The 57,671-nt window shown below is 44.7% G+C and carries 48 protein-coding genes (2 of these 48 running past the window's edge); 24 read left to right on the forward strand and 24 right to left on the reverse strand.

The window, feature by feature from the left end:
- The 6 genes from LNL84_RS04725 to LNL84_RS04750 form a co-directional block, all read left to right on the forward strand.
- Positions 1-835, forward strand: partial view of an efflux RND transporter periplasmic adaptor subunit gene (locus tag LNL84_RS04725; protein ID WP_244355530.1) — the 3' portion only. Its footprint begins 254 nt before the window's first position; 835 of the gene's 1,089 nt are visible here — the last part of the coding sequence; its start codon lies beyond the left edge, outside the window; its stop codon occupies positions 833-835.
- Positions 835-3,885, forward strand: coding sequence for an efflux RND transporter permease subunit (locus LNL84_RS04730; RefSeq protein WP_244355532.1), 3,051 nt, complete (start codon positions 835-837; stop codon positions 3,883-3,885). The genes LNL84_RS04725 and LNL84_RS04730 overlap by 1 nt, the downstream gene beginning before the upstream one ends.
- 272 nt (positions 3,886-4,157) lie before the next feature.
- Positions 4,158-4,832 (forward strand): hypothetical protein, encoded by a 675-nt coding sequence (locus LNL84_RS04735; protein ID WP_244355534.1) that lies wholly within the window; start codon positions 4,158-4,160, stop codon positions 4,830-4,832.
- A gap of 204 nt (positions 4,833-5,036) precedes the next feature.
- Entirely contained in the window at positions 5,037-6,233 is a 1,197-nt protein-coding gene (gltS, locus tag LNL84_RS04740; RefSeq protein ID WP_244355536.1) for a sodium/glutamate symporter, read from the forward strand.
- A 55-nt stretch (positions 6,234-6,288) separates the two neighbouring features.
- Positions 6,289-7,122, forward strand: a complete 834-nt coding sequence (locus tag LNL84_RS04745; protein ID WP_244355538.1) for a hypothetical protein — start codon at positions 6,289-6,291, stop codon at positions 7,120-7,122.
- Positions 7,122-8,495 (forward strand): patatin-like phospholipase family protein, encoded by a 1,374-nt coding sequence (locus LNL84_RS04750; RefSeq protein WP_244355541.1) that lies wholly within the window; start codon positions 7,122-7,124, stop codon positions 8,493-8,495. The genes LNL84_RS04745 and LNL84_RS04750 overlap by 1 nt, the downstream gene beginning before the upstream one ends.
- 381 nt (positions 8,496-8,876) lie before the next feature.
- Here LNL84_RS04750 and copI read toward each other — a convergent pair whose 3' ends face one another.
- The 4 genes from copI to LNL84_RS04770 form a co-directional block, all read right to left on the reverse strand.
- Complete coding sequence (gene copI / locus LNL84_RS04755; protein WP_244355542.1) at positions 8,877-9,398, reverse strand: copper-resistant cuproprotein CopI; 522 nt, start codon at positions 9,396-9,398, stop codon at positions 8,877-8,879.
- A 76-nt stretch (positions 9,399-9,474) separates the two neighbouring features.
- Positions 9,475-12,603 (reverse strand): efflux RND transporter permease subunit, encoded by a 3,129-nt coding sequence (locus LNL84_RS04760; protein ID WP_244355543.1) that lies wholly within the window; start codon positions 12,601-12,603, stop codon positions 9,475-9,477.
- A complete protein-coding gene (locus LNL84_RS04765; RefSeq protein WP_244355544.1) occupies positions 12,600-14,357 on the reverse strand; it encodes an efflux RND transporter periplasmic adaptor subunit in 1,758 nt (585 codons plus the stop codon). Before LNL84_RS04765 ends, LNL84_RS04760 begins: the two co-directional genes overlap by 4 nt.
- Positions 14,358-14,370: 13 nt before the next feature.
- On the reverse strand, positions 14,371-15,792 hold the full coding sequence (locus tag LNL84_RS04770; protein ID WP_425244285.1) for a TolC family protein: 1,422 nt from the start codon (positions 15,790-15,792) through the stop codon (positions 14,371-14,373).
- A 982-nt stretch (positions 15,793-16,774) separates the two neighbouring features.
- On the opposite strand from LNL84_RS04770, the gene LNL84_RS04775 reads away from it, so the two are divergent.
- Complete coding sequence (locus tag LNL84_RS04775; RefSeq protein ID WP_244355545.1) at positions 16,775-17,251, forward strand: hypothetical protein; 477 nt, start codon at positions 16,775-16,777, stop codon at positions 17,249-17,251.
- 159 nt (positions 17,252-17,410) lie between these two features.
- Here the strand turns inward: LNL84_RS04775 and LNL84_RS04780 are convergent, their stop codons facing one another.
- The 3 genes from LNL84_RS04780 to LNL84_RS04790 all read right to left on the reverse strand — a co-directional run bounded on the left by LNL84_RS04780 (position 17,411) and on the right by LNL84_RS04790 (position 22,222).
- Positions 17,411-20,251, reverse strand: a complete 2,841-nt coding sequence (locus tag LNL84_RS04780) for an AMP-binding protein (protein WP_244355546.1) — start codon at positions 20,249-20,251, stop codon at positions 17,411-17,413.
- 157 nt (positions 20,252-20,408) lie between these two features.
- On the reverse strand, positions 20,409-21,050 hold the full coding sequence (locus tag LNL84_RS04785) for a class I SAM-dependent methyltransferase (RefSeq protein WP_244355547.1): 642 nt from the start codon (positions 21,048-21,050) through the stop codon (positions 20,409-20,411).
- A 251-nt stretch (positions 21,051-21,301) separates the two neighbouring features.
- On the reverse strand, positions 21,302-22,222 hold the full coding sequence (locus LNL84_RS04790; RefSeq protein WP_244355548.1) for a permease: 921 nt from the start codon (positions 22,220-22,222) through the stop codon (positions 21,302-21,304).
- A 124-nt stretch (positions 22,223-22,346) separates the two neighbouring features.
- Here LNL84_RS04790 and LNL84_RS04795 point away from each other — a divergent pair, with 124 nt between their 5' ends.
- Both LNL84_RS04795 and LNL84_RS04800 read left to right on the forward strand, forming a co-directional pair.
- On the forward strand, positions 22,347-22,640 hold the full coding sequence (locus tag LNL84_RS04795) for an ArsR/SmtB family transcription factor (RefSeq protein WP_244355875.1): 294 nt from the start codon (positions 22,347-22,349) through the stop codon (positions 22,638-22,640).
- The gene (locus tag LNL84_RS04800; RefSeq protein WP_244355550.1) at positions 22,637-23,197 is read left to right on the forward strand and encodes a nucleotidyltransferase family protein; all 561 of its coding nucleotides are present in this window, start codon (positions 22,637-22,639) and stop codon (positions 23,195-23,197) included. Before LNL84_RS04795 ends, LNL84_RS04800 begins: the two co-directional genes overlap by 4 nt.
- Before the next feature lie 85 nt (positions 23,198-23,282).
- On the opposite strand, the gene speB is transcribed toward LNL84_RS04800, so the two are convergent.
- The 6 genes from speB to LNL84_RS04830 all read right to left on the reverse strand — a co-directional run bounded on the left by speB (position 23,283) and on the right by LNL84_RS04830 (position 29,262).
- Positions 23,283-24,212, reverse strand: a complete 930-nt coding sequence (gene speB, locus LNL84_RS04805) for an agmatinase (RefSeq protein WP_244355553.1) — start codon at positions 24,210-24,212, stop codon at positions 23,283-23,285.
- Entirely contained in the window at positions 24,213-26,123 is a 1,911-nt protein-coding gene (gene speA, locus LNL84_RS04810; protein WP_244355555.1) for an arginine decarboxylase, read from the reverse strand.
- Between the two features lie 180 nt (positions 26,124-26,303).
- Complete coding sequence (locus LNL84_RS04815; protein WP_244355557.1) at positions 26,304-27,110, reverse strand: phosphatase PAP2 family protein; 807 nt, start codon at positions 27,108-27,110, stop codon at positions 26,304-26,306.
- 70 nt (positions 27,111-27,180) lie between these two features.
- The gene (locus LNL84_RS04820; protein ID WP_244355559.1) at positions 27,181-28,173 is read right to left on the reverse strand and encodes a Gfo/Idh/MocA family protein; all 993 of its coding nucleotides are present in this window, start codon (positions 28,171-28,173) and stop codon (positions 27,181-27,183) included.
- A 174-nt stretch (positions 28,174-28,347) separates the two neighbouring features.
- Positions 28,348-28,638, reverse strand: a complete 291-nt coding sequence (locus LNL84_RS04825) for a hypothetical protein (RefSeq protein WP_244355561.1) — start codon at positions 28,636-28,638, stop codon at positions 28,348-28,350.
- 144 nt (positions 28,639-28,782) lie between these two features.
- Positions 28,783-29,262, reverse strand: a complete 480-nt coding sequence (locus LNL84_RS04830; protein WP_244355563.1) for a DUF2850 domain-containing protein — start codon at positions 29,260-29,262, stop codon at positions 28,783-28,785.
- 338 nt (positions 29,263-29,600) lie between these two features.
- Between LNL84_RS04830 and ppnP the strand changes: the two genes are divergently transcribed.
- On the forward strand, positions 29,601-29,882 hold the full coding sequence (ppnP, locus tag LNL84_RS04835) for a pyrimidine/purine nucleoside phosphorylase (protein WP_244355565.1): 282 nt from the start codon (positions 29,601-29,603) through the stop codon (positions 29,880-29,882).
- Positions 29,883-29,951: 69 nt separating this feature from the next.
- Here the strand turns inward: ppnP and LNL84_RS04840 are convergent, their stop codons facing one another.
- On the reverse strand, positions 29,952-30,800 hold the full coding sequence (locus LNL84_RS04840; protein WP_244355567.1) for a pirin family protein: 849 nt from the start codon (positions 30,798-30,800) through the stop codon (positions 29,952-29,954).
- 232 nt (positions 30,801-31,032) lie between these two features.
- On the opposite strand from LNL84_RS04840, the gene LNL84_RS04845 reads away from it, so the two are divergent.
- On the forward strand, positions 31,033-32,043 hold the full coding sequence (locus tag LNL84_RS04845; RefSeq protein WP_244355569.1) for an adenosine deaminase: 1,011 nt from the start codon (positions 31,033-31,035) through the stop codon (positions 32,041-32,043).
- Between the two features lie 209 nt (positions 32,044-32,252).
- Here LNL84_RS04845 and LNL84_RS04850 read toward each other — a convergent pair whose 3' ends face one another.
- Both LNL84_RS04850 and LNL84_RS04855 read right to left on the reverse strand, forming a co-directional pair.
- Positions 32,253-32,594, reverse strand: coding sequence for a helix-turn-helix domain-containing protein (locus LNL84_RS04850; RefSeq protein WP_244355571.1), 342 nt, complete (start codon positions 32,592-32,594; stop codon positions 32,253-32,255).
- Positions 32,595-32,859: 265 nt separating this feature from the next.
- Entirely contained in the window at positions 32,860-35,751 is a 2,892-nt protein-coding gene (locus LNL84_RS04855; protein ID WP_244355573.1) for an FAD-binding and (Fe-S)-binding domain-containing protein, read from the reverse strand.
- A 262-nt stretch (positions 35,752-36,013) separates the two neighbouring features.
- On the opposite strand from LNL84_RS04855, the gene LNL84_RS04860 reads away from it, so the two are divergent.
- Both LNL84_RS04860 and LNL84_RS04865 read left to right on the forward strand, forming a co-directional pair.
- Entirely contained in the window at positions 36,014-38,374 is a 2,361-nt protein-coding gene (locus LNL84_RS04860; RefSeq protein WP_244355575.1) for an ATP-binding protein, read from the forward strand.
- Positions 38,375-38,483: 109 nt separating this feature from the next.
- Positions 38,484-38,924 (forward strand): hypothetical protein, encoded by a 441-nt coding sequence (locus LNL84_RS04865; RefSeq protein WP_244355576.1) that lies wholly within the window; start codon positions 38,484-38,486, stop codon positions 38,922-38,924.
- Positions 38,925-38,990: 66 nt separating this feature from the next.
- On the opposite strand, the gene LNL84_RS04870 is transcribed toward LNL84_RS04865, so the two are convergent.
- Both LNL84_RS04870 and LNL84_RS04875 read right to left on the reverse strand, forming a co-directional pair.
- Positions 38,991-39,488: a GNAT family N-acetyltransferase gene (locus tag LNL84_RS04870; RefSeq protein ID WP_244355578.1), complete on the reverse strand. Its 498-nt coding sequence runs from the start codon at positions 39,486-39,488 to the stop codon at positions 38,991-38,993.
- Positions 39,489-39,566: 78 nt separating this feature from the next.
- The gene (locus tag LNL84_RS04875) at positions 39,567-40,565 is read right to left on the reverse strand and encodes an endonuclease/exonuclease/phosphatase family protein (RefSeq protein ID WP_244355580.1); all 999 of its coding nucleotides are present in this window, start codon (positions 40,563-40,565) and stop codon (positions 39,567-39,569) included.
- A 96-nt stretch (positions 40,566-40,661) separates the two neighbouring features.
- Here LNL84_RS04875 and LNL84_RS04880 point away from each other — a divergent pair, with 96 nt between their 5' ends.
- Entirely contained in the window at positions 40,662-41,849 is a 1,188-nt protein-coding gene (locus tag LNL84_RS04880) for an MFS transporter (protein ID WP_244355582.1), read from the forward strand.
- A 54-nt stretch (positions 41,850-41,903) separates the two neighbouring features.
- Here the strand turns inward: LNL84_RS04880 and LNL84_RS04885 are convergent, their stop codons facing one another.
- Together LNL84_RS04885 and LNL84_RS04890 are read right to left on the reverse strand one after the other, a co-directional pair.
- Positions 41,904-43,034 (reverse strand): HlyD family secretion protein, encoded by a 1,131-nt coding sequence (locus tag LNL84_RS04885; RefSeq protein WP_244355584.1) that lies wholly within the window; start codon positions 43,032-43,034, stop codon positions 41,904-41,906.
- 3 nt (positions 43,035-43,037) lie between these two features.
- A complete protein-coding gene (locus tag LNL84_RS04890; RefSeq protein WP_244355586.1) occupies positions 43,038-43,427 on the reverse strand; it encodes a DUF3302 domain-containing protein in 390 nt (129 codons plus the stop codon).
- A 161-nt stretch (positions 43,428-43,588) separates the two neighbouring features.
- Between LNL84_RS04890 and LNL84_RS04895 the strand changes: the two genes are divergently transcribed.
- On the forward strand, positions 43,589-44,479 hold the full coding sequence (locus LNL84_RS04895) for a DMT family transporter (RefSeq protein ID WP_244355588.1): 891 nt from the start codon (positions 43,589-43,591) through the stop codon (positions 44,477-44,479).
- A 16-nt stretch (positions 44,480-44,495) separates the two neighbouring features.
- Here the strand turns inward: LNL84_RS04895 and LNL84_RS04900 are convergent, their stop codons facing one another.
- Both LNL84_RS04900 and deoD read right to left on the reverse strand, forming a co-directional pair.
- Positions 44,496-45,983 (reverse strand): lactate dehydrogenase, encoded by a 1,488-nt coding sequence (locus LNL84_RS04900; RefSeq protein ID WP_244355589.1) that lies wholly within the window; start codon positions 45,981-45,983, stop codon positions 44,496-44,498.
- A gap of 75 nt (positions 45,984-46,058) precedes the next feature.
- A complete protein-coding gene (gene deoD, locus LNL84_RS04905; RefSeq protein ID WP_244355591.1) occupies positions 46,059-46,769 on the reverse strand; it encodes a purine-nucleoside phosphorylase in 711 nt (236 codons plus the stop codon).
- 312 nt (positions 46,770-47,081) lie between these two features.
- On the opposite strand from deoD, the gene LNL84_RS04910 reads away from it, so the two are divergent.
- Genes LNL84_RS04910 through LNL84_RS04925 form a run of 4 tightly spaced genes read left to right on the forward strand, consistent with a single transcriptional unit; the run spans position 47,082 to position 51,167 of the window.
- Positions 47,082-48,029 (forward strand): YbgA family protein, encoded by a 948-nt coding sequence (locus LNL84_RS04910; RefSeq protein WP_244355592.1) that lies wholly within the window; start codon positions 47,082-47,084, stop codon positions 48,027-48,029.
- On the forward strand, positions 48,019-48,819 hold the full coding sequence (locus LNL84_RS04915) for a MerR family transcriptional regulator (RefSeq protein ID WP_244355594.1): 801 nt from the start codon (positions 48,019-48,021) through the stop codon (positions 48,817-48,819). The genes LNL84_RS04910 and LNL84_RS04915 overlap by 11 nt, the downstream gene beginning before the upstream one ends.
- 10 nt (positions 48,820-48,829) lie before the next feature.
- The gene (gene phrB, locus LNL84_RS04920; protein ID WP_244355596.1) at positions 48,830-50,263 is read left to right on the forward strand and encodes a deoxyribodipyrimidine photo-lyase; all 1,434 of its coding nucleotides are present in this window, start codon (positions 48,830-48,832) and stop codon (positions 50,261-50,263) included.
- A 4-nt stretch (positions 50,264-50,267) separates the two neighbouring features.
- Positions 50,268-51,167, forward strand: a complete 900-nt coding sequence (locus LNL84_RS04925; protein WP_244355598.1) for a L,D-transpeptidase family protein — start codon at positions 50,268-50,270, stop codon at positions 51,165-51,167.
- Positions 51,168-51,237: 70 nt separating this feature from the next.
- On the opposite strand, the gene LNL84_RS04930 is transcribed toward LNL84_RS04925, so the two are convergent.
- Positions 51,238-51,498 (reverse strand): Lpp/OprI family alanine-zipper lipoprotein, encoded by a 261-nt coding sequence (locus tag LNL84_RS04930; RefSeq protein ID WP_244355600.1) that lies wholly within the window; start codon positions 51,496-51,498, stop codon positions 51,238-51,240.
- A 434-nt stretch (positions 51,499-51,932) separates the two neighbouring features.
- Here LNL84_RS04930 and LNL84_RS04935 point away from each other — a divergent pair, with 434 nt between their 5' ends.
- The 5 genes from LNL84_RS04935 to pstB all read left to right on the forward strand — a co-directional run bounded on the left by LNL84_RS04935 (position 51,933) and on the right by pstB (position 57,107).
- Complete coding sequence (locus tag LNL84_RS04935) at positions 51,933-53,264, forward strand: DEAD/DEAH box helicase (RefSeq protein ID WP_244355602.1); 1,332 nt, start codon at positions 51,933-51,935, stop codon at positions 53,262-53,264.
- Between the two features lie 305 nt (positions 53,265-53,569).
- Entirely contained in the window at positions 53,570-54,391 is an 822-nt protein-coding gene (locus LNL84_RS04940) for a phosphate ABC transporter substrate-binding protein (RefSeq protein ID WP_244355604.1), read from the forward strand.
- 87 nt (positions 54,392-54,478) lie between these two features.
- Positions 54,479-55,411 (forward strand): phosphate ABC transporter permease subunit PstC, encoded by a 933-nt coding sequence (gene pstC, locus LNL84_RS04945; RefSeq protein WP_244355606.1) that lies wholly within the window; start codon positions 54,479-54,481, stop codon positions 55,409-55,411.
- Positions 55,412-55,415: 4 nt separating this feature from the next.
- Positions 55,416-56,279: a phosphate ABC transporter permease PstA gene (gene pstA, locus LNL84_RS04950; protein WP_244355608.1), complete on the forward strand. Its 864-nt coding sequence runs from the start codon at positions 55,416-55,418 to the stop codon at positions 56,277-56,279.
- Positions 56,280-56,357: 78 nt separating this feature from the next.
- Positions 56,358-57,107 carry a phosphate ABC transporter ATP-binding protein PstB gene (gene pstB, locus LNL84_RS04955; protein ID WP_244355610.1) on the forward strand — a complete coding sequence of 250 codons (750 nt, stop codon included), beginning with the start codon at positions 56,358-56,360 and terminating at the stop codon, positions 57,105-57,107.
- A 160-nt stretch (positions 57,108-57,267) separates the two neighbouring features.
- On the opposite strand, the gene LNL84_RS04960 is transcribed toward pstB, so the two are convergent.
- Positions 57,268-57,671, reverse strand: the 3' portion of a protein-coding gene (locus LNL84_RS04960; protein ID WP_244355611.1) for a GNAT family N-acetyltransferase. It continues 190 nt past the right edge of the window; 404 of the gene's 594 nt are visible here — the last part of the coding sequence; the start codon falls outside the window, past its right edge — the gene reads right to left on this strand; the stop codon is at positions 57,268-57,270.

Below are 57,671 nucleotides of genomic sequence, written 5' to 3' on the forward strand. Positions count from 1 at the left end.
GGTTAAGCAGGGAGACAAGGTTTCTAAGGGGCAAGTTATCGCAAAACTTGACTCGGTTGACGCAGAGATCACCTTAAATGCAGCGAAGAATGAGCTAGCGAATACCTACACAGAATACAAGCGAGCTTTGCAGCTTTACAACGGCAAACAAGCGATTTCAAAAAGCCAGCTGGACGAAATTGAGCTTCGCTATCAACAATCAGAAAGTAAATTGAAAGATGCCCAGCGTCGTCTGGATGACACCACACTAAGAGCGCCATTTAACGGAATCGTTAGCCGCAAGCTGGTGGACAACTACACCCAGATTCAAAGCAACGAAGCCATTGTTTCCATCCACGATTTAAACCAACTTGAAGTCGTGATTCAGGTTCCCGAGCGAATTATGGCGCAGCCAAATGGCACACGAAAAGTTCTCGCCAGCTCACCTTTATTTCCGGGTAGGACCTTCGACTTGTCTGTGAAGACATTCGAAACCGAACCGGACCCAGCGGCACGAACTTATAGCGTCACTTTAAAATTTGAAGATACCCAACAGGTCACCCTGCTTCCAGGCATGACAGTGCGCGTCTTCTCCATATCAACAGAGCAAGAAAGCGGCATGATCACCGTTCCTCTTTCTGCGATTTCTCCGGATAACCTGGGTAATCAATACGTTTGGGTGGTCGATGAGAACAACACTATTCAACGCAGAGTCATTGAAACAGGCTCCATGGTGGGGGATCGTGTACAAGTCATATCGATGCTTAATGCAGGTGAGAAAATCATCACAGCTGGCACTCTGGGCTTATCTGAGGGGCTGGAAGTTCGACCAATGACAACTAAGGCGGCGAAATAATGAACATAGCCAACTTCACTATAGCCAAACGCACCAGCGTTTGGGTATTGATCGCCCTAACCCTAATTGGCGGGTATATCAGCTATCTGAAACTCGGTCGCTTTGAAGACCCAGAATTTGTCATTCGCCAAGCGGTCATCGTAACCCCGTACCCGGGTGCTACGGCGCAAGAAGTGTCCGACGAGGTCACTGATGTTGTGGAAGGTGCACTGCAGTCGCTGCAAGAAGTGAAAGAAATTACTTCGGTATCAAAACAAGGCATGTCTGAAGTCACGGTAGAAATCAAACGTGAGTTCTCCAATAACGAAGCAGAGCTACAACAGGTCTGGGACAAAGTCCGAAGAAAAATCGGTGACGCCGAACGTTCTTTACCTCCAGGTACTGGTCAGCCCATCGTCAATGATGACTTCGCCGATGTGTTCGCTCAGTTCTATGCCGTTACCGGCCGAGGTCACAGCGACAAACAGCTACAGGATTACGTAGACACGTTGCGTCGTGAGCTTGCACTGGTGCCTGGTGTGTCGAAAACCGCGACACTGGCAGAAAAAAACGAAGTCATTTTCGTTGAGATCGCAAGCGATCGTCTTGCTCAATTCGGTGTATCTGCCGAGCAGGTATATCGCGTTCTAGAACGCCAGAATATGGTGTCTACTGCGGGAAGTATTAATACCGATACCATGCGTGTTGCCATTACACCTGTTTCTAGCATCAGCTCATTTGAACAACTGAAAAACCTACAAATCGCCATTGGTGATAACAACACGGTCATGAGACTGTCCGACATCGCCAACGTAACTCGCGGCTTTGAAGAGCCTTCGTCAGCGCTTATGCGCTACAACGGTAAACGTGCGATTGGCCTGGGTATTTCTAACGTATCCGGTGGTAACGTGGTCGAAATGGGTGATGCGGTAAAAGCTCGAATTACAGAGCTTGAAAGCCAGCGTCCTCACGGAATCGAACTGCACGAAATCTCGATTCAATCTGATTCTGTTCGTGATTCGGTTTCAGAATTTGTCAATAACCTGATTGCCGCTGTTGTGATTGTATTTGTTGTTCTGCTGCTGTTTATGGGTGTGCGGACAGGCCTGGTCATTGGCTTTGTACTGGTCCTTACCGTGGCGGGCACACTGATCATCATGTTGATTGATGATATTGCCATGCAACGTATTTCTCTGGGTGCTCTGATCATTGCTCTCGGTATGTTGGTTGACAACGCGATCGTGGTAACGGATGGCGTATTGACCCGTTTACAGAAGGAACCGAATGCCGATCGTAACCAGGTCGTCGCTGATATTGTCAACGAAACTAAGTGGCCCCTACTGGGCGGTACGATTGTTGGTATCTGTGCATTCAGCGCTATCGGCCTATCGCCATCGAACATGGGGGAATTCGCTGGGTCGTTGTTCTGGGTAATTCTGTACTCAATGATGTTGAGCTGGGTGCTTGCTGTTACGGTCACTCCAATGCTTTGCCACGACTATCTGAAGGTCAACGCAAACAAAGTATCAAAACCAGGAAAAATCAGCGCAGCTTATCAACGAGTGCTAGAAGCTGTACTGAATAACCAAAAAAAGAGTTTAGTCGTCGTTGTGGGTCTTTTTGCAGTGGGTGTTGTCACTTTCAGCCATGTACCACCGGGCTTCATGCCAGAGTCACAAAGAGAGCAGTTTGCAATCGATATTCGTCTACCACAAGGAACTGACATAGAGCGTACTCATGAGATCGTGGGGCAAATAGAGAAAGATGTTTGGGAAAAATCCAATATCACTGGTACCACGAGCTTTATCGGTTCAGGCGGTCTTCGTTTCATGTTGACCTACTCTCCGGAGCCACCAAACTCAAGCTATGCCCAAATGTTGGTGGATGTGGATGATTATAAAGTCATTGAGAGTCTGATAGCGGAGCTACATGTTGAACTGAACGAACGTTACACCGATGCCTCCATCAATGTCTGGAAGTTTATGTTAGGCCCAGGTGGTGGTAAAAAGATTGAAGTTGCTTTCAAAGGCCCGGACAGCGAAGTGCTGAGACAACTAGCCGAACAAGCAAAAGACATTATGGAGCAATCACCTGCACTCGTAGCGATTCAGGATGACTGGCGTCAACAAGTGCCTGTCATCAGGCCTGTCTACTCAGCAGAAAAAGTGCAGAGTTTTGGTCTGACAACGGTAGAGCTAAACCAGGCGATTCAACAAACATTGTCAGGTCGCAATGTCGGTGTCTACCGTGAAGGCAATGACCTTATCCCGATAGTAGTGCGTTCTCCAGAGTCAGAGCGTCATCATGACCGAGTGATTGAAAATGCAAAAGTGTACAGTGCTACGATCGGGCAATTTGTTCAGGTCGAGCAACTGATTGAAAGCTCAAGTGTTGAATGGCAAGACGCAATGCTGCGTCGTATTGACCGAGTGCCAACCATCATGGCACAGGCAGACCCAGCGGCTGGCATCCTTACGTCAGAAGCATTCGAAATGGTTCGTGCAGATATCGAAAGCATGCCATTGCCAGTAGGTTATGAACTGGAGTGGTTCGGTGAGTACAAAGATGCCAAAGATGCGGACGAAGGGCTTAAAATATCCGCGCCTTACGGTTTCACCGCAATGGTTCTGGCAGTGGTGTTAATGTTTAACGGTATTCGTCAGGCTCTGGTTATTTGGTGTACGGTACCTTTGGCTGTGTGTGGTGTGGCAATCGGGCTGGTTACATTCCAGACGCCGTTCGAGTTCATGGCAACACTGGGCTTCCTGAGCCTGATAGGTATGATGGTGAAAAACGCAATAGTGCTGGTCGACCAGGCAGATAAAGAGATTGCATCGGGTACACAACCTTATGAAGCGATAATCTCGGCAGCGATGAGCCGAGCCAGACCGGTTATTCTTGGTGCAGCCACGACGATACTGGGTGTCGCCCCTCTGCTCGTAGACCCGTTCTTCAAGAGTATGGCTGTCACTATCATGTTCGGTCTGTTGTTCGCCACTGCATTAACACTGCTGGTTATTCCACTGAACTACGCACTGTTCTTCAGAATCAAGCGCCCAGTCGTTTCGTAAAACAATTAATTAACCCAAAAGCCTGAGACGTACTCAGGCTTTTTTATTTTATCTATGGTTATATATTTGACCTTGTCAATTTCAAAAAGCAATCAATAAAAAACCATCTTAAATCATAAGAGATTCAGGGAGATTAATTAATTTTAATAGTCTTCGTGCAAATATGAATAGCTCTTATTCATTCCACTAGAAAATGAAATACGTATACTTATCCTCATTGAAGGGAATCAGAAAAAACACAAATTCAATATTTATTTTAAAGAGAGTTAAAAATGAAAAAGTCTAAACTAACTATTATCGCCGCTTCTATCGTAATGTCTGCTTCTGCTATTGCATCAGAGAGAGTTAATTTTGCTAACCCTTACGAACTTTATACTGGTGCTTCTGTTGGTTATGGTACTAATGGTGCACACCTATCTGCTCAATTCGATACTCAAATGTCTCAAAACTGGGCGCTACTAGGTAAATACAACACCGAAGAAAGCTTTGACAATCACAACATTTCTTTTAGTGCAATCAGCAAGACAGGCCTAGGCTGGACACTGGCTTATGACCACGATAAGAACTACAAGAATGAGAACTTAACGGCAAAATCTACAGAAATTTCAGCGCACTACCTATTTGGAAATAACATTGGTTTCTCATTCATTCCTGAGCTATCTGTGGGTTCTATGACGCACAACGAGATGTCAAATCGCGCCTACTACAGTGACCTGACACTGAACGCGATTTACAACACATCATCAGGCCTTTGGGCAAGCGTAGCACCAACGTACAGCTACAGCTACAACGACCTCAAAACCAAACAGGGTAACGAAAGCCTACGAGGTTGGGATGTAAAAGCGAGCTTAGGTTACACTTTTATGAACAATCATAGCTTAGCTTATGAATATAAACGCGAACATGGTGACAACCTATCATTAGTTAAATATTCATTTGGATTCTAGTTATATCGAGGCCTGAATTAATTCAGGCCTCACTGCTCATTTCGTTAAAAAATGAAAAGTGTTTTTCTTGTGAAAATACCCAGAATTAGTAAATACGTTAAAATAACCGTCATGTTCTTACTTTATTTAACATTCTTTTACATGATGGCCATTCGTTTTTCTTAGTCTCTCTCTATATAAGATCTGCAAACCAAGGTAAATAAAATGAATATTATTGAAGTGGATGGATTTCTCGCTTTCACTTTCGCTATTGTCCTTCTCTTTGTCGGCAAGTTAATGACAAAAAAGTACGAAGTATTAAGGAAATACAGCATACCTGAGCCAGTAATCGGCGGTTTTACCTGCGCCATTGTCGTCGCGGTTATCTATGCCTTTTTTGACACTACAATTAGCTTTGATTTGGGTATGCGTGATGCACTGCTGCTCTATTTCTTCGCCGGTATTGGTCTAAGTGCTAATTTCTCGACCTTGATTAAAGGCGGTAAGCCACTGTTTATTCTTACCGGATTGAGCATTGTGTATATCGTTATTCAAAACGGTATTGGAATCAGTGTTGCCACTATGCTAGGGCTTGAGCCTGTTCTGGGCTTGATGGCAGGTTCTATCTCTCTAATCGGTGGTGTCGGTACCACCATGGCTTGGGCGCCGACATTCAACGAGATGGGAATGGAAAGTGCAGCCGAAGTTGGTCTGGCAAGTAATACCATGGGATTGATTTTTGCCTGTTTAATTGGCGGCCCGATTGCCAATTACCTGATTAAAAGACACCGTTTACAAACGCAAGGTGATACACAACTGGATATCGGTGTCTGTCACAATCAGACCGTCAAGCTCGATCACTTCGGTTACCTTTACGCGTGGCTTATGCTGAACCTCAGTCTGATCCTTGGCTATTTTATTGATGCCGGACTGAGCAAGATGGGTCTACAACTGCCAATGTTCGTCGCTTGCCTTATCGCAGGTATCTTGATTGGTAACTTTAAGCTTCTGGTTCTTAAAAAGAAAATCAGTGAGAACGTACAGTTAGGTCAGACACTTATTTCAGATATTTGTCTTGGAATGTTCTTGACCATGGCACTGATGGGGCTTCAATTGTGGCAACTGCAGAGCACCATGCTATTCATTGGCACTGTGATGTTATTCCAGATCGCAGCATCGATTCTGTTTACCATCTTTGTCGTATTCCGATTTATGGGCAAAGACTACGAGTCTTCGGTGATCAGCTCCGGATTTGGCGGGATCACGTTAGGTTCGACGGCCACAGCCATCGTCAATATGACGGCAGTAACACAACAATACGGCGCAGCGCATAAAGCATTCATAATCGTACCTTTGGTATGTGGATTCTTCATCGATATTGCTAACGCATTAATTATTAATATGTTTCTGCAAGCTTTTTAACAGCGAGATTTAGCATCGTTGACCTCTTACATTGAAATATCAGAAAGGTAACAAAATGAAGCCTCTCATCGTATTGGTCGCAGCCGTCATGCTGTCGCCGATTAGTTTTGCTCAGGATTCCATCTTCCCAATTTGGGGAGAGCAAGCCACGCAGCGGGGACACACGCTGCCCAAGCCTTATGGCTTGTCGCTCTCTTATATGGACATAAGTAATCCGGTGACCATCGACAACATCAACCTAACAGGCGGGATTGGCGATATCGTCGATATCGATGCTAAAAAGGCGGAATTTGAAGGCTCCAATGTCACCCTACGTGGAGACGTATGGTTACTGCCCTTTATGAATGTGTACGGAATTTTTGGGTATACACGAGCGCAAAGCACCGCAAACATTGACTCCATCTCTATATTGGGAATACCCATTTCAGCGGGAGATGTTAAGTTTACTTTAGATATGAGTGGCATGACATATGGACTTGGAACCACCTTAGTTGGAGGTATTGATAACTGGTTTGCTTTATTAGATTTGAATTACAGCTTAACGGACATCGACGCCATTGATGGCAATATTAAGACCTTCGTCGCAGCGCCAAGAGTAGGACATCGTTGGCAATACGATGGAGGTCGGGAGCTCAGAGTCTTTGTCGGTGCCATGTATCAAGATGTACAACAACACTTGTCAGGAGATATTCAAGCTCTTGGGCTCGATCTTGGAGGCATGAACGGATTACTTGAAGGCTCTCGCTTTGAAGTGAGTCAACGCACCGAACAACAGTGGAATGCATTGGTGGGTTTTCAGTATTCATTTAACCGTGACTGGGATGTGTTAGCAGAAGCAGGTTTAGGCCAACGTAACTCAGCCTTGGTGTCGTTGGGGAGGCGCTTTTGATGAAATCCAAACTCTTGATCAAAATGTTTCTCGTCACCGGATTCACCACAGTACTGACTGCGTGTGCCCCCAGCCTGCAGAGAAATGCACTCACACCTGATATGGAAGTGTCAGGTGAGATGATATTTGAGCCTAACATCCGTACCTGGGGCGATCTAACTCACAGCTATGACATTGGTGGTCAGGGTTCGCACTCGCTCAACACACCACTGGACAAAAGTATCTTGAATGATTTGGGCAACCAAACCAAATCTATCGACTATCTGAGTATCTCAGGTGGTGGTGCAGAAGGCGCCTATGGTGCGGGTTTACTCAACGGATTATCTGACAGTGGACAGCGTCCAGAATACCGCTTGGTGACAGGTATTAGTACTGGAGCGATCATCGGATTGTATGCGTTTTTGGGGCAAGATTTTGATCCGGCACTGCGAGAACTGTACACCCAAACATCAGACGAAGACATTTACAATAAGCGAGGTTTGTGGGCTCTCACTCACAGCCCGTCTCTCATTGATACCACGCCGTTTGAGCAGATGGTGAGAGCGTTTATAGATCAAGATGTGTTAGATAAGGTGAAGGATCAGCACCTGCGAGGGCGACTGTTTCTGGTAAAAACCACACACCTGGATGCCCAGCGCTCAGTCATCTGGAACATGGGCGAAATCGCCATGCACCAAGGGGATGAAGCAGTCGAACTATTTCAGGATGTCATCATCGCTTCAGCATCGATACCCGGAGTGTTTAATCCGGTGCTAATCTCAGTCAATATCGACGGTGTCAGTTATGATGAAATGCATGTCGATGGCGGTGTGGTTTCTCAGGTGTTTTTTCTGCCAGATTACTTTGACACCTCAGAGGCCGTCGACAATACACGGCAACTGATAGAACAACTTGATGTCAATGAGGATACACAAATCAACAGCAAAGTCTGGGTAATCAGTAACACTCGATTAGCGGCTAAATGGAATGAAACCACTCCTTCTTTTACCGGTATTATGGGACGCTCAATACAAACTATGATCAAGTACCAACGACGCAGTAATATCGCACAAATCTACCGACAGGCTCAGGAAACTGAGTCCGAGTTTCGCCATAGCTATTTGCCACACTTGATACCTGAAGTTCAGGCTGACGCACCTTTTAACTCAGGCTACATGCAGTACTTGTACTGCTATGGCTACCAGAGAGGACTTGATCATCAGCACTGGGAAAATACACCACCGGACTACTGGCAGATACAAAATAAAACCAAAGAAGCTGGAAAGATACAGAGCGTCGTTGAACACATCAATCAGTTTGATTGGGATACGCTGAAGGCAGGCTTACAGGGTAAAATGAGCCAGTGTTTAGCCAATATCGAGAATGAGATGTAACTGGATACGTTGAAGGGGTTCTCGATATAAGTACTGACGTTCGCATAATTGTCTTTCCTGATCCTACTGTATGTTAATAGACAAAAAGTGGCTATATTTCAGTGTTGCTTAGCGTGATAGTTTAGATAAGCGGGTACAGTCCAACTCGCTCGACTTAGCGATTCAAATGCAGGAGGGGACCACTTTTTGTGATTGGGGAGGGCTGGTTTATCCCCTAACGAATTCGTTGCACAGACGTTGTAGTGATTTAGATTTACTACAGGTGAACAGATTAATTCGGTTTGGAAGAAGGTGAAGTTAGGGCTACGAAATCGATACTTGGCATCGAACTGAGCTTCGGCGACCTATTTTTAGCCAAAGTTCAGTTCGATGTTTGTTCAATTAAAGTTGGATGCTCTTTGTCATGCCAGCCTCATGATGGCCAGGAATATTACAGGAAAATTCAACATTTTTATCACCGTGGAAGTGCCAAAGCAATTGCTTCGCTTTTCCGGGCTCGACGGTCACGGCATTACCTGAGTCATGATCATGGTGTGAATTCATATTTGCCATCATTGCGCGGTGTTGAGTTTGCTCGTCTTTTGAACCGATAGCAAATTCGTGCGTGATTTTGCCTGTATTCATCACAACAAATTGCACCACGTCATTGGGCTCAATGGAGACATTACCTTTGAACGTAATTTTCATGTCATCACTTAAAATGATGTGTATCACCTTGTCAGGTTGTGCGCCTGTTGCTGGCATACCCACTGCAGACATGCCCTCCATCTCCATCATCATTGAGCTATGATCCATTTTAGAATGGTCGATTTTTCCATGATCCATGGTGCTATGATCCGTATTTGCGGCAAACGCTGTGGTTGAAAGCAGTGCTAGGCTAAGTGTGATGAGTGATTTTTTCATTTTTATTTCCTTAAATTACAGAGTGTAATGTTCAGTTAAAATAGCGATTTGTAGAATCAAACCGCTTATTTTTTAGTTATTGATTAATATTTATTTCTCTGCGCTTCCATAGTTGGAATACGGCAGGAAGTACCAGTAGTGTGAGAAGCAGAGCCGATGCCATGCCTCCAATCATCGGGGCTGCGATACGTTGCATTACTTCAGAGCCAGTACCATCGCCATACATAATTGGAATGAGACCGATGATGACGGTTAGCACTGTCATCATGACCGGGCGAACACGCAGGCCAGCGCCTTCACCAATAGCATCGGTTAAGTCTTGCTGAGTCAGTGAATTACCTTCTTCTTGGGCATGGAGCTTTTTGTAGTGCCACGCTTGGTTGAGATACACCAACATGATGACGCCTATCTCTACCGCTACACCAGATAGAGCGATAAAGCCCACCCCAACGGCAATGGAGAAGTTAAAACCAAGGATATGCATTAGCCAAAGCCCGCCAACCATCGCCAATGGTAAGGTCCCCATGATGATGAGTACCTCACCAATACGCCTGAAACTCATGTAGAGTAGTAACATGATGATGCCAATCGTGACCGGTACTACCATGGTTAATCGCTCTTTAGCTCGCTCCATATATTCGTATTGACCAGACCACGCAATGGAGTAGCCGGCAGGAAGATCTAGCTGTTCGCTCACTGCTCGCTGAGCCTGTGCAACGTAAGAGCCAAGATCTCGGCCATCGATATCAACAAAGACCCAACCATTCGGGCGAGCATTTTCTGTTTTTATCATGGGTGGGCCATCTTCGTAGCGAATATCGGCCACATCCGCGAGAGCGATACGAGCGCCATTAGCTGTTACAAGAGGCAGGTTCTGCAATTTACTAACAGAGTTACGATAATCTTGTGGATAACGAACATTGATTGGATAACGCTCTAAGCCTTCAACCGTCTCACCCACTTTCATACCGCCAACCGCAGTTGACACCACTTGCTGAACTTCCTTAATGCTTAGACCATATCTAGCGGCTGCTCGGCGTTTGATATCGATGGTGACGTAACGGCCACCGGCAACACGCTCGGCGTAGACAGAAGCGGTGCCTTCCAGTTCATTTAAAATAGGCTCTAATTCCGCGCCGATACCTTCAATGACTTTAAGGTCAGGCCCCGCGATCTTGATACCTATCGGCGTTTTAATCCCCGTTGCTAGCATATCGATACGTGTTTTGATTGGCATTACCCATGCGTTGGTTAACCCAGGGAACTTCACAAGGCTATCGAACTCAGCGCGTAGTGAGTCGGTGGTGACGCCTTCTCGCCATTCATTACGAGGTTTAAGCTGAATGACACTCTCAATCATGGTTAACGGTGCTGGGTCTGTTGCTGTATCAGCACGACCAATCTTGCCCCATACCGTTTCCACCTCAGGTACGGTTTTGATCAGCTTGTTGGTTTGCTGTAGCAGCTCGCGCGCTTTACCAATCGAAATACCTGGGTACGTGGTAGGCATGTACATTAAATCGCCTTCATCCAGTGGGGGGATGAATTCGCTGCCGAGTTTGCTGGTTGGGTAATACGCTGATGCCATCAAACCAAGAGCTGCAACAATGATCAGTTTTGGGTATTTTAGGCTAAGATTCAGCATTGGGCGATAGAGTGTTACAAGTCCTTTGTTCACTGGGTTCTTATGCTCAGGAAGAATCTTACCGCGAACAAAGTAACCCATAAGCACAGGGACTAAGGTGATGGCTAAACCTGCGGAGGCAGCCATTGCGTAGGTTTTGGTAAAGGCGAGTGGCGAGAACATCTTGCCTTCTTGGCCTTCAAGCGCAAAAACCGGAACAAAGCTGAGCGTAATAATAATCAGCGAGAAGAACAGCGGAGCACCCACCTCTTCGGCGGCTTTACCGATCACTTGCCAACGGTTTTTATCGGTTAGTGGCGTGCGTTCAATGTGCTTATGCACGTTCTCAATCATTACGATTGCCCCGTCCACCATGGCACCAATGGCGATGGCAATGCCACCGAGTGACATAATGTTAGCGTTGATGCCTTGCCAATGCATAACGATAAAGGCACTTAAAATGCCCACGGGTAAGCTTATCGCAATCACCAGAGATGAGCGGATATGGAACAAGAACAGGGCACAGACAACGGCAACAACAATAAACTCTTCGATGAGCTTTTGCCATAGGTTCTCGACAGCAGCATCAATGAGTGTAGAGCGATCGTAGGTGGCAATGATTTCGACACCATCAGGTAAGCCTTGTTTAAGCTCATTCAGTTTGCTCTTAACGTTGTCGATCACCTCACTGGCGTTTTCGCCAAAGCGCATGACAATGACGCCGCCCACCGCTTCGCCTTCACCATTGAGCTCAGAGATACCACGACGCATTTGCGGTCCTGTATTGATTTCGGCAATGTCACCTAGCAGTAATGGTGTGCCTTTGTCTGTGACCTTAAGCGGCAGTGATTTAATGTCTTCGATGCTGCTTAAATAGCCAGTGGTACGAACCATGTGTTCGGCTTCAGCGACTTCAACAACTGATGCGCCTGTCTCTTGGTTTCCGTCTTGGATTGCCATGTTGACTTGCTGTAAAGTCAGGTCATAAGCGCGAAGCTTGGCGGGGTCAATCTGCACTTGGTACTGCTTGACCATACCGCCTACGGTGGCGACTTCTGATACGCCATCAACCGTTTGCAGCTCGTACTTTAAGAACCAATCTTGCAGGCTACGCAGCTCGGCCAAATCGTGCTGACCTGTCTTATCTTGTAAGACGTAGCTGTAAATCCAGCCTACACCGGTGGCATCTGGCCCAAGTGTTGGTTTGGCGTTAGCGGGTAGGTTAGGGGCAACTTGGCTAAGATACTCCAGTACTCTAGAGCGGGCCCAGTACATATCGGTATCATCGTTAAAGATGATGTAGACATATGAGTCGCCAAAGAAAGAATAGCCTCGAACGGTTTCTGCTCCAGGTACCGCGAGCATGGCCGTTGTCAGTGGGTAGGTGACTTGGTCTTCTACCACTTGCGGCGCTTGCCCCGGGTAGCTAGTTTTAATAATCACCTGCACATCAGAGAGGTCAGGCAGCGCATCAACAGGCGTATTTTTAACGCTGTAAAGCCCTGCCAGTGTGAGGAAGATACTGGCAATTAAGACCAGGAATCGATTATTGATAGACCATCGAATAATGGCGGTAATCATTGGTTATCCCCCATGTTGTGATGCGCGTGCGCATCCATTTTTGAAGAACTGCTTTTCTTGGTCTTAATATCGACTAACGAGATATCAGCGCCTTCTTTGGTTATTAGAAATTGAACCGATTGGCCCTCAACCAAACCAGACAGATCGACATTTTCCCCAACCGAAAAATTCATTTCGCCAGCGGCCCAGTTCCATTCAGGAGCCGCCGCGTGCTTCAGGGTGATCATGCCAAAGTCAGCCATTAGCATAGTGATCTCACCATCGACCCATAACTCACTGGCAATAATGGTGTCATCAACGTTGAGGGTGACAACATCGTATTGCCCTGAATCGCCTTTTTGCATTTCAAAATTGATCATTTGTCCTTTGCTAAGTTGAGACATATCAACGCCTTCGGCGATGTTGAAGTTCATCACCATTCCCGGCCAGTTCCACTCAGGTACTGGTTGGTGGTTGATGGTCAGCATACGGTGTCCTTCCATCACATCGGTGATTTCACCTTTTGCCCATGCGCTTTCTGCAGTAGGTTCAACGCCATTGATGCGAGAAAGGTCAGCCGATTGGCTTGACTCTGAATCGATCATGAAGTGAGCGGAAGTCACGATGCGGTCGTTCTCGTTGAGGCCTTGAATAACTTCGATTTTTTCGCCTGCCTCGCGTCCTACTTCAATGCGAGCCGAACGGTATTTACCATCACCTTGTGAAAGCACCACTCGAGTCATATCACCAGAGCGAATAACCGATGATCTTGGAATTGTCAGAACGCTCTCACTTGATTCTGGTTGCAGAGCAATATTGGCGAACATATTTGGCTTTAGCTCGCCTTTGGGGTTGGCAAATTTCAGTCGCACTCTCAAAGTACGGGTCTTTGGGTCGAGAATAGGGTAGATGTAGTCAACCACGCCTTGCCACTTTTGCCCCGGTATGGCGTCTAACGTCATGCTGGCTTTGCTGTTGGCGGTGATCCAGTGTGATTGACGCTCAAACACTTCCGCGTCTACCCACACATCATTAAGAGGGCCAGCACTGATCACGGTTTGCGCTGGAGATAGGTAGCCCCCTTCACGAATATTCAAACTGGCGATAACACCATCAGCTATTGCTTTGATTTCGATGGTTTGAGAGGCTTGGTTTGCTTTTACGATCTGTCTTATTTGCGACGGATCAACGCCTAGTGAGACCAGGCGGTCGGTAGCGCCGCGAATTAACCCTTTGTGGCCTGCACGATAGGCGTTAAGCAATTCTTCTTGGGCTTTCACTAGTTCAGGAGAGTAGAGCGTGAAAAGCACGTCGCCTTTTTTGACCTGCTCACCGATGGCATTGACGTTAAGCTTCTCAACCCAGCCCGTGGTACGAACGTTGGTTTGCCACACCAGGCTGTCATCAAAGGCGACATAACCAACCGTTTCGATACGAGGAGATAGCTTTTCTTGTTTCACTAAAGCGGTTTTCACCCCAAGATTATTCTCTACGGAAGGGCTTATTGTAACTGTCCCAGCTTCTTCATTCTCTCCTGAAAGATCGGATGCGTAGACGGGAACAAGATCCATTCCCATTGGGGATTTTCCGGGTTGATCTCTACGGTAGTTTGCATCCATAGGTGCAACCCAATAGAGTGGCTCATCTGCCACTTTTTCGTCAGATGAGACCATCAAGCCCATTTCGTGGTTCGCTGGCGTGATGAAGTGGGTCGCGCCAAAACCGATAGCACCGCCAATGAGAAGAGCGAGAGTTGCGATTTGCATTGTTTTCATAATGGGTTCCTATCTAGTTCGCATTGGCTGAGAGTGTCAGCTGTGCCTCGGTCTGATTTTGAAGAGAGCCTTGTCCATCGCGATCCAAGGTTGGCGCTTCGACTTTGAAATTAAACCCGCCGAGCAATGCGGATAGGTTACTGTTCACGAGGTTTAAATCAGTCAACAGGCGCTGCTGCTCAAGCTGCAGTGCTAATTCATCGCGACTTGCTGTAATTACAGTATTAAATTGAGCGGTGTTGTTTTGGTAACCACGCTCTACTGCTTGTGAGCGAGATTTTGCTTGTGGAAGCAATGTGGATTGATAGCGTTCTAAACGTTGCTCGAGGTTGCTCTTATCAATAAGCAGCGTATTTACCTTGGCTTCCATTTGTCTGAGCAGTGTGTCTTTCTGCGATTGCGCAGCACCGACTTGATATTGCGCAGCGGAGTGCTGTCGATCCTGGCGATTGCCAGTAAAGAGAGGTACATCCATCGTAATGTAGGCACTTAATAGATCGGAAGCTGGCTTGCCGTTCATACCGTTAGCCTGTCGATGGCCGTACATCACTTCAACACCGAACTGAGGGGTATATGCTTGCTGAGCAATCTCTACTTGAGTTTGATTCGCGGAGATAGCCACATCTGCCATCTGCACAATTGGGTGTTGGTTAAGCTGCTGGAAATAATTGGTTGACTGTGCCGACTCATTTAAACGCTGTTCGAGTGAGCTCCAATCTAATTGATTACTCGCATTTAGTGAAACAGTACGATACAGCCACTCTGATCCTAGCCACTCTGACAATTGAGAGATCAGACGATGCTGCGTTTGTGTATTGGCTTGCAGCTTCTCTTCAATTTGGCTCACTTGCAGTTGAGCATTGAGAAGGTCTTGAGCTTCGCTTTTACCGATGGAGTAGTTAGTCTGAATAAAACTCTCCATTTCCTTCATCAATCGATGATTTTCAAGCAGCACCTGATGGGCCTGTTGTTGGTAACCAAGCTCTAGCCAAAGTTGAGTCATGCCATTGGCGATTTCTAGCTCGCGAGCTGCAACTTGAAGAGCCATGCCATCGGCTTGTTGATTGGCTTGGCGCTTTTGAAGATCAAGTGTTGAACCTCGGCCAAATTGTTGCATTAGCCCAACAGAGATATTGGTCATCGGGTCTTGGTCGAATCTAAAGCTATCGACAGGAAGTCCACCAAAACCAACTTTCAGTTTCGGGTCTGCAAGCGTCGCGCTCGCTACTCCGGATTCTCTCATCGCATGAGATTGAGCATAGAGCTGTTTTCGATTTGAATCGTAGTTTAATGCGATATCAATAAGCTGAGCCAAAGATATCGAGGATGACGATGCCAAGCTTGTTTGTTGTGCATTAGGAGCGGCGTGCAGCGGTACCACAAAGCCGACCAACGCACTGATAGCGACAGCAATTAGTGAGGGTTTAATATTCACGGTGTTATCCAAATTCGTGCGCTAAAGAGTAGGCGCGTTAAAACGATTACTGAACCTAAATTGGTTAAATTTTAGAAATTAACCAATAAACGTGGTCAGTAAGTTAGGCAGAAGTTGGATCAAGCTATTGGGGGGCGATATAAAGATTGTGGGCGATGAACACGCTCACCCCATGAGAAATCGTCAATAGGGCTCAATTGACTTGCAAAGTGGGTGGTGTTTTTAAAGCTGGGTAAAAAAGCCAGGATATTAATGCACGTTGCACTGCAACAATTGTGTGGTGACTCTGAGTGACTATCACACGATTGAGACGAGGACTGAGAGAGACTATGCGAGCTATGCGGACTTACATCGTGATCCATGTGGGTATGGAGACTGCTACCGAGACAATCAGGAAGTTGCGCTACAACGGTAATTTGATGACTTTCGCTAGCACTTGTGAGTTGGAACATTTTAAACGTCATTAAAGGCGAGCTTGAGACAATACTAGAAGCCAGCAACGTAAAGGTGCTAACAAAAGTGATCCAAATTATGCGAACAGATGACAAACGCATACCAAGCCTTCAAAATTGAGTTACAACCCAGTTTAAAGCCTTACCCTAGGGTAAGGTCAACAATTATATTAAGTTAACACCGCAGTATTTTCTAGTACCAAGTAAGCGAATTACTGAGAGCTGAACTGTTCAATGTACGCTGCGTATCCGGCACGTATGGATGGATCTTTGGTCTTATTATCGCTCAAGGTGAACTTCAGCACAGACGAAAAAGTGATGAATGTGCGCCATACGATCTTTCCTACTATCTGTCGACTCGCCATTTGACCTCGTTGGCAGGACAAGGTTGCGGGTTTAAATTCAAAGCAGGTCTTAGTATTTGATGTTAATGAGTGAAGTAGCATATTTTCTTCACTTTGAAGTTTATAAAATGATAAGTGGTTCCACTACAATAACTATGCAGTTGACTGAAATATAAGGATGTTAAGATGAGAAAATTAGTATGGATGACCATAATGGCACTGTCAGTGATTGGCTGTAGTCAGCCTGAAACTAAAGAAGAGCAAGCACTGACGATTTCTGCACAAAATATAGCGGGGGCCTGGCAATGCGACTACGCGCTATCAGACATTAAAACTAAAGTGCATGTCAGCTATGCTGACAATGGTGATTTTAATGGCAGGGTATTTCTTAATTACCCTGTGACGACAGGAAAAGGTGCAGTTAAGCTTGAGCTTGTTACTGAAGGCCACTGGAGTCTAGTGGGCACAACGCTAACCGAAAAATTTGAAGTACTGGCGATGGATAGCCGTAACTCGAGTGGTGTAGAATTTTCCGAAACACTGGCAAAAGAGTTACGAATTCCAGAAGAATTAACGACGCAAGTCATCCACCTTAGCGCGACTAATATGACATTGCTCGAAGCCAACGGTGAGCAGACCCAGTGTATTAGGTTCGGAATCTAGTTCTTGAAGTCTATGGCCAGTGCATTCAATACATCTAGCACTGACACTTAACAGCCTGAAGGGGTTGTTATATTGCAAGGAGAAAAGTGATTGTTCCAAACATTGTTTCCTGGTTCTTATATACCGTTCAACATGCGCCACTACGATATTATTGGTGTCTTATTTCATTGAGCCATGTGCCATATCAGGCTCACCGCAATGACTCAAAATATCGTTTCTTGCTTTATCGCGTAGTGAAAGGGCAGCTTGCCAGTCCGATCCATCAGGATATAGTGCTTTACCAATGGTCACGCTGATATTGCCCCGGCGGGGGAAAAGTGAACTGCCTCTAAGTTTTGAGCGAGTGCCACATAGAGTTATAGGAGTCACCGGTATTCCTGAATTGGCCGCGGCAATAAATGCCCCCATGTGAAATTGATGAAGCCCGGCCATTCGATACAGAGTACCCTCTGGGAATATAACGAGAGGTTGTTTCTCTTTAACGCCTTCAAAGAGGTTTTTCGCGTCTACGACGCTTTGTTCAACATCAAAACGTTCGACAAACTCGGCACCCAATTTGGTTAAAAAAATACGAGAAAACGGGTTATTTAACAACTCCCGCTTAGCCACAAAGCGGCACTTTAATCCCGTGGTAGCAATAATCACCAATCCATCTAAATAACTGCAATGATTAGCGACCAAAATGCTGGACTGGCTTTGAGAGGGCAAGTTGTCTAGCCCCTGTATAGAGCACTTAGCGCCAGTAAATCGAATTAATGCCCGAGCACCCAACTGGGTGACTTTCCAACACCCTGCTTTATTGGGTAATAATGCCACCAGTAACCAAACCACTGGTGCAAGTAGTCCGATTCCTAGCCAGGCATAAGCGGCAAAACCGACATCTAATAGAGTGCGTGTGTATTTGCGTAGCTGTGGTCTTACACCCGCAACAGCCAGGTGTATAGCTTGAAGCCAAACTGCGCGCTGACGCTTACCAAGCTTGCCTTGTTCATACAATTCCTTACAAGCACTGCGGCGGATTTTACCACTTGAGGTTTTGGGTATGGTATGAGGCGGGCCAATGACTATATCATCGGCAGGACTGCCAAGTAGGCTTAATGCCAATGCGTTGATCTGTTTTTTGATTTCGTTAATTTGGTCTTGATCTGTTTCGCGACTTTCCGCCAATAAGACCAGCTTCTCGGTTCCCGATCGGCGGTCGTGGCCACCAAAAGCGGCGACGCAGCCTTTTCTTACACCAGTGATATTGGCAACAGCTTGTTCGAGTTCGTGAGGATAGATATTACGCCCTGCTTTAATGATGATGTCTTTGGTTCGACCGGTTAGAAACAATTCCCCCCCTATTGTAAAAGCGCGGTCCCCTGTGACTAGCCAGTCATCATGATAGAGAATCTTGGTTTTTTCCGGGTTGCGGTAGTAGCCTTGTGTCGCTGAAGGGCCCTTAAATTCCAGCTCGCCTTCTTCGCCTTCTGGTAACTCTTTGCCTAGGTCATCGACAATACGGATCTGGTGGCCAGGAAGAGGAAAGCCTAACCCGATAACAGGAATTGCATTGTTATCTTTTTCTTCTGTGACAATTGCTCTGCCAAGGTGACTCAAGGCTTCTCGTTGAAAATACTCAACCCGAGGTGTTCTTACATTAACGGGAAAGGTGAGTCCGACGGAAGATTCCGCCAGGCCGTAAACGGGTGACATGGCTTCTGGCTTAAAACCATACTTAGCATACTTGTCGGTGAAGTTTTTTATGGATTGTGGGCTAACAGGCTCTGCGCCATTCCATGACAGCCGCCAACTGCTTAAATCCAGCCCTTCTAAGTCGCTCTCTTTGACTCGGGCGACACAAAGTTCATAGGCAAAGTTCGGCGCAGGAGAGAGGGTTCCTCTATAGCGATGAACGGCCCAAAGCCAACGTTGTGGTTTAGTGAGAAACTGCAATGGAGACATTATGACTAAAGGCATCGCATGATACAGACTGCCAAGCCACGCTCCGATAAGACCCATGTCATGGTAGACAGGTAACCAACTGACAAATACGTCATTGGAGGTTGCGCCGACCACTTTGCCCATCGCCCTGATATTGGCGAGTAAATTGGCGTGTGTAAGCATAACACCCTTGGGTACGCCTGTACTGCCAGAGGTGTACTGTAGAAAGGCAATATCGGATGACTCAGCGTCACCAGCATCAAAGGGGCTTCTCGCTTGTTGCAGTTCACTTGCGGTGACCACTGCGGTAATGGTTTGAACCTGTAGCTTGAGTAAATGAGCTAGGGACTTCGCCTCTGTAACCGTGATGAGTAACTTGGCTTGTGCGTTGTTGAGGATATTGGCATGACGATTCAAATGGTCTTCAATTTGCTGAATTCGGGCTGGGGGGTATATGGGTACAGGGATCGCTCGTGCATACAGTATTCCAAAAAAGCTATAGAAGTACTCATTGCTGGTGGGAAGCATTATCGCGACACAATCCCCAGGCTCAATACCATGCTCTACAAGTCCCGCTGCGATTTTAAGCGCTTCATGCTTAAGTTTCTGATAATTTATTTCTGCAACTTGATCGGCATTTTGAAAGACATAGAGGTGCGGTCTATGGGGGTGGTTGTCGACATGCCAGTCAAGCAGTTGCTGTAATGTGGTAACATCCGTAGGCTGACCCTCTACCGTTTCTAAGTGGATGTGCTCGATCGGCTCGATGGGCAATGCAGCATCATCTGTTGGAACCGATTTTAGTATCGCATCAACAATATCTTGTGGCGTTTCGATAGTGGATAACGCATGTTCAGGCAATGAAGTGTGAAAGTGACTTTCGATGCGTGTTAATAGCTCGGCTCGGGTCAGGCTATCAAAAGAAAGGTCTTCATCAAGGTTGCTAGTTAAGTGTATCGGGTTTGATGATAGGGCGTCTGGATCGAGCTCAACAATGAGCTTTTGCACAATCTGCAGCACAGATTGGCTTACCTTCGAAATATCTTTGCTCGCGTTACTATCATTATTGTTAGGCATGCTAAAGCTTCCCGATCTAAGAAGAATTGCATTCGTTTTATTAATTATAAAACGTTCACTTTCAATAAAGTTTAGTCTGCGGCAGGGAACTCTCAAAGTTATGGTGTTGCGTCATGACAATAAGCAAAAAGAATATTGATAAACTGTGATGGAGCTTTCATTCACAGTCTATCGGTTTTTTGGTAGCAATGATAAACACGCAGGTATTTTGAGTACCATGATGCCATTGGCGTTCGATACTAAATCCAGATTGCGTGAGTTCGTTAGTCCATTGATCTTCAATGAGAATATAGACATCAGGCATCAATCCCATGAGCTTTCCCAGAGGTGCTAGCCACTTTATAAAACGCAAATAAGAGTGCCCCAAACACACGGTGCTAGTTATAAACAGGCCTCCGGGTTTTAGTATTCGTGATACTTCGGTAAGTATGGCCGCCCGATTTGGGAGTAAGTGAATGACATTGAGAGCTAAGACAGCGTCCAGACTTTCTGAGTGGGCGTTGAACTGTTCCAGAGTTCCTTGATGGAACGTGACATTATTGATACCAGCATGCTCTGCTTTTGTGCGACCTATGGCGATCATGTTTTCGGCGAGGTCGATTGCATCAATATGACGCACGTAAGGCGCGTGATAGATGGCTGTCGTACCGGTTCCGCAGCCAAACTCGAGCACCTCCATCTCTGTGGTAAAGTAGCCTTGAGTTTCCGAGATTTTATTTTGATAAGTAGCTTCATCATCTACGGGCGTGCGTGAGTACTTTTGGGCAATGTTGTTCCAAAATTTTTCTGATGGGTTCATGACATATTCCTTTCTCAGGCGCGGCCATAATGGGGGCAGGTGCTTACGTTATTTAAGTGTGACGATAAAAATACTAGCTTTTGTTTCGTGCTGTTGGTGTGACTTAGAGACCAAACTCGAGTCATGCTTAAAAAAGCATGACTGTGAATTGATTGGTGAGGGTAGGACGGGTTTATTAAGCGATTCAATGCTCGACATTAGTTACCGTTATTACTCGTAGCAACGAAGACAGACCCAGCGCTTATTTTTGGTCAGAAAAGGAACTGGTAGAAAAGACCGGCACCGACCGCCATCGACAATATAACGACAAGAAACGCGATAACCATGGTGTTTTTAAAGATGGACTTGAGTAGGATCACTTCGGTTAAACTTGCACCAGCGCTACCAATGATCAGTGCCATAACCGCGCCTAAGCTCATGCCTTTTGCTGCAAGGGCTGCGCTTAATGGAATGACAGCTTCGGCACGAATGTAAAGAGGTATGCCAATGATAGCGGCAAGAGGTATTGCCAAAGGGTTGCTATCATTGGCCACCTTAGCGACAAACTCTGTAGGCATAAAACCATAGATTAGTGAGCCAAAGATGATCCCTACCATCAAATACGGCAAGACTTTCTTGAAATCTTTCCAAGTCGAATTCCATATTTTTTGCCACTTATTGATAACGACAATCGTGTTGGCCGAGCAAGTGCTACCACATTCTTTTATCTCGGGATCTAAGTAAGCCTCGGCTTTGATGTATTTCTCAAAGCCAAGTTTCTCGAGAGTAACCCCCGCCAGTATTGAAACACTCATAGCGACAGAAAAATAAAACAGAGTAACTTGCAGTCCGAAGGTGACCGCGAATAGTCCGATGATGATCGGATTCAGTAGCGGGCTTGCGAATAGGAATACCATCATCGTTCCGAACCCTGCATTTGCGCGAATAAGGCCTTTTAGAAAGGGGATAGTGGAACATGAACAAAACGGTGTGATCGCACCCAGCAAGCTCGCCACAAGATACCCTTTTCCATTCTTGCTACTGAGGATGCTCTGAATTTTGTGAGGCGGAATGTATTCTTGCAAAATACCGACCAGGTAGCTGATCAACAAAAACAGAACCGTTAACTCGACTGAGAGCAGTACAAACATATTGATGGTGTCTTGCACCATTGCCGTATCTATATTCAACATTGTATTTACCTCTATGGCCTTATATTTCGATTAACTTAGAATGATCGAAATATAATCAACTCGATTGGACGAATCAAGATATTTCTAGTAATATCGAAATATAAAGTTGTAGCTGGAGGATATGGTGAATATTGATGTTGTAGCTAAAGCCTTGAAAGAGCTAGGTCATCCGACAAGGTTGGCGATATTTAGGCGTATTGTTCGTGCAGGTCACTCAGGAGTACCTGTTGGGGATTTACAGCAAAGTTTGTCGATACCAGGTTCAACGTTGTCGCATCACATATCAAGTCTAGCGTCAGCTGGACTGTTGTCTCAGAGAAGAGAAGGGCGCACCCTCTTCTGCGTGGCTGAGTATGATAAGTTAACGGATGTCATTGGGTTCTTACAAGATGAATGTTGTCTAGATGAACAGCGATGATCGAGATAAATCAACAACATATACGGCGTATTGAAACGCTGATTTTAAATGACCCATTTCGAGTTGATGTGCTGCGAGCGGTGAGGACGTTGGATCTTCCTCAAGGATTTGTTGCAGCGGGCTTTGTTCGAAATCTAATTTGGGACCATCTTCATCGCAAAGATACATCAAGCAGCCTTAATGATATTGATGTGGTTTACTTTGATGCTGCTGAGCAATGTGACGACCAACATCAGTACTATGAGCGTGTGTTGCTTGCGGCGATGCCTGACGTAAATTGGCAAGTACGTAATCAAGCAAGGATGCATATCAAAAACCAAGATAAGCCTTATCAAAATGTGCAAGATGCGATGAGTTATTGGCCCGAAAAAGAAACAGCCATTGCGGTCCGGTTAACCTCTGCGGGTAATATTGACTGCATTACTGCGTTTGACTTATCAACACTGTTTGCGCTGCAAATTACCCATAACCCCAGACGTGATAAGTTGATATTTGAGCAGCGCGTTAACTCAAAGAACTGGTTAACGCGCTGGCCCAGGCTAACGGTGAATGACTAAGTGAAACTCGTCATATCTAACAAGAGCGCGGCATACCTAAGTGATGACTTATTGCGCTTTGTATTCGTGGTGTGTTCTATAGCAACTAGTCGCTAAGTTTTGGTCTTGACGCCCAAACGTACAGCAATTCAAGCGCAATTGTTGCACCAGCCAATGCCGTTAGATCACTTTGATCATAAGGTGGAGACACTTCGACAACGTCCATGCCGACGACGTTGACTCCCGCCAGACCTCGTATGATCTTCAATACTTTATCGCTATTGAGCCCACCGCACACGGGGGTGCCAGTACCGGGTGCAAACGCGGGGTCAAGGCAGTCTATATCAAATGTAATATAAACCGGCTTGTCACCGATGGTCTCTTTTATTTGAGCAACAATCGCGTCAACGCTCATATCGTTGGCTTGCATGGCATTGATGACGTTAAAGTCGTGATCATCGTAACTGTATTCTGTTCTTATCCCGATTTGCACAGAGTGCTTTGCGGAAATCAGCCCTTCTTTAGGGGCGTGATAGAACATGGTGCCATGGTCATAGCTACTGCCATTACTGTAGGTGTCGGTGTGCGCATCAAAATGGATAAGCGCCATCTCACCGTGATGTTTCGCATATGCTCTGAGGATCGGTAGAGTGATGAAGTGATCCCCACCCAGCGCTAACATGGTTTTTCCACTTTTCAGTATTTCATTGGTTGCGGCTTCTAAGCGGTAAGTAAAGTCTTCCGCGTCACCGCAATCAAACACTAAATCACCAGCATCGATGACCTTATTGTCCTTAAAAACGTTAAAATTCCAGGGAAATTTGTTCCCTTCCCACGCCAAATTGACGGATGCCTTACGAATCGCATCAGGCCCCATTCGAGCGCCGGGACGACCAGAGGTCGCCATATCAAGTGGAACACCGAGCACAACCACATCGGCGTCAGCGCTAACTGGGTTCTTTACCAAAGGACGGCGTAAGAAAGTCATCGCATTTGAATACAAGGAATAATCCGTTTTGGTAAACAAATCGTTCATTTAAAAATCCTCTAAATAGGTATAACCAGTGAGACCCTGTTCAAGCTCTTGAAGAACAAGTGCTTGCTCGTCTTTTTCAACATAACGATCCACGAGTTGTTGATAATTGTTTCGGATGTCGTCCACGTCAATATGAACATAGCGCATCATATCTTCAACCGAATCACCTTCATCAATAGACTCAAAGACCGTTTTTCCTTGCTCGTCAATTGTCACGACAGCACTGTGCGTATCACCGAATAGGTTATGCATGTCTCCGAGGATCTCTTGATATGCCCCGACCAAGAAAAAGCCCATCAGATACGGTTTGTCCTTGCTCCACTCTGGCACAGCTAACGTTGTTTCAATGCCTTGACCTTCTACGTAATGGTCGATGGCACCGTCTGAGTCACAAGTAATGTCTAACATGACGGCGCGTTTGTCGGCGACATTTTGTAAGCCCGACAATGGTAACACTGGGAACACTTGATCGATGCCCCAAGCGTCGGGCAGCGACTGAAACAGCGAGAAATTGACAAAGAACTTGTCTGCTAAGCGGCCATTAAGCTCGTCGATTATCGGTCTGTGAAAACGGTTTTTGTTGCTCATTAAATGGCGTAGCTCGGCGTATATTCTCAGAGACAACTGTTCGACCCAGGCGCGTTGCTCTAGGTTGATCACCCCCGTTGCAAATGAGGCATGAGCTTCGCTTAAATCACTTTGTGTATCATTATATATCTCAATTAGTGCCCGAGCGTCTGTGCCTTCGCTCAGGTTTTTCCAGTTACGCCACATGTTTTGTAGCAGCGCTGGCGCCTGATCACTCGGCGCTTCCACTTTTTCGACTGTATAGCTTTCAGTGCCAATCACATTAGTAATTAACACTGCGTGATGCGCAGTTAAAGATCGACCTGACTCGGAGATAATCACAGGCTTTGGCTGCTGATAATCGTTGCACACATCGTTGACCGTACTGACGACATTTCGAGCATACTCGGCCAGACCGTAATTCATTGAATTGGACGACTGGCTGCGCGTACCGTCATAGTCGACAGCCAAACCGCCGCCAATATCAAAGTAATCGAGCGGTGTCCCCAAATGACGAAGTTCACAATAGAAACGAGCAGCTTCATTCACTCCATTTCGTACATCACGAATGTTGGCCATTTGTGAACCCAAATGGAAGTGAACGAGTTGCATAGCTGCCAGTTGGTCTTCTTGTTTTAGTCGCTCTAGTACGGTGAGGACTTGAGATGCGGACAGTCCAAACTTCGATTTTTCGCCGCCGCTGGCCTGCCATTTACCAGCGCCTTGAGAGGCTAAACGGATGCGCAGCCCTAATCGAGGTTTAACCCCTAGCGCTTTTGCCTCGCGCAGCACGATGTCGAGCTCGGATAGCTTCTCAAGAACGATAAATACCTTGTGCCCAAGCTTCTCCCCAATAAGTGCAAGTCGGATATATTCACGATCTTTGTAGCCATTGCAAACAATGACGGAACTCGCCTGTTGCGCCAGAGCCAATACAGCTAAAAGCTCAGGTTTGCTGCCAGCCTCTAATCCAAGCTGCTTGGTTTCCAATTGCGCCTGGCTCGATAAGATTTGATCGACCACTTCTTTTTGCTGATTAACTTTAATTGGGTAAACCAATAAATAATTATTATCGTAGTTGCACTCGTCAATAGCTTGATTGAATGCATCACAAATGCTGTGCACGCGTTGGTGGATGATTTGGGGAAATCGCACCAATGCAGGCAAATTCAACCCTTTTTTTTCTAATTCATTTGCGATAGATACCAATGGTGTTGGGTGCCCATTATCGCTTCTCGGAGAGACGAAAATATCGCCGTCATCGTTGATCCCAAAGAAATTTTGGCTCCAGTACTGCACGTTGTAATCGGCGCGAATATTGTCGAGCTTAGAAGAGTTTGTCATTATTTTAACCTTACGGTGTGATGCGAATGCATAATGTTAAATTGCGACAATTAAAGGTAATCATCACGGCATTTTTAAAAAATCTGTTCGAAAAAGAGGAGCGCATTAACGGATAAAATGGGGGTTCTGTCTAACAAAAGAATCCTATCGTCTAGACAAAGAAACCGAGAGGAGGAGCCGTTAACGAAGAGGGGGCGGTAATTTCTTAATGAGGCTATCGAGCCAAACAAGATGGCTAGGTACGATACAGTAAAGCATTAGGGCAAAAGTCATTGAGCCATAGAGGTCGACGGGCCTGTGCATACCAAGCCAAAGGCGACTTACCGCGACACTCGTTGCCCAGGTGACCAGAGTAATACAGGCAAAATATTGCTTACTTTTCACCATTAGACCGCCAAAAAAGGTAACGCAAATCGCGACAAATATTGTATGGCCAGATGGAAAGGAATAGTCTTTTTCGCCGTGCCAGTGCATAGTTCGCCAGGAGCTGACGAGTGATTCCACATCATCGATGGCGGCGTCTTTTAGTGGCTGGTCCAGTTGATAAAAATACTGTGGGCTTTTGATAACCTGATACTCAGCGAGCAGCTCTGTATAAGGTCTTGGGCTTTGAGTGATATCCTTGAGCAGTGATTTTCCAGCGAAGCTGAGCACCAACAAAAAAAACAATTGTACGGTGAGTTGAGCTCCTTTTTCTATGATGTCGCTGTCACCTTTTAGTGTCCAAGTAACCCCAAGACAGAGCACGAAAAGTGTGAAGAGGAACCCTTCGCTGCCGGCAGAATAGGTGACTATTTGCATCACATAACCAAACTCATTAGTGACTGAGTCACTAAGCTGAGCAGGAAAGACAAGTGCTGAGGCTAGTACTGTGCATGCCGTTAGGGCGAGCAAGCAAAGAATACCGGGCAGTTTGTTTTTGATTAATTGATGCAGCATGAAAATTTCTACCGAATTAGAGATTTTCATTATGATATAGGCAAACATGACAGAGTTCTTCAACAAACTGTCACGTATTTGTATCTAAATATATACGATGAATTTTGTGGTTTTAGAGCTAAATAAGGTGAGCATAACCACCGTCACGAAGAGCTTTCTCCATGATGGATATCACCTTACGGCTAGTGTCGCCATTGAGGGTTTTTGATTGCTTGAAGCCATTGGACAACAGCTTTGTGGCCAGTCTCGCCTCGTACTGGAAACCGCCGCCTTGCCAAGGTTTTTCTATGACGATCTCTTTTCCGTTATGAATCAGCTCAATTCGTGAAGAACTCCACCATTTTTCGTTCAATATAGCGGTAAATCCTTCGCCCTTCAGCGTGGCGACTTTTGGTAAATTACGAGTGATCGAAGCACCAATGTCACCCTGCAGTGGTCCGTCGAAAGAAAAGTGAACATTTTCATCAACGTTAGATGCTTCGTTGTCGTTCTCAAAGTGAACCGTTGGATCCGGGATCTCGACATTCATTAGCTGACATAGGTCAGCATAAAGCCATAAAGCGTACACACCTACGTCAAGGGTAGCCCCTCCACTTAATGAGCCATTGAAAATAGGCTGGTTAGCGTCGTACTTATGCCAATTACCGAAACTGGCTTCAACAGACTTAAGAGAGATGCTGTGTTGAGCGATGTATTTCTTTAGAGCTTGATAGCCCGGAAAGGTGACCGCTTTCATGGCTTCTAGCAAAAGCACGTTATGAGAGATAGCAAGCTCGGTCATTTCATCCCAATCGTTGAGATTGGTAAACGCGGTTTTTTCAACCAGAACGTGTTTGCCGTGACGAACAAAGAGTTCAACCAGATCTCTGTGAAAGGGATGAATGGTTGCTACATAGACAACATCGACGTTATTGTCTTGAGCCAACTCTTGATATGAACCGTAAGCGACCTGCGCACTGTATTGGTTTTTGAAGGCGATGGCCCTGTCTTCAGATCGAGCAGCAACAGCATAGAGGCGAGCGTTTGGGACATCCGTAGTAAGATCACTGGCAAATCGATTGGCAATTTTTCCTAATCCAGCAATTGCCCAATTGATGCAAGGAGAGGTCATTTTTGGTCCTTATTTTTTAATACAAGCGCATTTGGCGAAGTATGACGGAGTTGCTATACAGAATGCAACATACGGGGAAGCGAATGTGTGATAGGAGGTATTTGGTTTTTGGATAGGCAGGTTAGCGAGATCCAAACGAACCACAACTCGCTAACTTTATAAATAGGGATAATTTCACAAGTCTTTCATGAGTATTTCGAACTCTTCATTTGCATTGGCAATTAGGTGATTAAGTTCGATGGCATCATATTTATCGAATTTAAGCTGCCAAGTACTGTCATCAGTGCAGCCAGAGACCGCGGTCACTTGTCCAACAGGAACAAAGCTTACTTTATCAAGGTCTGACAAATAGTGAGTATCAGAATCGAGTATGCTGACATCCAAAACTCCCACCGGGTTGAGTTTGACGTGAACATGTGAGTGTTGTTTATCCATTAATTGATAATTACGGTGTGTTTCTATCATACAGCCTCCGTGTTTATGGCTACCTACAGTAAGTGTAGGAAAGCCACAGACACTTAGAGGACGATCGGTCCAGAATTTGATCTAAGACAAAAATATATGAAATCATGAATGTAAACGCTACTGATGCTTATTTTTAATGATCTTTTACTCAGTAGTGAAGTGCTCGCGAAGTGCAGCTCGGCGGTTTTGGCCAATACCCACGCCACCACCATCCATGTTGACCGTCGTTTCATAACCTTCGAGGATAAATCGTTGCGGTGGTAGGGCAGGAGTCAAACGTTTCAACTGTGGCGAACGCTCGGTGCCCACTCGTTCGTACACCCAATGTCCACTACCAGTTACGATTGTTACGATTCGACCGTCAAATTCATAGCTGGTCGCAATAAGACGATGGTCTCGGTGAACACCTTGTTGTGAAAAGGTGAGAATTTCGGTCCGTTGCAGCGGTGCCCCAATTTCTTTCCAATTCCCATAAATACGACTTACATCAATGTGTTCTTTATGACTTTTATAGAGCAACATGCTAATGAGGCTTACTATTATAATCACCACAGTAACGACCACAATAAGAAACAAATGGTTGTCAGATTTGTTCTTGGTGTTGAGTCGATATGATTGGTTCAAAATAGAGCCCCCTGTAAATATCGTCTTTTATAGCACTAAATGGTGGTTAAAGTTCTAGTAAAGAGTCACCGCATGATGGCTCATACTTATATATCGGCAATGCGATATAAGTCTAAAGTACTATGACAAATTGTTTTAAGGTGAAAACAGTATACTGTTGAACCTTTTGCGATTGGTCACATATTTACGATATGTGAATACTTTTATTTATTTTGCTCAGTGCGAGAACGGTTATCACTTGTGTCAGCTAAGGATCTGAGTTAAAAAGTGAGAGACGCTATAAAGGTGCCTCCAACGGTTGTTTGGACGTGTCTACTATTTAAAACAAGGATGTAGTAATGATAAAAGAAAACACTTATTTCGAAGGCTCGGTAAAGTCACTGGGCTTTGCTCAAGCAGATGGTGATAGCAGTGTCGGCGTTATGGCCGCGGGAGAGTACACATTTGGTACTGAGGCCGCCGAGAAAATGACAGTAGTAAAAGGCGCGTTAACGATCAAACGTCAAGGTGACGATGATTGGGCGACATATCAAGCAGGTGAAGCATTTAACGTACCTGCAAACTCTAGCTTCGATTTACAGGTCACAACGGCTACCGCTTACCTATGTGAGTATTTGTAAGTAGCTTGCCTACCTACGCTTTATTATTGATGCATCAATTACAAAGCGTAGGAGGCTTTAATAGGACTGTTAGTAAGTTTCAAATACGCCTGTATTGTAGTCGTGAATGGCTTGTTCTATCTCTTGCATGCTATTCATCACAAACGGTCCGTAATGCACCACTGGCTCTTCAATAGGCGTTCCCGAAAATACCAATGCTCCCGAGTCGTCGTTGGCAAGCAGTTCAATCTCTTCTCCTTGGCTTAGTAACACCAGTTCACCTTGTCCTACCGTTTTACCAGCGATTTGTATCTCACCTTTGTATACGTACACCATGGCATTATGGTGGCTAGGCGTTTGAATGTTAACTTTCTGTAGAGCATGTGCCCTCCAGTCTGCAACAGCAAGTGGCACGCCTGTGTTGGTTAGTGGTCCCGTCAATTGCTGTTCATCAACGTTGACAGTTCCGGCGATCATACGGATGAGGCCAGAGGTTTCAGTGCGGCGTTCTACTATGGTCTCTGGTTGATAATCATAGTATTGGGCTGGGATCATCTTGTTCTTCGCTGGTTGGTTTATCCAGATTTGAAAGCCATGCAGTTGCCCTTGTTGCATTATTGGCATTTCACTGTGGATGACACCGCGTCCAGACGCCATCCACTGCGCGCCCCCAGAGCGTAACTCCCCCACATTTCCCATATGGTCTCGATGCTGAAAATGCCCTTCTAACATATAGGTAAGGGTTTCTATGCCACGATGTGGGTGTGGCGGAAATCCGCCGACGTAATCTTTTTCATCATCGGATTTTAGTTCGTCAATCATCAAAAAAGGAGAGAATGCAGGATTATTAAATCCGTGTACACGGCGTATTTTAACGCCGTCTCCGTCTGATGTATCGTGTGCCTTAATAACTTGGCTAACGTATCTAGAAACTGTCATGCTGATCTCCTTGGTTAACACAACTATAGGCCAAGGTTGACCTTAAGCAGAGGGGGTGGTTTTGATCAACTTGTTCAATAATCTTGAAAGGTGATCAAGACCATAGGTGATTGGTTAATGTAACCGATGTCACATGTTTCTATAACATGGGTGAGAGGAGGAATTTGTTACATATCGAGAGCAGCACACCTATACTATCGGTAGTTCAATAAGGATTTGTTAAAGGTGGAGTATGGAAACATTCATTAAGAGCTTGCCGAAAGTGGAGCTACACATTCACATAGAAGGCTCGTTGGAACCGGAGTTGCTTTTTATGTTGGCAAAACGAAACCACATCGCTTTGCCCTATGATTCACCAGAATCATTAAGACAGGCCTACAAATTTGCTGATCTGCAATCGTTCTTAGATCTCTATTACCAAGGGGCTAATACTCTGATCAACGAGCAAGATTTCTATGATTTAACCTGGGCCTACATAGAGCGCTGCAAAGAGCAAAACGTTATTCATACCGAAATATTTTTTGACCCTCAGACTCATACCGACCGTGGAATCGAGTTTGATACCGTTGTTGCAGGTATCTATCAGGCTCTTGAAGATGCGTCTTGTCAGTTTGGTATCTCTTCAAATCTCATAATGTGCTTCTTACGTCATTTGTCTGAAGAAGCAGCGTTTGAAACATTGCAAGAAGCGGCAAGGCACAAAGACAAAATTATTGCTGTGGGGTTGGATTCTTCCGAGCTAGGCCATCCGCCTGAAAAATTTTCACGAGTTTTTCAAAAAGCGAGAGAACTGGGCTTCTTTACGGTCGCTCATGCGGGGGAAGAAGGGCCAGCGCAAAACATTGTTGATGCCATCGAACTGCTTGGTGTGAGCCGAATTGACCATGGTGTGCGCTGCACAGACAGCGAAGAATTGGTCGATTACTTGATCGAAAGGAAAATGCCTTTAACGGTGTGCCCTTTGTCCAATATCGAGCTGCGAGTGTTTAATAGTATGTCTGAACACAACATCGTAGACTTACTAAGAAAAGGGCTTTGTGTAACAGTGAACTCAGATGACCCGGCGTATTTTGGCGGTTATATGACTGAGAACCTTTTGGCTGTACATAAAGCACTGCCAATGACGAAGCTGGAGCTTGCTCAGCTGACCATTAATGCCATTGATTCAAGTTTTATTTCAGTAGCTAATAAATTGAAATTTAAAGAATTAGTATGGCATTATCTCGCTGAAAATCATCATTAGCATGAGTTAACGACGGACAAGCGAAAATAGCAAAGTCGTCATTCCGAAAGGTGGCAGCCTATAAAAGGAATGACGACTTTAACTGTTTACTAGGTTTAACGTTTTCATGTAAATGATCAATTGCTTTGGACGTTTTTTGGACGTATTTGTGAATCACTTCACTATGTGTAGGGATCATTTTATCCATTTTAAACGGTATGAAAAATATCCTAGTGGCAGTATTCAATAGTTACTTGATTACCATCGACTCGAATGTTGGTAATGCTTCCATCTACAGTTAGCGTGGTATTGAAAGTTCGATCGTTGCTCTCAAATACGGCACTAGAGTTTTTAAGGGAAGGTAAGTGGTGATTTGGGTTAATGTGCAGCAGTTTACAAAAGCGATCAACGAAATGAGCATCTAAAGGATGATTGCCGTTTAAACGATTGGATAATTCAATCTGACTGATATTAAGTCTTTTGGCGACTTCCATTTGAGTGATGTGCATTTTTGCTTTTTGTGACATCCATACTCGATAAAGTGCATCGGTATCGTGGTGTGTAAAATTCATTTCTGTGTAACCCTGAGACTGCTTGGAAGGTTATCCCCTCCTATCATATATTCTGAGGCCATATTGCATAATAAATAGTATCTTCTAATGTCAGAGCAGTGCTAGCTAAGTGATAGCTGTGTATAGTTTGTGCTATTTTTGTGTGAATTCGCGACAAGATGCGATGGTGCTCCAGTATGCGAGATCTCAAAGATCCCACGGTCATTACTGTGTTAAGCCTCTATCGTGCTTTGGGCAAAAGACAAAAGGCATTGTTATCTGCGTACTATAGTTTTGGATTGACTTGATTTTCGCCGTTGTTACTTAGACTCACTTCGTCAAGCAAATACAAGATAGATTGATATGAAATGCCGCTGTGATGAGATAAACCTATTTCACAGGTGATGCTGTTGCTAAAGCCGCGTTTGCAATCCTCGGGCACCTGGCTGCGAAGAGAACTTAGAGCCGCACTATTAAGCTCTGGCGTGTTAAAGCCTTTATCTCCTGCCCAACCGCAGCATTGGATATGTTCCGGAACAATAACGTGAGATGCGCAACTTCGGGCCAATTCTAGCATGTTAGTTTGTAGTCCCATACGACGAGAACTGCAAGTGATATGAACAAGAACGGATTCGTCAATTGGCTTTAATTGTAGGTTAGGTAGCAGATGGTCTGTTGCGAATTTGACAGGCTCGTAGATGTTCATTTGTTTTTCAAAATGTTCGATGCTGCGCTTAGCACAGGGACTGGTATCCATGAGAATAGGGTAACGCCCTTGTTCACTGGCATGCCACAAAACCTCCTCAAGCTGCTGAGCCTTGGTGTAAGCAATGTTTGCCATCCCTTTACTTTCGTATGGCATTCCACAGCACTGATCATCGATCTCTTGAGGAGTAATAACTAAAAAGCCAGCTTTTTTGAGTAACGAAAGCGTCACCTCAGTTAAAGGACGGCAATCATAGGAGTTGTCAGCCGTCCCCATAGCACGGCTTGCGCAAGAAGGTACGTAGACAACGCAGCGCTCTGTTTGGGAATGCGCAGTCGGCTGTCGATGAGTGTGTTTAAGTAGATCAAACGAGTTATTATTAGGGACTTCGGGAAGCCAATTTGGTGAGGTACCCTTTGTGATCAAGCGTAGTTGTTTGGTGAATCTGTGAAATCGAGTCATGCCGATTAAGTTAGCGGCAACAGCGCTGGTCTTTAATCCAATTTTGACAAATGAAGTTGTCGTTGAAAAGTGCTTTGCCGTCCAACGAGCAATAGGTTGATACTTTTGGTATTTAGTGGCTCTTAATTGTTTAACTAAATCACCTGTATTGATGCCTACTGGGCATCGGTCGGCACACAATCCGGTTGCGGCACAGGTATCCAATCCCTGATACTCAAACAACTTTGTTAGCTCTTCGCTTTGACTAGATTGGTTTTGAGCCTCTCGTCTTTTTATCTCTCTAAACAAAACAATACGCTGCCTAGGTGACAGTGTCACACTTCTTGATGGGCATACGGGCTCACAAAATCCACACTCGATACATTTATCGACAATGGGATCAGAGGCGGGCATGGGTTTGAGATGTTGAATATGGGCATGAGGGTCGTCATTGATGATAACGCCCGGGTTGAGCAACCCTTTTGGGTCAAACAGTGTTTTGATTTGTTGCATTAGTTGATAGGCGTCTTTTCCCCATTCAAGCTCAACGTAAGGGGCCATATTGCGACCAGTTCCATGCTCTGCTTTCAAAGAACCCTGATATTTAATCGCCACTAAATCGGCCACTTTATCCATGAAGTTTCCGTAACGCTCGACTTCGTGTTGATTATCGAAGCTCTGGGTAAAAACAAAGTGTAAGTTCCCTTCAAGTGCATGACCAAATATGATGGCTTCAGAATATCGATATTCGTCGAAGAGTGATTGTAGATCTCGAACCCCAGCAGCAAGATCTTCAATAGGAAATGCAACGTCCTCAATAATGACGGTGGTTCCCACTTCGCGAACAGCGCCTACAGCTGGAAACATGCCTTTACGGATGCCCCATAATGTGGTGACGGTTTGTTGGTCTTGTGTAAACGGTACGGATTCGATAATTGAAAATGGGTGAAGAATATCGAGTACCTGTTGCGTTTGCTGATCTAGGCTTTGTTGTGAACTAGCGTGAGACTCTATAAGTAATGCCGTCGCTTCAAGACTTAGCGAGCGAATGAAAGAGGGCAGCCCTGGCTTGTTCGCGACCGAGCTTAGGGCTCGGCCATCCATCATTTCAACTGATGCGACAGGAGCATTAGACAAGGCAGTGACGGCTTTACTCGCTTCCTCTATGTTGTCAAACACCAACAAACTGGTGGACTTATAGGCGTGCTCAACGACCGTGTTGTAAGTGATCTCGGAAATAAAGCCCAGAGTACCTTCTGATCCGATCATAAGGTGTTGTAGTATCTCGATAGGGTCTTCGTAATCAACCAAAGCGTTGAGAGAGTATCCGGTGGTATTCTTTAGGCGGTATTTATGATGTATTTTTTGAGTCAATTCTCGATTGAGTTTGGTTTGCGTTGCAAGTTCGGTCAAGCCCTCGACAAGATCTCGTCTAATGGAATAAAAAGACTCAATACTTTCTGGATCGGAAGTATTTAGCTGGCTGCCGTCAGCAAAAACGATCTTCATTCCATCAACTGTTTTGTAGGAGTTCTGGGCTGTGCCGCAACACATTCCGCTGGCATTGTTCGCCGCAATTCCTCCGATTTTACACGTATCAATAGAAGCCGGATCGGGGCCAATCTTTTTATTGAATGGTTTAAGATAACGGTTGGCATCTGCGCCAATAACGCCGGGTTGGAGGGTGATTCTATCGCCATCGTTATGGATGGTATGTCCACGCCAATCATCTGTCAGTGTAAATAATACTGAATCAGAGACAGCCTGTCCGGAGAGGCTGGTTCCTGCTGCACGAAAGGTAAATGGGATCTCAAGCTTTTCACAGCATTTAATGGCGTGAATGAGCTCATCTAGATTAGACAGGCGCAGTACTACCTTGGGAATGAGCCGATAAAAACTGGCGTCGGTGCCGTAAGCAAGGCATTGCTCTTTACTTGTAACAATACAAGTAGAATCAATAACGGTTGAGAGTTGTTCAACCAAATGGGAGTAGTGGGGGACGTTTACATTGTGGCTTTGTTGAACGGTCATTGATTCATCCTTGAATTATTGCTCTAGTTCTTTGTCGTTATCTCTATCTAATATACTCAGCAGAAAGCATGAATGCTGCGCGCTTGAAGCCATTTTTGATGTTTAATTGTTCTAAGCTGTCAATATATCTTTCTTTTTATGAAGACTTTACCTTTAAGTTGTGTAAAAAAGCACCTATCGACTGTGGGTAACGACTAAGTCACTAAAACATAATATAAATTCGACTAGACTTATCATTAAGAATTTCAAAAAGGAGGTGGTTATGCCGATTCAAAGATTAGAGCCTTCACAGCTATACCACGCAGCAGAACTGGAAAAATTGCCGTGTAAGTCAACCAAAGAACTTGCACCTATTGATGAGATTGTCGGACAAGAACGAGCCCAAAAAGCAGTCGAGTTCGCAATGTCGATCAAAGAAAAGGGCTATAACATATACGCAGTTGGTCACAATGGACTGGGTAAGCGTACCATGATACTGCGCTATTTAAATCGCCATCAACATGATGCGGATGCACTGTTCGATTGGTGCTATGTGTCTAATTTTGAAGACACTCGTACGCCTAAGGTCCTCAAACTACCTTGTGGAATGGGGTGGAAACTTAAGCAAGATGTTGAAAAACTCATTACAAAGTTGGTCAATGCCATTCCGATGGCGTTTGACAATGAGTTGTATTTTAGCCGAGCAGATAAACTGAAAAATGATCTCGCCAAAAAGCAACAAGTTGAATTGGCAAATCTTAGCGAAGATGCCAAGTCCAAAGGGGTTAGCTTAACGTTAACCACTCAAGGAGACTACCAATTTGTCGCTATGAACGGTGAAGACTTACATACCGAAGAAAGCTTCGACGAATTAACGGTTGAAGAGCAAGCCAAATTTGAAACGACGATCGACGAGTTAGAAATTAGCCTACGAAACATGGCCCGAGAGCTCACAAGTTGGGAAGATACCTACACTGAGAAAATCTCGAAACTCAATGAAGAGGTGACACTAGGCGTTATCGGGCACTTTATCAAATCATTAAAAAAGGACTACAACGGGTATTCAGAGATTAAAAAATACCTCAGTGACTTGCAGAAAGATATCTGCGAAAACGTTGACCTTTTTCTCGAAGAAAGTAATGAACAAGCAGAAATTGCTACCGCTTCGTTAGATAAGAAATTGCCTCGTCGGTACAAAGTTAACCTCTTGGTCAAACAAACGTGTGATGACTTTCCGGTTATCGTAGAGGAAAATCCCAATTATCATTCTTTATTTGGCTATATTGAAACGGCGACCTTCAAGGGAACGGTCTTTACGGATTTTTCTTTGATCCGTGCGGGTAGCTTACATAAGGCCAACGGCGGCGTGTTACTGATGGATGCGGTGAAAGTACTTGAGCAGCCGTACGTCTGGGATGGTTTAAAACGTGCCCTACGCTCACGGCAACTGAGTTTTACTTCATTGGAAAAAGAGGTCACGTTAACAGGGACAGTTTCTTTGGATCCACAACCGATCCCGTTAGACGTGAAAATAATTTTGTTTGGTGACTACAGAACGTATCAATTACTCCAGCACTATGACCCTGAGTTTAGTGACTTGTTTAAAGTCACGGCCGACTTTGAAGATGAAATGACGCGAACGGCAGACTCAGAGCTGCATTATGCTCGGTTTATCTCAAGTATTGTCCATGATAACAATATGTTGCACTGTGACCGTAAGGCTATTGCTCGTATTATCGAACACAGTTCTCGGCGTTCAGGGAATCAAAATAAGTTGTCGTTACATTCGGCGCATATTGCTAATCTACTTCGAGAATCCAACTATGTTGCCCGATCCGCTAAATCGAATATTATTCGCGCGGGCCATGTCGACCAGGCTTTGAGCTATCAGAAAATGCGAGTTGATCGCTTACAAGATAGTGTGATGGAAAGCTTTACCAACGGGATGACGCTTATACATACTTGTGGCAGCGCTGTTGGGCAGGTTAATGCTTTGTCTGTGTTGAGCACGAGTGATCACATGTTTGGTGCCCCCAACCGTATTACCGCGACAGCGTCGTATGGAGATGGTGAGGTTATCGACATTGAGCGTAGTGTCGATTTAGGTGGCAGTATTCACTCCAAGGGAGTGATGATACTCACGGCGTATTTATCTTCCGTATTTGGAAAAAATGCCAAGGTGCCTTTAAATACCACAATCACATTTGAGCAGTCATATGGTGGTGTCGATGGTGACAGTGCGAGCATGGCGGAGTTCTGCGCTGTAGTTTCGGCATTTTCAGGGCAGCCAAATCGACAGGATATTGCCATTACAGGATCGATGAATCAATTTGGTGAATCCCAGCCTATAGGTGGGGTGAATGAAAAGATCGAAGGCTTTTTTGATGTGTGCGTGATCAAAGGTCGCTCCAAAGAACAAGGGGTCATCATTCCACGCTCTAATGTGCACAATTTGATGCTACGAGCAGATGTTGTAAAAGCGGTTGAAAAAGGCGAATTCCATATCTGGGCTATCGACCATGTGACCGATGCAATTGAAATTTTTGCTGGCAAACCAGCGGGCATCCAGTCGCTCGAAGGGAGCTACCCTATCGATACTGTTTACGGTATCGCTCAGGCTCGCTTAAACGCCCTGCGCAAGTAGTTCACCACATGGCGCAGTATTGCGCCATGGTTTTACCTCTTTGTCTCACTTCTAATATTCATTTGGGCATTAACTCATCTACGCTTAAATAAATAGAGAGGAGAGACCAATGAAAATACAGACTGTTTTAATGTTATGTTTATTGCCACTCAGTGTCGCACTCGCGGATGGAAAGGGACAAAGTAAGAAAAATAACAAAATGGATCGTGGAGAGGAAGCGGAATGCGTCAAAGGCGCTTCTAATAAAACGGCAAAAGGCCCGAGCGATTGTGGCTTAGTGAATGCAAGTGATAATAACAAGAGTGTTCACAGCGGCGGTAACCCCGGAAAAGGCAATGGTAAAGACGTTGACGGGATGAAACAGAAAGACCAGAGTAAAGACAAAGACAAAGACAAAGACAAAGACAAAGACAAAGACAAAGACAAAGACAAAGACAAAGATAAAGACAAAGATCGTTATGATATCGAAGATAACGCCGAAGACGTGATGAAAAAAGATAAGATGGACGAAGAGAAAGTCGAACTTCTTAAAAAAGAGAATGATAGCTAAACTTGTAATGAATCGGCAATGGATTGAGCCAGCCCCACCGAGTGTCGCTGGCCAAATTAATAGGGACTACTGTTGATCTTTTAGTCTCGCCATGTAATAGGTTGATATATACTCACCATCACGAAAGGCTGAGCAAAGAGCTTCACCTTCGATTTCGAATCCGTATTTATTATAGAGTGCGATTGCCGCTTTATTGTCAGCGTTCACTTCTATTTGAATTCGTTGAATATTTAGCCAGTTATCAGCAAGATCTATCACTGTTTCAAGTAATTTGCTACCAATCCCCATACCATGATAATCATCATGAACTCCCAGGCCAAAGCTAGCGCAATGTGCGGTGCGAGGTTGCTGCGAGTGTTCGAATCCGATGTTGCCGACAACCTTACCTTCATACTCAGCTACATAACTGTAAACACCAACAGGCATATCGGTGAGTCGTTTTTGCCACATCTCTACGGACGGATTTGGCAACTGTAGGGTTTCTCTTTGAGCAAGAGGTTGCGCATAAACCTGACAGATGCCTGCGGCATCGCTGATTTTTGTGGGTCTAACTACTATGTTCATTTTGGATGCCTGATAACTGTTTGAGAAAAAGTGATAACTTTGTATAGATAATGGAATTTTACAAGCTTATCAAGAGCTTTATTGCTGCCTTTCGGCGATTGTGATGCAAACGAGAGCGTGGTCGCTGCCCTGGTCATCGATACCGTAAGTTGGGTCAACAATGTGTTTGTCAACAAGTTGATAGTCGACGACGTTAAACAACCCATAGGCATGGTTTGCGCAAAATTCACAGGAAACCAGGATATGGTCAAGTCGATTACCGCGTTCGCCATGAAAGTGAGTGATCGGCTCTGTCGGCTGGGTATGATTGCTATCAATAGCCAAGCATTGTTGTTCTAATGACAGCTGCCAACTGTCGTGAAAGGTATAAGGTGCAATCGTTTCTTGTGAATCAGGTCGTCGGTGACGTCCAGTTGACCGCAATGGAGCGAATTCCGGAGCGGTTAAGTTGTTATTAAAGTCCCCCATCAGAACGAAAGGGCGTTGGGTGAGTTGCTTGCTCTTTACGATATATTGATGAAGGTAAAGAACCTCACTTTGACGAAGGGAAGTTGATTGCATGCTTCCTTCGATCTCTTCTAGCCACTTTGACAACGTATCATCGCTATTTGAAACTTCAGGCAGCATTGGTCTTTGGGATTTTAAATGAACCACAAAACAGTCAAGCTCACCTAGTGGCGAGGTGGATACGGAAACATGCAATGGACGGCGGCTAAATTGATAATCATGCCCTGAAGGAAAAGACGGGTTACTCTGGAGGCGCATGGGAAATCTAGAGGCAATAGCAACACTAGGCTGGAAGTGAATGTAATCAGATTCAACCACACAGGGTTCATTGATTGCGAAATAAGGGTATCCAGCAGACTTGACCAGTTCCTCAAGTGCTATTGCTGAGAAAACCTCTTGAAAACCGATAATATCGGCGTCTACCTCGCTCAGAGTTCTTTGCAACCACTGCGTTTTCTGTTGCCATTGCTTTCTACTATAGATGTTCTCCATCTCGTAGAAAGCATTGGGTGGCGCGACAAAGTTGTATAGATTGAGCGTTGCAACTTTAATTGTACTAGTCGATGGCAACAGATTAGACTCCAAGTTATCGAAAGTTGATGGGATGTCTGATTAAATTAAGTTCACTATCAAAGGTTTATCAATAATAGCATTAAGGATTACAGCATGGTTACTAGGGAAAGCTCAAAAGATTGGCGTACACCGGAAAACTTTCTCATTATTATCTCCATTATCGTCCCTATTGCGTTTTCTAGTTGGATGGCGTTACTAAACAATTTTGTGATTGAGAAAGCCAATTTCGATGGTGCTGATATAGGCTTGTTGCAAAGTGTTCGTGAAATCCCGGGGTTTCTTGCCTTTACCGCTGTTTTCATTCTGTTGTTTATTCGCGAGCAAAAGTTTTTGATTGTTTCGTTACTTATGCTATCTGTCGGAACTTTGCTAACCGGTTTTTTTCCTTCAGTGACAGGGCTTTTGATCACTACCTTTATTATGTCAGTTGGTTTTCATTACTTTGAAACTCTCAAGCAATCATTGTCTTTACAGTGGCTTAGTAAAGATGAAGCCCCAGAAATGCTGGGTAAGTTAATCTCTGTGGGTGCGTTGGCTTCTCTGGTAACCTACGGCGCACTTTGGGTGATGCTTGAGCTATTGCAACTCGAATTTATTTGGGTGTATTCCATCGCTGGTGGAGTAGCCTTGATTTTGGTTATCCTGATTGCCCTGTCATTCCCTCAATTTAAAACAGAAACGCCTCAAAATAAGAAATTGGTGCTACGTAAACGATATTGGCTCTATTACGCTCTGACTTTCATGAGTGGTGCAAGACGACAGATATTTACCGTGTTTGCTGGATTTTTGATGGTCGAAAAATTCGGTTACACCGCCGCGGAGATCACCTTGCTGTTTCTGATTAATTACCTGTTTAACTTCCTGTTTGCAAAGAAAATTGGTCGTTTTATTGGTATAGTGGGTGAACGCAAAGCCTTAATCTTTGAATATGTCGGTTTAGCATTTGTCTTTGTAGGTTACGCCGTGGTGCAATCGGCAGAGTGGGCTGCGGCACTTTATGTTATCGATCACCTGTTCTTCGCACTGGCGCTCGCCATCAAAACCTATTTTCAGAAAATTGCTGATCCAGCTGATATGGCTTCAACTGCAGGGGTATCCTTTACCATTAACCACATCGCAGCGGTCGTAATTCCAGTCACTTTCGGTTTTATCTGGTTAGTGTCACCCTCTAGTGTCTTTTATATTGGTGCCGGAATGGCTATCGTTTCCTTACTATTGTCTTTTAATATCCCCCAAAAGCCTCAAGAAGGAAATGAAGTTCGAGTTTTAAAATGGACTTAAATAAAAGAGCGCTTATCTCTAAGCGCTCAAATCGTCGTTTGTAATGCCAAAAAATTAATGGTCTAGGTAGAGATAGTTTTGCCAACTTTTCATTCGAATGAGAATTTTTCTCATTATAGAAACGTGGTGAAAACTGTCGGAATAGACGGAAATTTCTGCGCTAGAACCAAGGGGAAGAATGAACTCACTCATGTTGCTTGTAAGTTCTAATTTAACCATCGCACGACCCTGAGTCATAAGTGCTCGAGTGCCCAGAAGAGAACCACGAGCCTGGATCTGACCTTCACCGATTGCGGGTATCACTTCAACAATCCTTCCTTGGAATACTCGCCCTGGTAAGGCTCTGAAAATAAATTCGGCTTCAAAGCCTGCCTTCAATCTTTGCAATGAGTTTTGTCTAAATGCACCTACAAAGTAGTTTTCTTCGGTATGAATAAACGTCATGACAGGAGCGAGAGGCAAGGGTACCGCCATCATTCCTGGGCGTAATGCAAGTTGAGTCACGTATCCATCGGTAGGAGCGCGGACGACGGTTTCTTGTAAGTTAAATTCTGCTTGAACCAACTGTGCACGTAGCTCTGCTACCGCAGTATTTTCACCGTTTATCTCAGACTCAAATGCTAGGCGAGCACTTTCTTCCTGAGCCGTTGTAGCTTCAAAGGCGGCTTGAGCCGCTTTAAAGTTTTGGCGGCGAGTGTCAACTTGCTGCTCTGTAAATGCGCCTTTTTTAAAGCCAGCCTGATAACGTTTAAACTCGCGTTCAGCTTTGTCCCTGTCAGCTTGGGCCTGAATCGAGTCTGATTGCGCTGCTTTATAGGCGCTTTCAAGTTGTAATACGTCTTGTTCTGCTTCGGCGAGAGCGGCTTGCTTGCGAATGACTTCGGCTTCAAAAGGTATTGGATCTATTTTAAAGAGCACATCACCTTTTCGAAGAGGTGTATTGGGTTTAACCTCAACGTCGACTACTTTGCCTCTTACACTCGAGACTATCGGTGTCGTTGTATAGATTTGCTGGCCAATTTGGGTAAAAGGATGGTTGTAGTTCATTAATAAAATGAGCGTGCCAATCAGAACGACGCCTCCTAACACAGCAGTAGGTACTGTCCATTTATTGAGAGGGATCTTAAATATTTTAAAGACAGCGATACACAATGCGGTGTAGGTTAATATCAGTAATAGATCCATGGGCTACTTCTCCTCCATGCCGTCTTTATTTTCTTGAGTGATACCTTGCGCTGCCAAAGGTTTTTTTTTCATTGATTGAACTTCTTTTTTTAGCATGGAAACTTCATCCACTAGTTGTTCTAATCGATGATGAAGGTCGTGCTGCTCTTCTTCTAATCGATGAAAGCCCCAACCACGTTCTTTTCGCCATAAAGTGGCCCAGATCCATAAGAAAGGCCAAATCGCGTGCAGGGTGAACAGGCTTACCCAGCCCGACACATGTATGGCATCTTGGTGTGGATGGTCACGTTCTTTGGCGATTTCGTAGGGAATATCGTGGATCACGATAATGCCATAGAAGATCACAAGAGCGACAAAAATGAGTAAAACTAAGGCGACGTAATCGAGAAACATAATACATCCTTGATTAAGTTAGGAAATTCCGCTTAATATGGCGAATAAATGGTCAAATTAAAGGCTTGGTAGCATGATTAGTAATAATGCTAAGTTAAGTATTTGTTATATTTATGTATTATGCAATGGTTTTGTGTAGATAACACGTTGTGGAGATTGCTTTGCTTTATCAAGGAGAGTTTGCAGCTGTAGGTGCTGCGATAGTTTGGGCCATCGCGACGTGGATATACAGTCGATTCAGTCATCATTTTAGTGCCCTGCAACTAAACATAGTTAAAGGACTTATTGCATCGATGATGATGCTTGTAGTTCTTCCCTTTCTGCCAAGCAGTTATATCACTATCGACAGCCAATATTTATGGATACTGGGCATTTCTGGGGTGATTGGGATTGCAATAGGCGATAGCGCGTATTTTGCATCGTTAAAGCGCATTGGTGCCAACAAAACGTTATTGCTTGAATCTTTAGCGCCTCCTTTATCGGGGATCCTTACGTTAGTATTTTTGGGCACCGCACTTGCACTGTCGAATTGGATGGGCGTTGTGATCACTACGATTGCAGTCGCATCTGTGGTATTCCAACCAAGTCGTGATATGGGTGAAAAGACCGATATGCTCGGGGTCGGCTATGGTCTTCTTGCGAGTATTTGCCAAGCTTCTGGCGTAGTGATTTCTCACTTTGCGTTAGTTTCTGGTGATCTACCACCATTAGTAGGCGCGTTAATTCGGTTAGTGATTGGTGTAGGTGCCGTTGCTATTTTTATCCCATTCCTTGAGGATAAACCTTACCAATCTATGAGAAGTAGAGCCTCTACACTGGATAAAGTGAGTTGGTTTTGGCTACTGACAGCGATATTTGTGGGTACTTTTTTGGCCCTGTGGTTACAACAAATTGCGTTAAAGCACGCAAATCCGGCGGTAGCTCAAACGTTGATCGCCACAAGTCCACTGTTTATTCTTGTTATCTATGCGATTAAAGGACAACCCATTTCTAAGCGAAGTTTACTGGGTACAATAGCAGCTCTGTTTGGTATCTCTTTGTTTTTTATATAAAATACTAAAATTAAATTTAAGCCAGTAGTTGCTTGAGCGTCATAGGCGAAGCGGCAGCGTTGAGGCGCTGTGCTGGAGTTTGCCCAGATTTATCTTGATAACAGAGATTGTGCCATGCGCGAAAAATATCGAGCAGAGGGATCAATCCCCCCGGGCGTAGTTTTCTTCTAGGCTCGTTGATAAAATCTTCAAATAAGACTTGGAACCGGTTTTGATAGTACTCAATTTGTGCTGTCGAAGCCTGCGATAACCATGTCGATAGATCAGGGTTATCTCCAGCAAGGTAGCAAATTCCTTTATGGACTTCGTGTGAACTATCTGGGTCGACTTGCTTAGCAATTGCCCACCTATCACGCCACCACCCCATTAAAGCAACATCTATTTTCTTGTTGCTCTGACTGTTTTCCCAATCACCATCTTGTTCAACATAGAGTAAATCAACGTTATTTTGTTTGATGCGCGGCAAGCACACACTCAAAGCTGCCGATCTCAATAGGGGATCTTGTGGCATGTAAATCGTTAGACGTTTTCCGTCATCCACCTGTTCCAATACTCTCAGGTAATGTGCATGGGATGTGTATTGTGGGCGAATCAAAGCGCCTTTGGATGGGTAATTAAACTTAGAAAAATTGCCCATTGGATCTTCCACGTTACTGCGAGCCAAGATGGTCTTGTATTTGTCATCGATCTTTTGCCTTAAAGATGATGCGTGACTTACCGGAGCCTCATTGGCTTCTGGCTCAAAATTGCCCTCAACGATTCGGGTTGTGGGTTTATAGGCATCGTGTTCACTTGCATCACCAGACGCTTCTTCGGCAGAGTAATTGAGGTGCTGACACAATATATAACCCGATTGCGCGTCACCTGTTGTAAACCAAAAAACGCCGTTACTGCTTTTTGCCTGTAGTTCTCGGTAGCAAGATGCTAGCTCGTATTGGCTCGCGTGATTGAGCCAGCGGGCATCGATCATGGCCAACTTACGCCGGCAACGACTAGCGATATGCTCAATATGGTCGTAGAAGGTTTTAGGGTTAATACTCAGTTTTCGACAAATCTCGCGGACAGAGTAACCTGTAAATAGAAAGGCGAGTAAGGACTCTTGAAATTGTCTTTTCTTGTTCTGACCAGACCATTTGTCGACGAAAGTAGATTGACAGGCTTTACAGCGATAGCGTTGCCTGTCACCACTAAACCCGAAAGCGTGGTATTTTTCTTTGTGGGTATGTACGGATACGCCTGCGTTCTCGCATGCTGGATTCTTACACGATGGAAGCCCTTCACTTTGAAGTGCTTTCAGCCTCGCTAGTTCGTCGAGAACATCTTGGTTGTTAAGAAGGGGGGGAAACGCGCCGCATTCTCGACAAACCATCGCTGGTCGCTTAGGGTTAACGCGTTGCAAAATATAATATTTTGCCTCACTTAGTCCAAAATTGTCACACGCCAATGTTTTACAAAAATTGAGCTGTAACCCATGTGCTGCCAGTGGCAGTTTGCCTTCTGACACGTTCACCCCCTGAGGTTCGTTTTCATGGTGCTTAAAAAAACCGGCACACGTCAGGCTGTGGGCCGGTTTAAAAGATTAAATATTGACGGCTGTTTCTAGGGCGACAGTCATCATTTCATTGAACGATTTCTGGCGATCTTCTGAGCTCAATTTTTCGCCTCGGATGATGTGATCAGAAACGGTTAGAATAGTCAGCGCTTTAGCTCCAAGGTCAGCCGCGACACCGTAGATCCCGGCCGCTTCCATGTCGACACCAAGAATACCAAGGTGCTTCATTTTGTCGAAAATATCTGCTTCAGGGGTATAGAACAGATCTGCCGAGAAAATGTTGCCCACTTTTACAGGTACTTGTTGCGCTCTAGCCTGACTTACGGCTTCTTCAAGCAGTCCAAAGTCGGCAATTGCAGCAAAATCGTGATCGTTAAAACGGATACGGTTTACTTTTGAATCAGTCGATGCACCCATGCCAATTACCACATCCATCAGTTTTACATCGTCACGCACAGCGCCGCAGCTGCCTACGCGGATGACATTTTTGACGCCGAAGTCTTTGATTAACTCATGAACATAGATACAGCAAGACGGAATACCCATACCGTGCCCCATGACAGAAACACGCTTACCTTTATAGGTGCCGGTGTATCCGAACATATTGCGGACATCACAGACTTTTTCTACATCGTCTAAAAATGTTTCTGCAATATATTGAGCTCGAAGTGGGTCGCCAGGCATTAGAACCGTTTCAGCGAAATCACCGACGTTAGCATTGATATGTGGGGTTGCCATAATGTTACTCCGATCTGAACTGTATGGTTTAACTAAATATGTTGAAGTGTTGTCTTCGTGTTGAAGTGAATATTAACCAGCAATTACGTAGTTCTGTGAGATGTTGGTCACAGAAAAAATTTCACACTCAACAATTAATGTAGTTGATAACGAAATATGTTGAAAGTGATTTGGCAATCGATTGGTTTGCTTTGTGAAGGATTTATCAAGGAGTGCTTAGGATGGCTCTGCGAATAAATTTTCTATTCGGGTGATCCATTTAGGAGTCCAAGTTGTACAAAGTATTAAATTGTACAAGCTGGGGAAATTACTATGAGAACGATTGTTGTTGGGATTAGTTCATGCTTACTGGGCGAAAAGGTGAGGTTTGATTCGGGCCACAAACAGAGTTCCTATGTTAACCAAGAACTCTCTGCGCATTTTACCTTTAAGTCGGTTTGTCCAGAAGTGTCGATTGGATTGTCGGTACCGAGGCCGACCATTAGGTTGATGTCGGACGATGAGAGAATCCGTCTGGTCGAGAGCAAAGACAGTTCTAAAGATTATACCGATAAGATGGAGACTTTTTCACGCGATAAAGTATCAGAACTTGCCAGTCAGGATTTGTGCGGCTACATCGTATGCGCTAAATCACCTACGTGTGGAATGGAGCGAGTCAAGGTTTACACTGAGAAGCACGCTACGACCGACGGAATCGGTATTTACACTCGTCAGTTAATGAAAAAGATGCCGTGGCTACCTATCGAGGAAGATGGACGTCTAAATGACCCGGTACTTAAAGAGAATTTTGTCGCGCGTGTGTTCGCCCTGAATGACTTTTATCAAAGCATGGACGGGAGCCCAAGTGCCGGGAAAATAGTCGCGTTCCATTCTCGTTATAAATTGGTGTTGATGGCTAATCACCCCGAATCGTACAAATCGCTTGGGAGTCTGGTTGCCAAACAACACTTACTAGAGCCTGAGGATTTTGCTTATCAATACCGAACAGGCTTTATGAATGCATTGAAAAACCGTTCGAGCCGCAAAACCACGACTAACGTATTGATGCATATTCAAGGTTACTTCAAGCGTGATTTAACCGCCTCAGAGAAATCAGAACTAGCGCGGGTTATCGACGATTACAGAACGGGGCTTCTGCCTATTTTGGCACCCTTGACACTGCTCAAACACTATTTAGAAAAGTACCCGAATGATTACTTGCATCAGCAGAAATTTTTGCAACCTCATCCAGAGGAGCTGAGGTTACGTTATGGATTGTAACAAGCAGCTTTCTATCACTGAAGTATCGGAGCGAACGGGTATTAACCCAGTGACCTTAAGAGCTTGGCAACGAAGGTATAATCTAGTGCAACCTGCTCGCTCCAAGAAAGGGCATCGGCTATACAGTGCGCAAGATCTTAAAACGATAAAGGAAATCCAAGGCTGGCTCGCTAAAGGGGTGTCTATTGGTAAAGTGAAGACATTAATCGAGTCGACAGAACTTAGCGGTTCTCCTTGCCCAGAAAACAGACAGTTGGAAGAGGTTCATTTAGCGATAGAGTATCTTTCGAAACTCGATATGCCGAAGCTCCAACAGCTTTTGGTTATCTTGTTTAAGGAATATCCCCTTGGTGTAATTGAATCACAGTTTGTTTATCCGATAATTGACACTCTAGGGCTGCTCAAGTCGGCGCAGCAACAGAGTCAGAAGCATCTTTTTAAGACAGTTGTGAAACAACGACTAGCTTGGCTGATTGAGTCAGAACGTAAGCTGTTAAGAAGTGCTCAGAGCGCGTTGATTATTGTAGTCGGCGCGCCTGGCTCAGTTTTTGGATGGTTTCGCTATGCAAGATTGCAACGAACCCACAAAGTCACCTTTCTAGAAAACATGAATGATATGAGTTCTTTGTTGAAACCTCAGCTTTTATCACGCTTTGACGGAATAGAAATTCTTAGCGGTGAACATGTCAACGCGAAATTAGTACACCAGATCAAACAACTGCAGGCCCTGTCACCAGCCACGGTCACACAATTATCCGCTGTAACATCCTATTTAAATCAAGCTAATTAAGAGGTTGCCTGTGAACATTGTACTATTTCGTCGTGATCTTCGTGTTGAGGATAACCGGGCAGTTGCTGCAGCATTTGTTGCAGGAGCCCCGGTTATTGCTGTGTATATTTCAACGCCCGCTCAATGGCAACAGCATTGTCTATCTCCTATGCAGGCGGATCTCATTGAGCGTAGGTTGAAGGCACTTCGAGAGGAACTAAGCCAATTCGAAACGCCAATGATCTTTATCGAGTGTTTGGATTTTGATTCAGGAAACCAGTGGCTAGTGGAGTTTTGTATCAAGCAGAGAATTGAACAGGTGTTTTTCAATCGGGAATACGAAGTGAATGAGCTGCGTCGTGATGAAGATCTCGTTCGCCAACTCAATAAAAATAAAATACAGTCGCAGTCTTTCGATGATAAATGTGTATTTTCACCGGGCTCAATTAAAAATCGGCAAGGTAGCTATTACAAGGTATTTACACCGTTCAAAAACGAGTGGATGAAACGATTGCTGGTGGGTGGCGAGATGACGCAACCTTTTATGAGGGCAGAGCCAAAGCCAAAGCCAAAGCTAAATATTGATATTGAGGGTGAGTTTGACTTAGAACTGACGCAAGCAGAGATTGCTCTCAACTATCCTAAAATGGATAGCCGATCCTGGCATTCCGATAGTGAAGCAATACAGGAAGTTTTGAATGATTTTTGTATAAACAAGAGTTGTGACTATCAACAAAACAGAGATTTTCCATCGGTGGATGGAACAAGCCAATTGAGCCCATACCTAGCGATCGGCGCACTTTCCGCAAGACAGTGTATAAGGGCTTTGCTCTATTATTCTCGCGGTAATGTGACCAAAGGTGGGGACATCTGGCTAAGTGAACTGGCGTGGAGAGATTTTTACACACATTTGCTGGTCGCGATGCCAAAGTTGTCTATGAATAAAGCGTTTTTGGATTGGGAGTGCAAGGTTGCTTGGTCTGGGGATAGAAATCACTTTCAAAACTGGGCAAAGGGTCAGACAGGTTACCCCATTGTTGATGCGGCGATGAGACAATTGAATACCACAGGATGGATGCATAACCGGCTTCGAATGATTGTGGCTAGCTTTCTAACCAAAGATCTGCATATTGATTGGCGCGAAGGAGAACGTTATTTTATGAGTAGACTCATTGATGGGGATTTTGCAGCTAACAATGGTGGGTGGCAGTGGTCGGCATCAACAGGGTGTGATGCTCAACCTTACTTCCGGATCTTCAATCCAACCTCGCAAGGCGAAAAATTTGATTCAGATACCCGCTTTATTACCCATTGGATCCCTGAATTAAAACCTGTTCCGGTTAAGTTACGGCATAAACCGTGGTCATGGGATCAGGCCGAAAGTTTGGACTATCCTCCACCAATTGTTGATCACAAGGTAGAAAGAGAGATAACCTTAGGGATGTATAAAGAGGCAAAAGGTTAATTTAATGATTCGTACAACGTTAGCGTTGGTTTGTTTATGCGTTGCTCAATGGGCCAGCGCAGCGACCTATCCGTTCCCTAAAGAGGGGAGTTCGATAGTAGGGACGATCCAGTATCATGATGTGCAGGCCGGAGAAACGATGTCGGATATTGCTAAGCAGTACGATGTTGGCTTTTTGTCTCTAATGGCAGCCAACAAAGGCGTTGATCCTTTTCTACCTCAAGCTGGTCATGTTTTAACCATACCTTCTCAAGCTATTTTACCCAACGTCTCATACGAAGGTATTGTCATCAACTTGGCAGAGCTAAGGCTGTATTATTTTGAGCCTGAGCATAATGTGGTACATATCTTCCCTGTCGGTATAGGCCGCATTGGTCGTGATACGCCTGAAATGACGACTAAAATCAGTCAAATGCGCGAAAGCCCAACATGGACACCACCTAATTCTATACGCGAAGAATATTTATTAAACGGTATCGAGCTACCAGCAGTAGTGCCTGCCGGGCCTGATAATCCGCTCGGTGACTTTGCGATTCGATTGGCTTTTGGCAGTGGTACGTATCTGATACATGGCACCAATAAAGAATTTGGTATTGGAATGAGAGTGAGCTCTGGTTGTATTCGAATGAACCCTAAAGACATCGATTGGTTGTTTAATAAGGTTAATATCGGACTAAAAGTTAGAGTTATTGATGAGCCAATTAAGGTGGCACTTGAACCCGATAGAAGCATTTTTATCGAAGCGCACGAGCCACTCACGCGCAGTGATGGTACAAAAAAAGACATGGTGGTACCGCAAGAACTACAATGGTGGCTCGAAGAGTTTGAAGTGAAAGATACGATCGCCAGAGCGGCAATTGTGGCGCAAAATGGGGTTCCGATAGAGGTCGTTGTTGCGAATTAATATAGTCTACGAACTTCATTAGTTAATAAAAAACACCTGCAAAAGCAGGTGTTTTTTATATTGGCTCAGGTTACTTTGTGTAAGACTGTGCAATATTATCAATACGCTCGTTGGCTCGTGCCGCTTCTTCTTTTGCCTCCATCGCGTTTTTATTAGCTTCCATAGAACTTGAGTCTACTTGGCTCTTAAGTGCTGCTACTTCATCACTTAATTGAGAAACTTGGTTATTCAGATCAGTCATTTGTGATTGTGTTTCTTCATCTGGACCCGACGCACAACCAGCCAAAAGAAAAACAGATGACGCTGCCGCTGCGATTAAAACTTTATTCATGAGAACTCCTTAAGGATTAATTTAATACCGCCTTGCACACCACTTATTCGCACATGGCTTGTTTTTGATTGTAGTGCGTATTTTTAATTCCGCCCACTTTTTAAAAGTCAGGGAAACCAAAAAATTAGGACATAAATTCGCAAATATCGTTTTGTCTTATTTATGAGAATAGCAGATGCTAAGATTCTGTGATCTACGTCGAATATCGAACTCTGTCATATGGCTAACTCATTGTTTGAAAGCCAGTTATCTTTTTACTAGGTGGCTGTATGTTTACTGAATTCAAGATCTGAGCCTTCAGAGGACAAATTGGGTCTTTTTGTGCTGCAACAACAAAGGTGGTTTGCGTATATAATTTCAGGTATGATTCGCCTCTTTTCGCACAGTCCGGCTCATTTAAAGAATAGCCAAGCTTAATATCCAGGAGATGCAACTTGCAATTTAAAGACCTAGGCCTTGATAACCGTTTGCTGAAAAACTTAAGTCACTATGGCTTTAAGAAAGCAACCGAAATCCAACGAACAGCTATACCAGTTGCGATTGCTGGCAAAGATTTGTTGGCTTCTTCGAAGACGGGCTCTGGTAAAACTTTGGCGTTTGTTCTTCCAATGCTGCATAAATCGCTTAAAACTAAAGCGTTCTCTGCAAAAGATCCAAGAGGTGTTATTTTGGCACCGACCCGCGAACTTGCTAAGCAAGTATATGGCGAATTACGCTCTATGCTGGGTGGCTTATCTTACGAGGCAGCGTTGATATTAGGTGGAGAAAACTTTAATGATCAGGTTAAGGCTCTAAAGAAATACCCGCGATTTATCGTAGCAACGCCAGGGCGTCTTGCCGACCATCTTGAACATCGCTCTCTGTTTCTTGATGGTGTAGAAACGTTTGTACTAGATGAAGCCGACAGAATGCTTGATTTAGGGTTTGCTCCGGAATTACGTCGAATTCATAATGCAGCGAAGCACCGTCGTCGTCAGACTCTAATGTTCTCAGCAACGCTTGACCATGCGGAAGTGAACGACATCGCTGCTGAAATGCTGGACTCACCAAAACGCATTTCGATTGGAGGCTCTAACGAAGAGCATAAAGATATCACGCAGCGTTTCTATTTATGTGACCATTTAGATCATAAAGAAGCGATTTTGGAGCGGGTTATCCAAGAGGCGAATTACAAGCAGGTCATTATCTTCACCGCGACGCGTGCAGATACAGACAGATTGACCAACGTGCTCAACGAGAAGAAGCTCAAAGCGGTAGCGCTGAGTGGTAACCTCAACCAAACACAGCGCAATGCCATCATGAGCCAGTTTGAAAGAGAAGTGTTTAAGATTTTGGTGACCACAGATGTCGCTTCTCGCGGTTTAGATATCGCCAACGTAACGCATGTTATTAACTTTGATATGCCAAAACATACCGAAGAATACGTGCACCGCGTTGGTCGTACTGGTCGCGCTGGTAATAAAGGCGATGCTATTTCTCTGGTTGGTCCAAAAGATTGGGACAGTTTTAAGCGAGTAGAGACTTACTTACAGCAAGATCTAACGTTCTCAGTGCTTGAAGGACTAAAAGGTAAATTTAAAGGACTGAAGCCGAAAAAACCTGCGTTCAAAAAGCGCCCGACGAAAAAAGTTGCCGCGAAGCAAGATAAAAAAGTAACGGCCAAAAAACCAGCTCAGCGCGATAAGAGTTTCTACCAACATGTCGCGGTTGGTGATTCGGTCTTTATCCCGAAAAAGAAAGTTAAGCCAGCACCGAGTGATGATTAATCACTTTTAGTCATCGGCTGATTAAAACATCGCCTAATTGAGTGCTTGCAAATTAACCTCACTGTAATACTAAACGTATTGGTGAGGTTTTTTTGTATCTAAGCGATGCTATATTAATAAATTTTTGAATTAATTTATTATTTAATATCAGTGGCTTAATTCATTCTCCTGCGCATTGCCTCCTCAATATTTAAGCTTGTCACACACCCTTAAATTAAGTGAAACACAACTGTCATATTTACCCTCTAAAGTTAGCAGCGTCCAAACGAAACTTAACGGCAATAAGGCCAACAAAGGAAATTGTGATGAAAAAGACAGTTATCGGTGCAATCGCTCTACTCGGCGCACTAGCAGTGACTCCAGCTTCGGCTAAAGAAACTATTTCAGCGGTAGGTTCTAGCAGCGTTACGCCACTGATGGAAGTTTTCTCAGAAACATATATGCAGCAAAACTCAAACGTATTTATTGAAGTCCAAGGACCGGGTTCTTCAGCGGGCGTTAAAGCAGCGAAAAACGGTTCTGCAGATCTTGGTATGTCATCTCGTGAACTCAAAGACTCTGAGAAAGAACCTACTTTAATTGAAGAAGTGGTTGCGCGCGACGGTATTGCGGTTGTGGTTAACCCAGCAAATGGCCTAAAAGGTCTCACTGCAGAGCAAGTGACGGCAATCTATAAAGGCGAAGTGAATAACTGGAAAGACGTTGGTGGCGCAGACAAGCCTATCGTTGCTATTACACGCGATACCGCTTCGGGCACTCGCGGTGCATTTGAAGACATCATGAAATTGAAACGCAAAATTGGTGATGTGAAAGTCACTGCGATTTCGCAACGCGCACAAGTTGCAAACGGTAACGGCGCCCTAAAAACAATGGTTGCTAGCAACCCTTATGCGATTGGCTATATCTCGCTAGGTACGGTTGACAGCTCTGTACAAGCTCTTGAAATCGATGGTACGCCAGCTTCAGTCGACAACGTTAAAAATGGCTCTTACAAAGTAGCGCGTCCTTTCCTTGTACTTTACAAAGATGGCAAGCCATCGACTGAAACTCAAAAATTCCTAGACTGGATGTTGACCGACGATGCACAAGCTATTGTTGAACGCAAAGGCTACATCTCAGTAAATTAAATTTCCGTTATCCCAACATATTGCTCAGCCTACCATTTCGGGCTGAGCCTTTTGTATCTATCTCGAATTTTCGACGTGTAGACTTTTATGACCATCGCAAACAGTAGTGAGAAGCTTATGAGTAACCAAGCGACTCAAACCAGCACTCGTAGTCTAAAAACTAAGACGCGAGTTGACTGGAAAGAACGCATTTTCCACGGACTATTTTTAACCAGTGCCGTTATCGGTATCGTGTCTTTAGCCGTGATTGCTTATTTTATAGTTAAAGAGAGTATTCCAGCATTTCAGCAAGCGGGTGTTTCTGGCATCGTATTAGGCCAAGATTGGTTGCCACCTGCGTTGTATGGTGTAGCGACCATGATTGTTGCCTCTGTTGTGTCAACATTGGGAGCTGTAGTTGTGGGCGTACCAATTGGTGTACTTACCGCCATTTTTATTGCTGAAATCGCGCCTAAGCGCTTGGCAGATATCATTCGACCTGCGGTCGAGTTACTGGCAGGTATCCCTTCTGTCGTTTATGGCTTTTTTGGCCTCGTCATCATCGTTCCACTTATTCAACAGCTGTTTAATGTTCCAGCGGGTAATACGATTCTTGCGGGGATTATTGTTCTCGGCGTGATGATACTGCCGACAGTAATAACGGTCTCTGAAACGTCGATCCGTGCTGTGCCTCGAACCTATAAGGAAGGTTCACTGGCATTGGGTGCATCCAAAATTTTCACCATTTTCAAATTGCTCGTTCCAGCAGCTCGCTCAGGAATTATGACGGGTGTTATCTTGGGGATCGGCCGAGCGCTGGGCGAAACGATGGCCATCATTATGGTGATGGGGAATGCACCAGCGATGCCACAAGGCATCTTGGATTCTGCTCGTACACTAACCGCGAATATCGCTATTGAAATGTCCTATGCAAGTGGTATTCACGCGAATGCGCTGTATGCGACAGGCGTCGTGCTGCTGGTGTTTATTATGACGCTAAATGCTGTTCTTCTTTACTTAAACCGTGAAAAAGCGAAGTAACGATATGGATACTGTAAAACTTAAAAAAGCACGTCAGACCAAAGATTACATTCTAAATGTATGCGTTTGGATGGCAGCAGCTCTAACCGTCGGCTTCTTATTTTGGATTATTTGGTACATCTTATCCAATGGCTTACAGCATGTAGATTGGAAGTTTATTACTGATAATTACACGCGCACAACGGATGAACATGGCATCTTCCCGATGATTGTCTCAACGGTATATATGGTGATTGCTTCTATAGCGGTTGCGGCGCCACTTGGCATTATGACCGCTATCTATCTTACCGAGTACGCCAAAGTTGGCAGTAAGTTGGTCAAGATTATTCGATTCTGCACAGAATCATTAGCGGGTATACCTTCGATCATCTTCGGTCTATTTGGTATGACATTTTTCGTCGCTATTTTAGGTCTCGGATTTTCGATTCTCTCAGGTGCACTGACTCTCAGTATTTTGATTTTGCCTGTGATCATTCGTACTACAGAAGAAGCGCTGATGGCCGTTTCTCAAACTTATCGTGAGGGCTCATACGGGCTAGGCGCTTCAAAAATCTACACAATTTGGCGTTTGATTTTGCCAAGTGCTATGCCAGGGATCTTAACATCGGTGATTCTAAGTATTGGGCGTGTCATTGGGGAATCCGCGCCAGTTTTCTTAACGGCAGGAATGGTTGCTCGAATCCCTGATTCGTTACTCGACTCTGGACGCACACTAACGGTTCACCTATATAAGTTAACCACAGAGCTATTTACCATTGAAGAATGGAATCAAGCGTACGGTACTGCGACAGTTTTGATCGTGTTAGTGTTGTTGATCAATATGGTCACAAAAATAATCGCAAGTCGTTTTAACACGGCAACGTACTAAAAAATAGAGATACAGCGACGCCAGACCATAAAGAGCAGTCGCTGATAGCACAACTGCAAAGTATTTAGAGACGAGAAGATGAACAAATTTAAAATTGAAAACCTAGATTTATATTATGGCGAAAACCAAGCGCTTAAATCCATCAACCTACCTATACCAACGCGTCAGGTTACGGCATTGATTGGCCCTTCGGGTTGTGGCAAATCGACTCTGCTTCGTTGCCTTAATCGAATGAATGACCTGATCGAAGGTGTAAAAATAACGGGTAATCTAGAAATGGATGGCACGGATATTTATGGCAATATTGACGTGGCTGATCTTCGTATCAAAGTGGGTATGGTATTCCAGAAACCCAATCCGTTCCCTATGAGTATTTATGAAAACGTGGCATACGGGCTACGTGCTCAAGGCATCAAAGACAAAAAGCACATTGATTCGGTAGTTGAAACCTCTCTTCGCAGCGCTGCACTTTGGGATGAAGTGAAAGATCGCTTGAAGTCTCATGCCTTTGGTCTCTCTGGTGGTCAGCAACAACGTTTGTGTATTGCGCGTACTATCGCAATGCAGCCGGATGTGATTTTGATGGATGAGCCGACATCGGCGCTCGACCCAATTGCGACACACAAGATTGAAGAACTGATGGAAGAGTTAAAGAAAAACTACACCATTGTGATCGTTACGCACTCAATGCAGCAAGCTCGTCGAATCTCTGACAGAACGGCATTCTTCTTAATGGGCGAACTGGTAGAACATGATGAGACCAACGTGATCTTTTCTGATCCACGAGATGACCGCACGAAAGGTTATGTTAATGGTGATTTTGGCTGATCTTCATTTTGAACCGACCATCTGGGGTTCCTGAATTATCACTATAAAAAAAAGCGATGGTAGTTTTGCCCCTCTTTCTAAGAGGGGCTTTTTTGTCTGCCTTCAATCATCTCATTGGTGATTTACTAAATGAATTGAATGAAGAGTTCTTTGTCTCTTTCTATTTTTGGGCAGGGCGAAGCATAAACCAGTAGGGGAAGTTTTCACTTTTAGATAGTACTTCAAAGCCCCGGCGCTCAAAGGTTTTGACGACTTTTTCGCTCGATGCAACCACATAGGTTGGTTTACCGGCGTGATCAGCCTGGTCGGTAACTGTTTTTATTAGTGCGCCGGCAAGCCCTTTGCCTGCGGCCTTTGGTGAAACCCCAAGGCCCCATAGCCAGTAACAATCTTGCATAGGCGGAACGGCTAACATTTGCTCGCAGACTTCCTTGGCAATTTCTATTCGACTCGAACCCATCATTCGCGTGACAATTGCAAGCAGCTCCATCTTTTGCATAACGTCAGCCTGATGCTGGCCAGGAGCACGCATGATAACGCAGCCCTCATTGTCTGCAGTGGTAT

Source organism: Vibrio gelatinilyticus (assembly GCF_022836845.1).
Taxonomy (GTDB): Bacteria; Pseudomonadota; Gammaproteobacteria; order Enterobacterales; family Vibrionaceae; genus Vibrio; species Vibrio gelatinilyticus.

Excerpts from the sequence above, each read along its gene's own strand:
- LNL84_RS04730 (WP_244355532.1), top strand. The coding sequence starts at position 835 with ATGAACATAGCCAACTTCACTATAGCCAAACGCACCAGCGTTTGGGTA.
- LNL84_RS04735 (WP_244355534.1), top strand. The coding sequence starts at position 4,158 with ATGAAAAAGTCTAAACTAACTATTATCGCCGCTTCTATCGTAATGTCT.
- gltS (WP_244355536.1), top strand. The coding sequence starts at position 5,037 with ATGAATATTATTGAAGTGGATGGATTTCTCGCTTTCACTTTCGCTATT.
- LNL84_RS04745 (WP_244355538.1), top strand. The coding sequence starts at position 6,289 with ATGAAGCCTCTCATCGTATTGGTCGCAGCCGTCATGCTGTCGCCGATT.
- LNL84_RS04750 (WP_244355541.1), top strand. The coding sequence starts at position 7,122 with ATGAAATCCAAACTCTTGATCAAAATGTTTCTCGTCACCGGATTCACC.
- copI (WP_244355542.1), bottom strand. The coding sequence starts at position 9,398 with ATGAAAAAATCACTCATCACACTTAGCCTAGCACTGCTTTCAACCACA.
- LNL84_RS04760 (WP_244355543.1), bottom strand. The coding sequence starts at position 12,603 with ATGATTACCGCCATTATTCGATGGTCTATCAATAATCGATTCCTGGTC.
- LNL84_RS04765 (WP_244355544.1), bottom strand. The coding sequence starts at position 14,357 with ATGAAAACAATGCAAATCGCAACTCTCGCTCTTCTCATTGGCGGTGCT.
- LNL84_RS04775 (WP_244355545.1), top strand. The coding sequence starts at position 16,775 with ATGAGAAAATTAGTATGGATGACCATAATGGCACTGTCAGTGATTGGC.
- LNL84_RS04780 (WP_244355546.1), bottom strand. The coding sequence starts at position 20,251 with ATGCCTAACAATAATGATAGTAACGCGAGCAAAGATATTTCGAAGGTA.
- LNL84_RS04785 (WP_244355547.1), bottom strand. The coding sequence starts at position 21,050 with ATGAACCCATCAGAAAAATTTTGGAACAACATTGCCCAAAAGTACTCA.
- LNL84_RS04790 (WP_244355548.1), bottom strand. The coding sequence starts at position 22,222 with ATGTTGAATATAGATACGGCAATGGTGCAAGACACCATCAATATGTTT.
- LNL84_RS04800 (WP_244355550.1), top strand. The coding sequence starts at position 22,637 with ATGATCGAGATAAATCAACAACATATACGGCGTATTGAAACGCTGATT.
- speB (WP_244355553.1), bottom strand. The coding sequence starts at position 24,212 with ATGAACGATTTGTTTACCAAAACGGATTATTCCTTGTATTCAAATGCG.
- speA (WP_244355555.1), bottom strand. The coding sequence starts at position 26,123 with ATGACAAACTCTTCTAAGCTCGACAATATTCGCGCCGATTACAACGTG.
- LNL84_RS04815 (WP_244355557.1), bottom strand. The coding sequence starts at position 27,110 with ATGTTTGCCTATATCATAATGAAAATCTCTAATTCGGTAGAAATTTTC.
- LNL84_RS04820 (WP_244355559.1), bottom strand. The coding sequence starts at position 28,173 with ATGACCTCTCCTTGCATCAATTGGGCAATTGCTGGATTAGGAAAAATT.
- LNL84_RS04825 (WP_244355561.1), bottom strand. The coding sequence starts at position 28,638 with ATGATAGAAACACACCGTAATTATCAATTAATGGATAAACAACACTCA.
- ppnP (WP_244355565.1), top strand. The coding sequence starts at position 29,601 with ATGATAAAAGAAAACACTTATTTCGAAGGCTCGGTAAAGTCACTGGGC.
- LNL84_RS04840 (WP_244355567.1), bottom strand. The coding sequence starts at position 30,800 with ATGACAGTTTCTAGATACGTTAGCCAAGTTATTAAGGCACACGATACA.
- LNL84_RS04845 (WP_244355569.1), top strand. The coding sequence starts at position 31,033 with ATGGAAACATTCATTAAGAGCTTGCCGAAAGTGGAGCTACACATTCAC.
- LNL84_RS04850 (WP_244355571.1), bottom strand. The coding sequence starts at position 32,594 with ATGAATTTTACACACCACGATACCGATGCACTTTATCGAGTATGGATG.
- LNL84_RS04855 (WP_244355573.1), bottom strand. The coding sequence starts at position 35,751 with ATGACCGTTCAACAAAGCCACAATGTAAACGTCCCCCACTACTCCCAT.
- LNL84_RS04860 (WP_244355575.1), top strand. The coding sequence starts at position 36,014 with ATGCCGATTCAAAGATTAGAGCCTTCACAGCTATACCACGCAGCAGAA.
- LNL84_RS04865 (WP_244355576.1), top strand. The coding sequence starts at position 38,484 with ATGAAAATACAGACTGTTTTAATGTTATGTTTATTGCCACTCAGTGTC.
- LNL84_RS04870 (WP_244355578.1), bottom strand. The coding sequence starts at position 39,488 with ATGAACATAGTAGTTAGACCCACAAAAATCAGCGATGCCGCAGGCATC.
- LNL84_RS04880 (WP_244355582.1), top strand. The coding sequence starts at position 40,662 with ATGGTTACTAGGGAAAGCTCAAAAGATTGGCGTACACCGGAAAACTTT.
- LNL84_RS04885 (WP_244355584.1), bottom strand. The coding sequence starts at position 43,034 with ATGGATCTATTACTGATATTAACCTACACCGCATTGTGTATCGCTGTC.
- LNL84_RS04890 (WP_244355586.1), bottom strand. The coding sequence starts at position 43,427 with ATGTTTCTCGATTACGTCGCCTTAGTTTTACTCATTTTTGTCGCTCTT.
- deoD (WP_244355591.1), bottom strand. The coding sequence starts at position 46,769 with ATGGCAACCCCACATATCAATGCTAACGTCGGTGATTTCGCTGAAACG.
- LNL84_RS04910 (WP_244355592.1), top strand. The coding sequence starts at position 47,082 with ATGAGAACGATTGTTGTTGGGATTAGTTCATGCTTACTGGGCGAAAAG.
- LNL84_RS04915 (WP_244355594.1), top strand. The coding sequence starts at position 48,019 with ATGGATTGTAACAAGCAGCTTTCTATCACTGAAGTATCGGAGCGAACG.
- LNL84_RS04925 (WP_244355598.1), top strand. The coding sequence starts at position 50,268 with ATGATTCGTACAACGTTAGCGTTGGTTTGTTTATGCGTTGCTCAATGG.
- LNL84_RS04930 (WP_244355600.1), bottom strand. The coding sequence starts at position 51,498 with ATGAATAAAGTTTTAATCGCAGCGGCAGCGTCATCTGTTTTTCTTTTG.
- LNL84_RS04940 (WP_244355604.1), top strand. The coding sequence starts at position 53,570 with ATGAAAAAGACAGTTATCGGTGCAATCGCTCTACTCGGCGCACTAGCA.
- pstC (WP_244355606.1), top strand. The coding sequence starts at position 54,479 with ATGACCATCGCAAACAGTAGTGAGAAGCTTATGAGTAACCAAGCGACT.
- pstA (WP_244355608.1), top strand. The coding sequence starts at position 55,416 with ATGGATACTGTAAAACTTAAAAAAGCACGTCAGACCAAAGATTACATT.
- pstB (WP_244355610.1), top strand. The coding sequence starts at position 56,358 with ATGAACAAATTTAAAATTGAAAACCTAGATTTATATTATGGCGAAAAC.